The sequence below is a fragment of the Prodigiosinella aquatilis genome (assembly GCA_030388725.1).
GTDB lineage: Bacteria > Pseudomonadota > Gammaproteobacteria > Enterobacterales > Enterobacteriaceae > Prodigiosinella > Prodigiosinella aquatilis.
This window is the reverse complement of the sequence record CP128857.1, coordinates 4,380,293-4,437,963: the sequence shown is the minus strand read 5'-3', so window position 1 is coordinate 4,437,963 and position 57,671 is coordinate 4,380,293. Positions and strand designations below refer to the sequence as shown.

Annotated in this window: 47 protein-coding genes and 1 CRISPR repeat array (2 of these 48 running past the window's edge); of the genes, 25 read left to right on the top strand and 22 right to left on the bottom strand. The window is 51.7% G+C overall.

All coding sequences use genetic code 11. The features are described from left to right. Positions 1 to 987: the 3' portion of an isocitrate lyase gene (gene aceA / locus PCO85_20605; protein ID WJV53522.1), read on the top strand. Its footprint begins 324 nt before the window's first position; 987 of the gene's 1,311 nt are visible here — the last part of the coding sequence; the start codon falls outside the window, past its left edge; it ends in the stop codon at positions 985 to 987. A gap of 47 nt (positions 988 to 1,034) precedes the next feature. Next, positions 1,035 to 2,789, top strand: coding sequence for a bifunctional isocitrate dehydrogenase kinase/phosphatase (gene aceK, locus PCO85_20600; GenBank protein ID WJV53521.1), 1,755 nt, complete (start codon positions 1,035 to 1,037; stop codon positions 2,787 to 2,789). Positions 2,790 to 2,806: 17 nt separating this feature from the next. Here the strand turns inward: aceK and iclR are convergent, their stop codons facing one another. Then, a complete protein-coding gene (gene iclR, locus PCO85_20595) occupies positions 2,807 to 3,634 on the bottom strand; it encodes a glyoxylate bypass operon transcriptional repressor IclR (GenBank protein ID WJV53520.1) in 828 nt (275 codons plus the stop codon). A 194-nt stretch (positions 3,635 to 3,828) separates the two neighbouring features. Between iclR and metH the strand changes: the two genes are divergently transcribed. Beyond that, positions 3,829 to 7,515, top strand: coding sequence for a methionine synthase (gene metH / locus PCO85_20590; GenBank protein ID WJV56161.1), 3,687 nt, complete (start codon positions 3,829 to 3,831; stop codon positions 7,513 to 7,515). A gap of 108 nt (positions 7,516 to 7,623) precedes the next feature. On the opposite strand, the gene PCO85_20585 is transcribed toward metH, so the two are convergent. Next, positions 7,624 to 9,078, bottom strand: coding sequence for a DASS family sodium-coupled anion symporter (locus tag PCO85_20585; protein ID WJV53519.1), 1,455 nt, complete (start codon positions 9,076 to 9,078; stop codon positions 7,624 to 7,626). A gap of 331 nt (positions 9,079 to 9,409) precedes the next feature. Between PCO85_20585 and PCO85_20580 the strand changes: the two genes are divergently transcribed. Beyond that, on the top strand, positions 9,410 to 11,041 hold the full coding sequence (locus PCO85_20580; GenBank protein ID WJV53518.1) for a Na/Pi cotransporter family protein: 1,632 nt from the start codon (positions 9,410 to 9,412) through the stop codon (positions 11,039 to 11,041). Positions 11,042 to 11,122: 81 nt separating this feature from the next. On the opposite strand, the gene yqhD is transcribed toward PCO85_20580, so the two are convergent. Beyond that, entirely contained in the window at positions 11,123 to 12,286 is a 1,164-nt protein-coding gene (yqhD, locus tag PCO85_20575) for an alcohol dehydrogenase (GenBank protein WJV53517.1), read from the bottom strand. Between the two features lie 311 nt (positions 12,287 to 12,597). Here yqhD and PCO85_20570 point away from each other — a divergent pair, with 311 nt between their 5' ends. Next, complete coding sequence (locus tag PCO85_20570; protein ID WJV56160.1) at positions 12,598 to 13,476, top strand: AraC family transcriptional regulator; 879 nt, start codon at positions 12,598 to 12,600, stop codon at positions 13,474 to 13,476. Positions 13,477 to 13,497: 21 nt separating this feature from the next. Here the strand turns inward: PCO85_20570 and PCO85_20565 are convergent, their stop codons facing one another. From PCO85_20565 to PCO85_20545, 5 genes are all read right to left on the bottom strand, one after another. After that, entirely contained in the window at positions 13,498 to 14,157 is a 660-nt protein-coding gene (locus PCO85_20565; GenBank protein ID WJV53516.1) for a DedA family protein, read from the bottom strand. Positions 14,158 to 14,342: 185 nt separating this feature from the next. Beyond that, positions 14,343 to 15,536, bottom strand: a complete 1,194-nt coding sequence (gene metC, locus PCO85_20560; GenBank protein ID WJV53515.1) for a cystathionine beta-lyase — start codon at positions 15,534 to 15,536, stop codon at positions 14,343 to 14,345. A 262-nt stretch (positions 15,537 to 15,798) separates the two neighbouring features. Next, the gene (locus PCO85_20555) at positions 15,799 to 17,091 is read right to left on the bottom strand and encodes a TRAP transporter large permease (protein WJV53514.1); all 1,293 of its coding nucleotides are present in this window, start codon (positions 17,089 to 17,091) and stop codon (positions 15,799 to 15,801) included. A gap of 14 nt (positions 17,092 to 17,105) precedes the next feature. Further along, a complete protein-coding gene (locus tag PCO85_20550) occupies positions 17,106 to 17,612 on the bottom strand; it encodes a TRAP transporter small permease (GenBank protein ID WJV53513.1) in 507 nt (168 codons plus the stop codon). A gap of 68 nt (positions 17,613 to 17,680) precedes the next feature. Beyond that, on the bottom strand, positions 17,681 to 18,658 hold the full coding sequence (locus tag PCO85_20545) for a TRAP transporter substrate-binding protein (GenBank protein ID WJV53512.1): 978 nt from the start codon (positions 18,656 to 18,658) through the stop codon (positions 17,681 to 17,683). 660 nt (positions 18,659 to 19,318) lie between these two features. Between PCO85_20545 and exbB the strand changes: the two genes are divergently transcribed. Next, positions 19,319 to 20,239: a tol-pal system-associated acyl-CoA thioesterase gene (gene exbB, locus PCO85_20540; GenBank protein WJV53511.1), complete on the top strand. Its 921-nt coding sequence runs from the start codon at positions 19,319 to 19,321 to the stop codon at positions 20,237 to 20,239. 3 nt (positions 20,240 to 20,242) lie between these two features. Further along, positions 20,243 to 20,665 (top strand): TonB system transport protein ExbD, encoded by a 423-nt coding sequence (exbD, locus tag PCO85_20535; protein WJV53510.1) that lies wholly within the window; start codon positions 20,243 to 20,245, stop codon positions 20,663 to 20,665. A gap of 45 nt (positions 20,666 to 20,710) precedes the next feature. On the opposite strand, the gene PCO85_20530 is transcribed toward exbD, so the two are convergent. From PCO85_20530 to PCO85_20510, 5 genes are all read right to left on the bottom strand, one after another. Next, entirely contained in the window at positions 20,711 to 21,730 is a 1,020-nt protein-coding gene (locus tag PCO85_20530; GenBank protein ID WJV53509.1) for a LacI family DNA-binding transcriptional regulator, read from the bottom strand. Positions 21,731 to 21,761: 31 nt separating this feature from the next. Continuing rightward, positions 21,762 to 23,171 carry a sucrose-6-phosphate hydrolase gene (locus PCO85_20525; GenBank protein ID WJV53508.1) on the bottom strand — a complete coding sequence of 470 codons (1,410 nt, stop codon included), beginning with the start codon at positions 23,169 to 23,171 and terminating at the stop codon, positions 21,762 to 21,764. 4 nt (positions 23,172 to 23,175) lie between these two features. Further along, complete coding sequence (locus tag PCO85_20520; GenBank protein ID WJV53507.1) at positions 23,176 to 24,546, bottom strand: sucrose-specific PTS transporter subunit IIBC; 1,371 nt, start codon at positions 24,544 to 24,546, stop codon at positions 23,176 to 23,178. 81 nt (positions 24,547 to 24,627) lie between these two features. Further along, a complete protein-coding gene (locus tag PCO85_20515) occupies positions 24,628 to 26,157 on the bottom strand; it encodes a carbohydrate porin (protein WJV56159.1) in 1,530 nt (509 codons plus the stop codon). A 186-nt stretch (positions 26,158 to 26,343) separates the two neighbouring features. After that, a complete protein-coding gene (locus PCO85_20510) occupies positions 26,344 to 27,279 on the bottom strand; it encodes an aminoimidazole riboside kinase (GenBank protein WJV53506.1) in 936 nt (311 codons plus the stop codon). 333 nt (positions 27,280 to 27,612) lie between these two features. On the opposite strand from PCO85_20510, the gene PCO85_20505 reads away from it, so the two are divergent. The 9 genes from PCO85_20505 (at position 27,613) to cas2e (ending at position 37,756) form a co-directional block, all read left to right on the top strand. Next, positions 27,613 to 28,332 (top strand): polymer-forming cytoskeletal protein, encoded by a 720-nt coding sequence (locus PCO85_20505; GenBank protein ID WJV53505.1) that lies wholly within the window; start codon positions 27,613 to 27,615, stop codon positions 28,330 to 28,332. Positions 28,333 to 28,616: 284 nt separating this feature from the next. Then, the gene (gene cas3, locus PCO85_20500; protein ID WJV56158.1) at positions 28,617 to 31,370 is read left to right on the top strand and encodes a CRISPR-associated helicase Cas3'; all 2,754 of its coding nucleotides are present in this window, start codon (positions 28,617 to 28,619) and stop codon (positions 31,368 to 31,370) included. A gap of 537 nt (positions 31,371 to 31,907) precedes the next feature. After that, positions 31,908 to 33,449, top strand: a complete 1,542-nt coding sequence (gene casA, locus PCO85_20495) for a type I-E CRISPR-associated protein Cse1/CasA (GenBank protein WJV53504.1) — start codon at positions 31,908 to 31,910, stop codon at positions 33,447 to 33,449. Beyond that, positions 33,442 to 34,065: a type I-E CRISPR-associated protein Cse2/CasB gene (gene casB / locus PCO85_20490; protein WJV53503.1), complete on the top strand. Its 624-nt coding sequence runs from the start codon at positions 33,442 to 33,444 to the stop codon at positions 34,063 to 34,065. The genes casA and casB overlap by 8 nt, the downstream gene beginning before the upstream one ends. A gap of 2 nt (positions 34,066 to 34,067) precedes the next feature. Continuing rightward, positions 34,068 to 35,126: a type I-E CRISPR-associated protein Cas7/Cse4/CasC gene (gene cas7e, locus PCO85_20485; protein ID WJV53502.1), complete on the top strand. Its 1,059-nt coding sequence runs from the start codon at positions 34,068 to 34,070 to the stop codon at positions 35,124 to 35,126. Between the two features lie 11 nt (positions 35,127 to 35,137). Then, positions 35,138 to 35,872, top strand: coding sequence for a type I-E CRISPR-associated protein Cas5/CasD (gene cas5e, locus PCO85_20480; protein WJV53501.1), 735 nt, complete (start codon positions 35,138 to 35,140; stop codon positions 35,870 to 35,872). Continuing rightward, entirely contained in the window at positions 35,872 to 36,519 is a 648-nt protein-coding gene (cas6e, locus tag PCO85_20475; GenBank protein WJV53500.1) for a type I-E CRISPR-associated protein Cas6/Cse3/CasE, read from the top strand. The genes cas5e and cas6e overlap by 1 nt, the downstream gene beginning before the upstream one ends. 23 nt (positions 36,520 to 36,542) lie before the next feature. Continuing rightward, positions 36,543 to 37,466 (top strand): type I-E CRISPR-associated endonuclease Cas1e, encoded by a 924-nt coding sequence (cas1e, locus tag PCO85_20470; protein WJV53499.1) that lies wholly within the window; start codon positions 36,543 to 36,545, stop codon positions 37,464 to 37,466. Next, positions 37,463 to 37,756, top strand: coding sequence for a type I-E CRISPR-associated endoribonuclease Cas2e (gene cas2e / locus PCO85_20465; GenBank protein ID WJV53498.1), 294 nt, complete (start codon positions 37,463 to 37,465; stop codon positions 37,754 to 37,756). Before cas1e ends, cas2e begins: the two co-directional genes overlap by 4 nt. An 84-nt stretch (positions 37,757 to 37,840) precedes the next feature. Next, a CRISPR array of direct repeats spans positions 37,841 to 39,638; the repeat unit is 29 nt; unit sequence GTGTTCCCCGCACCCGCGGGGATAAACCG. 186 nt (positions 39,639 to 39,824) lie between these two features. On the opposite strand, the gene PCO85_20460 is transcribed toward cas2e, so the two are convergent. Next, positions 39,825 to 40,967, bottom strand: coding sequence for an NADH-dependent flavin oxidoreductase (locus PCO85_20460; GenBank protein ID WJV53497.1), 1,143 nt, complete (start codon positions 40,965 to 40,967; stop codon positions 39,825 to 39,827). A gap of 55 nt (positions 40,968 to 41,022) precedes the next feature. Beyond that, entirely contained in the window at positions 41,023 to 41,325 is a 303-nt protein-coding gene (locus tag PCO85_20455; GenBank protein WJV53496.1) for a hypothetical protein, read from the bottom strand. Positions 41,326 to 41,449: 124 nt separating this feature from the next. Here PCO85_20455 and PCO85_20450 point away from each other — a divergent pair, with 124 nt between their 5' ends. The 4 genes from PCO85_20450 (at position 41,450) to PCO85_20435 (ending at position 43,969) form a co-directional block, all read left to right on the top strand. Then, a complete protein-coding gene (locus PCO85_20450; protein ID WJV53495.1) occupies positions 41,450 to 42,124 on the top strand; it encodes a TetR/AcrR family transcriptional regulator in 675 nt (224 codons plus the stop codon). A 350-nt stretch (positions 42,125 to 42,474) separates the two neighbouring features. Beyond that, on the top strand, positions 42,475 to 42,621 hold the full coding sequence (locus PCO85_20445) for an alpha/beta hydrolase fold domain-containing protein (protein ID WJV53494.1): 147 nt from the start codon (positions 42,475 to 42,477) through the stop codon (positions 42,619 to 42,621). A 233-nt stretch (positions 42,622 to 42,854) separates the two neighbouring features. After that, positions 42,855 to 43,307, top strand: coding sequence for a YhbP family protein (locus PCO85_20440; GenBank protein ID WJV56157.1), 453 nt, complete (start codon positions 42,855 to 42,857; stop codon positions 43,305 to 43,307). A gap of 20 nt (positions 43,308 to 43,327) precedes the next feature. Then, the gene (locus PCO85_20435) at positions 43,328 to 43,969 is read left to right on the top strand and encodes a hypothetical protein (protein ID WJV53493.1); all 642 of its coding nucleotides are present in this window, start codon (positions 43,328 to 43,330) and stop codon (positions 43,967 to 43,969) included. 4 nt (positions 43,970 to 43,973) lie between these two features. On the opposite strand, the gene nrdG is transcribed toward PCO85_20435, so the two are convergent. Next, complete coding sequence (gene nrdG, locus PCO85_20430) at positions 43,974 to 44,438, bottom strand: anaerobic ribonucleoside-triphosphate reductase-activating protein (GenBank protein ID WJV53492.1); 465 nt, start codon at positions 44,436 to 44,438, stop codon at positions 43,974 to 43,976. A 196-nt stretch (positions 44,439 to 44,634) separates the two neighbouring features. Next, on the bottom strand, positions 44,635 to 46,773 hold the full coding sequence (gene nrdD / locus PCO85_20425) for an anaerobic ribonucleoside-triphosphate reductase (GenBank protein ID WJV53491.1): 2,139 nt from the start codon (positions 46,771 to 46,773) through the stop codon (positions 44,635 to 44,637). Positions 46,774 to 47,151: 378 nt separating this feature from the next. On the opposite strand from nrdD, the gene PCO85_20420 reads away from it, so the two are divergent. The 5 genes from PCO85_20420 (at position 47,152) to PCO85_20400 (ending at position 53,141) form a co-directional block, all read left to right on the top strand. Then, positions 47,152 to 48,054 (top strand): homocysteine S-methyltransferase family protein, encoded by a 903-nt coding sequence (locus PCO85_20420; protein WJV53490.1) that lies wholly within the window; start codon positions 47,152 to 47,154, stop codon positions 48,052 to 48,054. 74 nt (positions 48,055 to 48,128) lie between these two features. Beyond that, a complete protein-coding gene (locus PCO85_20415; protein WJV53489.1) occupies positions 48,129 to 49,670 on the top strand; it encodes an ABC transporter substrate-binding protein in 1,542 nt (513 codons plus the stop codon). Between the two features lie 62 nt (positions 49,671 to 49,732). Next, entirely contained in the window at positions 49,733 to 50,674 is a 942-nt protein-coding gene (locus tag PCO85_20410) for an ABC transporter permease (protein ID WJV56156.1), read from the top strand. 69 nt (positions 50,675 to 50,743) lie between these two features. Next, positions 50,744 to 51,565 carry an ABC transporter permease gene (locus PCO85_20405; protein WJV53488.1) on the top strand — a complete coding sequence of 274 codons (822 nt, stop codon included), beginning with the start codon at positions 50,744 to 50,746 and terminating at the stop codon, positions 51,563 to 51,565. Further along, positions 51,558 to 53,141 (top strand): ABC transporter ATP-binding protein, encoded by a 1,584-nt coding sequence (locus PCO85_20400; protein ID WJV53487.1) that lies wholly within the window; start codon positions 51,558 to 51,560, stop codon positions 53,139 to 53,141. The genes PCO85_20405 and PCO85_20400 overlap by 8 nt, the downstream gene beginning before the upstream one ends. 19 nt (positions 53,142 to 53,160) lie before the next feature. Here PCO85_20400 and PCO85_20395 read toward each other — a convergent pair whose 3' ends face one another. From PCO85_20395 to ridA, 5 genes are all read right to left on the bottom strand, one after another. Beyond that, the gene (locus tag PCO85_20395) at positions 53,161 to 53,898 is read right to left on the bottom strand and encodes a proteasome-type protease (protein ID WJV53486.1); all 738 of its coding nucleotides are present in this window, start codon (positions 53,896 to 53,898) and stop codon (positions 53,161 to 53,163) included. A 24-nt stretch (positions 53,899 to 53,922) separates the two neighbouring features. Further along, positions 53,923 to 54,744 (bottom strand): transglutaminase family protein, encoded by an 822-nt coding sequence (locus tag PCO85_20390; protein WJV53485.1) that lies wholly within the window; start codon positions 54,742 to 54,744, stop codon positions 53,923 to 53,925. Beyond that, positions 54,741 to 55,670, bottom strand: a complete 930-nt coding sequence (locus PCO85_20385) for an alpha-E domain-containing protein (protein ID WJV53484.1) — start codon at positions 55,668 to 55,670, stop codon at positions 54,741 to 54,743. The genes PCO85_20390 and PCO85_20385 overlap by 4 nt, the downstream gene beginning before the upstream one ends. Next, the gene (locus tag PCO85_20380) at positions 55,664 to 57,103 is read right to left on the bottom strand and encodes a circularly permuted type 2 ATP-grasp protein (protein ID WJV53483.1); all 1,440 of its coding nucleotides are present in this window, start codon (positions 57,101 to 57,103) and stop codon (positions 55,664 to 55,666) included. Before PCO85_20380 ends, PCO85_20385 begins: the two co-directional genes overlap by 7 nt. A 392-nt stretch (positions 57,104 to 57,495) precedes the next feature. Beyond that, positions 57,496 to 57,671, bottom strand: partial view of a 2-iminobutanoate/2-iminopropanoate deaminase gene (gene ridA / locus PCO85_20375; protein WJV53482.1) — the 3' end only. 211 nt of this gene lie beyond the right edge of the window; only the last 176 of its 387 coding nucleotides appear in the window; the start codon falls outside the window, past its right edge — the gene reads right to left on this strand; its stop codon occupies positions 57,496 to 57,498.

Genomic DNA, 57,671 nt, shown 5'->3' with positions numbered 1-57,671 from the left:
CCCGACCAGTCACTGTACCCGGCCAACTCGGTACCGTCTGTGGTGCAGCGCATTAACAATACATTCCGTCGCGCTGACCAGATTCAGTGGGCTAACGGTATCGGGCCAGACGATCCGCGTTATACCGATTATTTTCTGCCGATTGTCGCGGATGCTGAAGCGGGTTTTGGTGGTGTGCTGAATGCGTTTGAATTGATGAAATCCATGATTGAGGCCGGGGCGGCGGCAGTCCATTTTGAAGATCAATTGGCCTCGGTGAAGAAGTGCGGTCACATGGGGGGCAAAGTATTGGTGCCGACGCAGGAAGCTATCCAGAAACTGGTGGCAGCCCGTCTGGCGGCGGATGTGCTGGGTGTGCCAACGCTGTTGGTTGCGCGTACCGATGCGGATGCGGCCGATCTGCTGACCTCTGACTGTGATGACTACGATAAGGACTTTGTTACCGGTGAGCGCACGGTGGAAGGTTTCTACCGTACCCGGGCCGGTGTCGAACAGGCTATCAGTCGTGGGCTGGCGTATGCGCCTTATGCCGATTTGGTATGGTGTGAAACCTCGACACCCGATCTGGGGTTGGCACGTCGCTTTGCCGAGGCTATTCATGCAAAATTCCCTGGTAAATTGCTGGCCTATAACTGTTCACCGTCGTTCAACTGGAAAAAGAATCTGGATGACCGGACTATTGCCTGCTTCCAGGATGAGTTGTCGGAGATGGGTTATAAGTACCAGTTCATTACGTTGGCAGGGATTCATAGTATGTGGTTCAACATGTTTGATCTGGCCCATGCCTATGCCCAGGGCGAAGGTATGAAGCACTATGTGGAAAAAGTGCAGCAACCTGAGTTTGCTGCGAGTCAGGAGGGTTATACCTTTGTCTCACACCAGCAGGAAGTGGGTACTGGCTACTTTGATAAGGTGACGACGATTATTCAGGGCGGGGCTTCTTCGGTCACCGCGCTGACGGGATCAACGGAAGAGCAGCAGTTTTGATCTTGAGCGGCCAGCCTTGTGCTGGCCGTATTCGTATGGAGATCACGATGATTCATGATCGAGAACATTTGGTAGCCCAGACGATATTACAAGGTTTTGATGCGCAGTATGGTCGTTTTCTGGAAGTCACTGCTGGTGCTCAGCAGCGTTTTGAACGCGCCGACTGGCTAGCCGTTCAGCAATCTATGAAGCAGAGGATCCACCTTTACGATCATCATGTTGGACTGGTGGTGGCACAGTTGGGGTGTATCACCGGTTCACAGTGTTATGACGCGGGTTTTGTCGAGCGGGTAAAGCAGATTTACACCTCGTTGCTGCCGGATTACCCACGTTTTGAAATTGCGGAAAGCTTCTTTAATTCCGTTTATTGCCGCCTGTTTAATCATCGTGAGCTGACGCCGGATAAGTTGTTCGTGTTCAGTTCACAACCAGAACAACGTTTCCATGAAATTCCTCGTCCCTTGGCAAAAACTTTTACACCAACCGACGGTTGGCCGGCCATGTTGAAAAAGCTTCTGACGGATTTGCCGTTGCGTTTACCGTGGGAAAATCTGGACCGCGACATTGATTATATTGTGGACGCGCTACAGCAGGATTTTGCGGATGACTCATTATCGCAGGCGTCATTACAGGTGGCCAACGAGTTGTTTTATCGTAATAAAGCTGCCTGGCTGGTGGGAAAACTGTATTTGCCTGATGGTGTATTCCCTTTTTTGTTGCCGATTCACCATAGTGAGCACGGCGCCCTGTTTATTGATACTTGCCTGACGACGCAGGCGGAAGCCAGCATTGTGTTTGGTTTCGCGCGTTCCTACTTCATGGTGTATGCGCCATTGCCGTCTGCGCTGGTGGCTTGGTTGCGCGATATTCTGCCCGGCAAAACTACGGCGGAACTGTATCTGGCGATAGGATGCCAGAAGCACAGCAAAACCGAATATTACCGCGAGTATCTGAATTATATGGCGGATTCGGAGGAGCAATTCATTATTGCGCCAGGTGTGAAAGGTATGGTCATGTTGGTATTCACATTACCGGCCTTTGACCGCGTGTTCAAAGTGATAAAAGATCATTTCGCCCCGCAGAAAGAGGTAAATGAGGAACGGGTTCGGGCCTGTTATCGCTTGGTGAAGGAGCACGATCGGGTTGGGCGTATGGCTGATACGCAGGAGTACGAAAATTTCGTGATCGAAATGCGCCGTATCAGTCCGGAACTGCTGGCGGAATTGCAAAGAGAAGTACCGGAGAAACTGGAATATTCAGGCGACAAACTGATCATTCGCCATTTGTATATGGAACGCCGCATGACGCCGCTGAATATCTATCTGGAGCAGGCGAACGAACAGCAACTGCGGGATGTGATTGAAGAGTACGGTAATGCTATCAAGCAGTTGGCTGCGGCAAATATCTTCCCTGGTGATATGTTGTTCAAGAACTTTGGTGTTACCCGACACGGGCGGGTCGTATTCTACGATTACGACGAGATCTGCTACATGACGGAAGTGAATTTCCGCGATATTCCACCCCCACGCTATCCTGAAGATGAACTGGCGGCTGAGCCCTGGTACAGCGTGGCGTCAAATGATGTGTTCCCGGAGGAATTTCGCCTGTTTCTGTGTGGCGATCGCCGCTTGTCGTCGTTATTCGAAGAGATTCATGGCGATCTGTTTCAGGCGGATTACTGGCGGGCGTTACAGCAGCGTATCCGTGAGGGGCATATTGAAGATGTTTATGCCTATCGGCGCAGAAAACGTTTTAGTCAGCGTAATGCTGTACCGATAGGGCCACGAGTCAGTGCTGCCTGACACTGAGTGATATACCGTTAGCGTATGCCACCATATTCATAAGTGATGTCTTTAGCCGCCTTGATGACCAGTGCACCCAATTCAGTAGTGCGATCATTTGTGATTCGGGATATCGGGCCGGAAATAGAAATGGCGGCAAAGGCTTCATGATGTTCATCCAGAATACAGGCGGCCACACAACGTAGCCCCAGCGCGTGTTCTTCATCGTCAAACGAATAACCCTGCTTGCGTATTTGCGCCAGATTTTCTTTTAAATTCTGTGAATTGCAGGTGTGTGGTGTGTAACTGTGCAACCCTTTTTTATGCAGTAGCTGCGAGATCTTGTCATCCGGCAGGCTGGCCAAAAAGGCTTTGCCAGCGCCAGAGGCGTGCATGGGCAACTTACCGCCGATGGGGGCAGACATCCGCATCAGCGCGGTACATTGTACCTGATCGATAATGATGGCCTGATAATCTGAGTGGTCGAGCACCGCGAGATTGACGGTTTCCCCTGAGCTTTCCATCAGCTTGCGTAGCGTTGGGTGCACCATGGTCAGTAAGTTACGGCTTTGCAGGAAGCTACTGCCGACCACAAACGCCTGCGCACCAATGGTCCATAACCCCAGTTCACCCACCTGACGGACAAAGCCTTGCTGCTGCATAGTGCTTAGTAACCGATGAGTAGTGGAATTGGGTAAACCGGCCTGCTGAGCCAAATCAGTCAAGGCGATACTGCCATTTGCCTTGGCAATGTATTCCAACAGGGTCAGACCACGCGTCAGTGATTGTACCTGCCCTGCGGGTTGAGCTGCCACGGTAGTGGCTCTGGGTTTCTTTCCTCGTTTGACTGGCTCTGGTGGCGTCATGATCTCGGTTCCTTTTTCATATAATGGAATTGATTTTCGTTTTTTTTTCAGAGATTGCAACCTTCTTCTGCAACACCTGATAAGTTGGTGTCAATAACTGAGAAACTCTCATCTGGCATGGGGCTGGCAGGGGGTGAACTTGTGCTAGGATAGACCTTCGCAGCGGCGATGGGGATTGACGACTGGAAAAGATGATGGCGACGAATCGGTTAAACGAATTACAACAGCAGTTGGCACAACGCATTATGATTTTGGATGGTGGCATGGGAACCATGATCCAGAGTTATCATTTGCAGGAAGAGGATTATCGCGGCGCCCGTTTTGCTGACTGGCCTAGCGATCTGAAAGGTAACAATGACCTGTTGGTGCTGACTAAGCCGGATGTGATTACCGCTATTCATGATGGTTACCTGGAAGCGGGTGCCGATATTCTGGAAACCAATACCTTTAACTCGACCCGCATTGCCATGGCCGATTATGACATGGCGGCGTTGTCGGCTGAGATTAACACCGCTGCCGCCCGATTGGCACGCGCCTGTGCCGATGAATGGAGCACACGGACACCGAATAAACCGCGTTATGTCGCGGGTGTTCTTGGGCCAACCAACCGCACTGCCTCAATATCACCAGATGTGAACGACCCGGCATTCCGCAATGTCAGCTTTGATCAACTCGTTGATGCTTACCGGGAATCTACCCGAGCGCTGATCGAGGGTGGTGTCGATTTGATTATGCTCGAAACCATTTTTGACACACTGAATGCCAAAGCGGCGGTATTTGCGGTAGAAAGCGAATTTGAGGCGTTGGGTATCACGCTGCCGGTGATGATTTCTGGCACGATTACCGACGCCTCCGGCCGTACGCTGTCTGGCCAGACGACGGAAGGATTCTACAATGCACTGCGTCATGCCAGGCCGTTGTCATTTGGTCTTAACTGTGCGCTGGGGCCGGATGAGTTACGGCAGTATGTGGCGGAATTGGCGCGTATTGCCGAATGTTATGTCACCGCGCATCCTAACGCCGGATTACCTAACGCGTTTGGTGAGTACGATCTGGATGCGCAAGAGATGGCACAGCAGATTGGCGAATGGGCGCGCGCCGGTTTTCTGAATATTGTGGGTGGGTGCTGTGGCACCACGCCGCAGCATATTGCGGCTATCGCTCAGGCAGTGGACGGTGTGGCTCCGCGCGTGTTGCCGACTCTGCCAGTCGCCTGCCGGTTGGCAGGACTGGAACCCCTGAACATTAGTGATGACACACTATTCGTCAACGTCGGCGAACGTACCAATGTGACCGGTTCAGCCCGTTTCAAACGCTTGATCAAAGAAGAAAAATATAACGAAGCGTTGGATGTGGCCCGCCAACAGGTGGAAAGCGGTGCACAGATTATCGATATCAACATGGATGAGGGGATGCTGAACGCCGAAGCGGCGATGGTGCGTTTTCTCAACTTGATTGCCGGTGAGCCGGATATCGCCCGCGTCCCCATCATGATTGACTCTTCCAAATGGGAGGTAATCGAAGCCGGGCTGAAATGTATTCAGGGCAAAGGTATCGTCAACTCGATTTCCATGAAGGAAGGGGAAGATATTTTTCTCCATCACGCCAAATTGGTACGACGCTATGGCGCGGCTGTTGTCGTGATGGCGTTTGATGAAGTAGGGCAGGCGGATACCCGGGCCCGCAAGATTGATATTTGTCGCCGGGCCTATCGCCTCCTGACAGAAGAGGTTGGCTTCCCGCCGGAAGATATTATTTTCGACCCCAATATTTTTGCCGTGGCGACCGGCATTGACGAACATAACAACTATGCCGTTGATTTCATTGAAGCCTGTGCCGATATTAAAGCGCAATTGCCGCATGCGTTGATTTCCGGTGGTGTGTCTAACGTGTCGTTCTCATTCCGTGGCAATAATCCGGTTCGTGAAGCCATACACGCGGTATTCCTGTATTACGCTATCCGTAATGGTATGGATATGGGGATTGTGAATGCAGGTCAGTTGGCGATCTATGATGATTTACCCGCCGAGCTGCGTGATGCGGTGGAGGATGTGATTCTTAACCGTCGCAGCGATGCAACGGAACAGATGCTGGGTCTGGCGGAAAAATACCGTGGTAGCAAATCCGAGGGTGACAGCAATAAACCGCAACACGAGTGGCATAGCTGGCCGGTGAAAAAACGGCTGGAGTATTCTCTGATCAAAGGTATTACCGAATTTATTGAGCAGGATACCGAAGAGGCACGCCAACAGTCAGAACGCCCGATTGAGGTGATTGAAGGGCCGCTGATGGATGGTATGAATGTGGTGGGCGATCTGTTCGGTGCCGGGAAAATGTTTCTGCCTCAAGTCGTGAAGTCCGCCCGAGTCATGAAGCAGGCGGTAGCCTATCTGGAACCTTTTATTGAAGCCAGCAAGGCGAAAGGTTCCACCGCCGGGAAGATCCTGTTGGCAACGGTGAAAGGCGATGTACATGATATCGGCAAGAACATTGTGGGTGTCGTGTTGCAGTGTAATAACTACGAGATTATCGATCTGGGCGTGATGGTTCCCACCGATAAAATTTTGAAAACCGCACGGGAAGAGAACGTCGATATTATCGGGTTGTCGGGGTTGATCACGCCATCTCTGGATGAAATGGTGAATGTGGCAAAAGAAATGGAACGTCAGGGCTTTACGTTGCCGTTGCTGATCGGTGGTGCCACCACATCCAAAGCGCATACCGCAGTGAAGATAGAACAAAACTACAGTGGTCCAACCGTCTACGTACAAAATGCTTCACGTTCCGTCGGGGTCGTATCGGCGTTGCTGTCAGAAACGCAACACGATGAATTTGTCGCCCGTATCCGCAAAGAGTATGAAACGGTGCGCATTCAGCATGGTCGTAAAAAACCACGTACACCGCCGGTATCATTGGCAGTGGCACGGGATAATGCCCAGACCATCGACTGGAAAAATTACACGCCGCCAGTGGCGCATCGACTGGGTGCACAGCAGGTTTCCGCCAGCATTGAAACCCTGCGTAACTATATTGACTGGACACCGTTCTTCATGACCTGGTCGCTGGCTGGCAAATACCCGCGCATTCTGGAAGATGATGTGGTGGGCGAAGAAGCTAAACGGTTGTTTGCCGACGCGAATACCATGCTGGATTCATTGGCCGCAGAGGGATCGCTCAACCCACGTGGTGTGGTTGGGATATTTCCGGCCAATCGTGTCGGGGATGATATTGAGATTTACACTGATGAGCATCGCAATGAGGTACGTGCGGTAGGCCATCATTTGCGCCAGCAAACCGAAAAAATCGACTTCCCCAACTATTGTCTGGCCGATTTTGTCGCCCCGAAATCCAGTGGAAAGCCAGACTATATCGGAGCATTTGCCGTTACCGGTGGGTTGGAAGAAGATCTGCTGGCGGAACAGTGGGAAGCGCAACACGATGATTACAACAAGATTATGCTCAAAGCGCTGGCGGATCGTCTGGCGGAAGCCTTTGCCGAATATTTGCACGAGCGGGTACGTAAAGTTTACTGGGGATACGCGCCGAATGAAAATCTTGGTAACGATGAGCTGATTCGTGAAAATTATCAGGGTATCCGCCCAGCTCCGGGGTATGCGGCGTGCCCGGAACATACCGAGAAAGCTACCATCTGGCAGCTGCTGGATGTGGACAATCAAGCAGGAATGAAGTTGACGGAATCCTATGCCATGTGGCCGGGTGCCTCAGTATCCGGCTGGTATTTCAGCCACCCTGAAAGTAAGTATTTTGCCGTAGCACAGATTCAGCGCGATCAGGTGGAAGACTACGCCCTGCGCAAGCAGATGACGGTAAGTGAAGTTGAACGCTGGTTAGCCCCGAATCTGGGGTATGACGCGGATTAATATTTTACCAGGGCGTCGGATGGCAGGCAGATATCAGAGAGAATGCGTTGGCGGTATGGCATAGAACGGGCACCCTACGGTGCCCGTCTACGTTTTATTTGTCGGGTATTAATACAGGCCGATCACTTTCCACCACAGCAGGCCAGCGGACATGAAAATTGCCTGGTTAACCAGACTGATAGCAAACCCGGTTCTCCACCAGACGACGGTAGGCACATAGCCAGACCCGAACAGAATCGGACCGCGAGCGTGGGTATATTGTGTTAGTGAGCAGTACAGGCTACTGGTGAAAGCCAGCATCATCGCCATCGGTGCTGCCGGGATATGCAGACTGATACCGACACCCAGGAATACCGCGTACAGAGCGGCAATCTGTGCATTACCACTGGCAAAGAAATAGTGGGTATAGAAATAGGCGGCATTGAGTAACAGCAGTACCAGTACCCAACTGGTGTTCCCCATCATATGGCCTATATTGGTACCGATGAGATCACCAAACCAGGTTGTGAAACCAAGTCTTTTCAGCTGGTTAGCCATCATCAACAGCGCGGCGAACCAAATCAGCGTGTCCCAGGCACTTTTTTCACTCTTGACGTCTTCCCAGTTTAATACCCCGGTTAACAGCAATATGGATAAGCCGACAAAAGACGCAGTGGTGGCATTCACGCCCAGTACGCCACCAAAAATCCACAATACCAGCAGGATCAGTACCGTGGCGGCCATCAGCCATTCTCCCCGACTCATCTTGCCCATTTTACCCAGTTCGGAAATGGCCAGCTTGGGTGCCTCTGGCGTATGGCGGATTTTCGGTTTTACCAGGATATAAACGCACAACGGGACCAGCAGCAGGGAAATCATGCAAGGCACCACCGCTGCCACGAACCAACTACCCCAGGTGATGGTAATACCGGCGTTAGCTGCCAGTTTTACCGCTAGCAGATTACCGGTGTAACCGGTCATAAACATCGCTGCGGTGACATCGTTAACGTTACCGATACACGTAATCAAGAAGGTACCAATCTTACTGCGGGATGCATCTTCCGGTTTGGAATCGAAGCTACGGGCCAGTGAGTCAGCAATCGGATAGATTACCCCGCCGCAACGGGCGGTGTTACTCGGCATGGCAGGCGATAACACCAGGTCCGCAAATGCCAGACCATAGGCCAGGCCCAGCGTCCGTTTACCGAGCATACGAATCATTTGTAGTGCGATACGACGCCCCAGACCGGTTTTAATAAACCCTCGGGCAATCATGAATGCGACGACAATCAGCCAGATGAGTGAGCTGTTCAAATCACTCAGTGCCGTTTGGATGGAGGCACTCGCGGTGGTATCGCCTGCGGCATAAGTGAGAGCAAACAAAGTGATACTGATAATACCGATGGCCCCGATGGGTAATACGTTGGCCACAATACAGATAATGGTAGAGACAAAAATGACAGCCGAATGCCAGGCCGCTGGTTTTAGTCCTGTCGGTGGGGTGATATGCCAAAAGATAGCGGCAATTATCAGGATAATTACTAAAGGCAGCCAGTTTAGGCCATATGATGTTTTGGTCTTCATCCATTTTCCTTGCTGAGATCGGAAACGTTTACTAATACGCTAACGCTTTAAAGTTAGGTATGTGCGCAGAATAGCGCTAGCTTAAATCCTAAAAAGCGAAAAATAGCCACTTGTTGATTTGGGCGGGTATTTTGAAAATTTTACCGTTATTTGTGCAAATGAATTTTCACAATAAAGGGTGGTCTGTCAGACTGAGGTGAAATCTTTGGGGCGGATGGTATAGCCAACACGCATCATAATGCCAGTATCTGCGAGGAGAGTACTCTTTCTCCTTGGTGGTACAGGCTGTTTTTATTGTTATGTTTCTTATATTGGATGGGATTATTGCTCTGTGTTAACTCTGTTGCACTTACTTTCTGCTATCGCTTTGTTGGTATGGGGAACGCATATTGTACGGACCGGCATTATGCGGGTGTATGGTTCCCGTTTGCGCCGGATAATCAGCGATAGCGTTGATAAAAAACCGCTGGCCTTTATGGCGGGCATGGGCGTCACGGCATTGGTTCAAAGCAGTAATGCCACTGCATTATTGACCACTTCTTTTGTGTCACAAGGGTTGATCGCCCTGGCCCCGGCACTGGTGATTATCTTGGGTGCCGATGTCGGGACCGCGTTGATGGTGCGGGTCCTGACGTTTGATTTGTCCTGGCTTTCTCCGCTGTTGATTTTTCTGGGGGTTATTTTTTTCCTGAGCCGTAAACAAACCCATGCCGGTCAGCTTGGGCGAGTTGCTATCGGATTAGGTTTGATTCTGCTGGCGCTTGAACTCATTGTGCAAGCCGCTACCCCGATTACCCAGACCGCAGGTGTGAAGGTGTTGTTTTCCTCGTTGACCGGGGATGTGATGCTGGATGCATTGGTCGGCGCTGTGTTTGCCGTAATCAGCTACTCCAGCCTGGCGGCGGTATTGTTAACCGCCACACTTACCGCCAGCCATGTTATTTCGCTGGAAGTGGCGTTGTGTCTGGTGATTGGCGCGAACCTGGGGAGTGGTGTGCTAACGCTGATGAATGCCAGTACACAAAGTCCAGCGGCGCGCCAGGTTGCGTTGGGCAGTATGTTATTTAAGCTGATTGGTTGTCTGCCCGCATTGCCTGCCATCGGTTATCTGGCTGATGGTCTGGCCCGTATCCCACTGGCGAGTGAAGAGCTGGTTATCTATTTTCACCTGTTCTATAACCTGATCCGCTGTGTGTTGTTACTGCCTTTTGCCGGACGAATGGCGCAACTGTGCAGCAATCTGATTACCACTGAACAGGAAATCGATCCCCGTCTTCATCCCCGGCATCTGGAGATCAGCGCGTTGGATACTCCCGTACTGGCGCTGACAAACGCTGCCCGTGAAACGTTGCGGATTGGTGATGTGATCGAGCAGATGCTCAATATGTATCATGACGTGTTGCAAGGGAACCGTCAGCAGGTACGTGAAATCCGCAAATTGGACGATGACGTGGATGTGCTGTACAACGCCATCAAGCTCTATCTGGCCCAGATTGAGAAAACAGGGCTACATGAGCGAGATTCTCAACGCTGGGCAGAAGTCATTGAAATGGCACTAAATCTGGAGCAGGCTGGCGATATTATCGAACGCATTGTCGGTGATGTCGTCCAAGGGGCGATGGGGCGCCAGCGTGCGTTTTCTGCACAAGGGTTGACCGAGTTGAATCATTTGCACGAGCAGTTGGTGATCAACTTGCGCCTTGGGCTGTCGGTATTTTTGTCTGGGGATGTGGCTAGCGCCAAACGGTTACGCCGTGCCAAACACCGTTTTCGTATTCTCAACCGCCGCTATGCCCACGCGCATGTGGATCGACTGCATCAGCAAAACGTACAGAGTCTGGAAACCAGTTCATTGCATCTTGGGTTGTTGGGAGATATGAACCGTCTGAACTCGTTGTTTTGTGCGGTCGCTTACAATGTGTTGACGCTGTCACAGGAAGACGATGAAGAGCGTGAAGTGTAAGTCGCGGGGGGATAATTCCCCCGCGCTTTCCGTTATATGAGATTGGGTTACTCTGTTTTGGGTGGGCTGTTATCGACCAAATTAACGGGCAGCTTCATAAACGTGTTGACTGTCTGACAGCGTAATATCATGGTGTTCGCCCAATGCGGTCATATTGTGTTCTTTCAGTTTTGCGACCAGTGCCGGAATGGAACTGCCGTCGAGCTGATAGTCAGAGAGATGAGTAGGAACCCCCATTTTCTCGAAGAAATCACGGGTGGCGGCGATAGCGCTGTCGATGCGTTGCTCTTCGCTACCGTCGCGCAGATTCCAGACACGTTCGGCATATTGCAGCAGTTTTTGTCGTTTTTGCGTTTTACGCTCGTTCAACATGGCTGGCAGGACGATAGCCAGCGTTTGAGCGTGATCCAATCCATGCATAGCTGTGATTTCATGGCCCAGCATATGTGTTGACCAGTCTTGCGGTACGCCCGCGCCGATCAAACCATTCAGTGCCATGGTAGCGCTCCACATCACGTTGGCGCGAATCGCATAGTTTTTGGGGTCTTTCAGTGCGCGCGGGCCTTCTTCGATCAATGTCAACAGCAGCCCTTCCGCAAAGCGATCCTGCACTTTGGCATCAACCGGATAGGTCAGATATTGCTCAACAGTATGCACAAAAGCATCTACCACGCCGTTGGCTATTTGCCGTTCTGGCAGCGTATATGTCGTCACTGGATCGAGGATGGCAAATCGCGGGCAAACCAGCGGATTCATGAAGGCCTGTTTGTCGCCGCTGGATTTCCGGGTGATAACTCCGCCACTATTGGATTCGGAGCCGGTCGCCGGTAAGGTCAGTACGACGCCGAGTGGAATGGCGCTTTTAATCTGCGCACCACGGGTTTGCAGAATGTGCCACGGATCTTCTGCCTCGGTATAGTTGACTGCCGCCGCAATAAACTTGGTGCCATCCGCAACGGAGCCACCGCCAACCGCTAACAGGAAATCGATTTTTTCCTTTTTCACCAGTTCAACGGCTTTCATCAGTGTTTCGTAGGTTGGATTAGGTTCAATGCCGGAAAATTCCAGCACGTTACGACCATGCAACGCCGTATGTACCTGATCCAACACGCCGTTATGTTTAATGCTGCCGCCGCCATAGGTAATCAGGATTCGGGCATCAGCGGGAATTTCATTAGCCAGTCCGGAAATTTGGCCTTCACCGAACAGAATTTTTGTTGGGGTATGAAGTGTAAAATTTTGCATAGATTATTTATCCAGTTTAAAGCCTTGTTGGAGAATGGCAGGCAGCACATTGATCTTATTTATACATACCTGCTGGTGATGGATATCCGACAATAGCGTTTGGGTATCAATGGTGATGTTGTCGGTGCCCTATTCTCGGTAACCTATCATTTTCATACAATGCTCATTCCTGTTCTCTTTTTGCCTATTTCTATAAAAAAAGAGAGAAAATGATGATTCCATGACGGTGATATGTCATTTTACTCCCTTCTGTGGGAAGAGATGAACATATGAGAAACGATAGTACATATAGTCGACTGGTCAAACAGGCCATGCAGTTTGTGGGTGAGGGGGGCGCTTGGGTTACGCCGTCTCCGGTTCCGCAGGTAAAGATTATCTATTCTGATCGCCATTACGGACGTACGCCGGTGATGTATGACCCCAGCATTGTGGTTATTTTTCAGGGGCACAAAGTGGGATATCTGGGGAGTAAAGTTTTTCGTTACGATCCGGAAAACTACCTGTTGATGACGGTTCCGTTGCCTTTTGAGTGTGAAACGTTCGCCAGTTTGGAGCAACCGCTGGTGGGGGTGTCTGTCCGGGTGGATATCCAGATTCTGCAGGATTTACTGATCGACATTGGTGATGATGCTTGTGCGGATAAACCCCGGGCTGAGACGTCAGGCGTCAACAGTGTTCGGTTGACGGATGCCATGCTGTGCGCAACAGAACGGTTACTGGATGTGATGACAAATCCACGGGATGCCAGAGTGTTGGGACCAGGCATTGTCAGGGAAATTATTTATCACGCTCTATGCGGTGCTTGTGGTGATGCATTACAGGCGTTGGTTAATCGTCACACGCATTTCAGCCAGATTGCTAAAGCGCTGCGGCGGATAGAAAATCACTACGCTGATAACCTGAATGTAGAACAATTGGCCATGGAAGTTAACATGAGCGTGTCGGCATTTCACCATAACTTCAAAGCAGTAACCAACACGTCGCCGTTGCAATATCTGAAATCGTACCGGTTGCATAAGGCGCGCCTTATGATGTTGCATGATGGGCTGAAAGCGGGAACGGCCGCCATTCGTGTGGGGTATGAAAGTCCCTCGCAGTTCAGCCGTGAATTTAAACGTTACTTTGGCACCACGCCCGGCAATGAAGTATCACGTCTGCGGGCTGGCAGCTGGGTGGGAGAAGGTAGCTAGGGAACCACTCGCTATTGTAGATCAGGCAACCGTGCGTTTTTTTCGCCACAGTACGATCAACATCCCCACCAGACCGCTCATCAGCAAAATTAGCGGCATGATGCACAACGCTGACATAACCAGCGCTTCATGGCGTTGTACCAGGGGAATATGGCTCATGGAATAGCCAAGAGAGATGATGCCAAATACCCAGAGAAAACCACTGAGCCAGTTGAAAAACTGAAAACGCATTGTGTCTAATCCGGAAAGGCCAGCAATGGTGGGCAGTAATGTGCGGATAAAGGCCAGAAAACGGCCGATCAGCAATGCCATCAAACCATGACGGTCAAAAAGATGGTAGGCACGCTGATGGTAATGCGCGGGTAATTGCCGTAGCCATTTTTGCATCAGCCGTGTATGACCCAACCAGCGGCCTTGAAGATAACTGAACCAGCAACCCAGGCTAGCGGCTACCGTCAACAGGATCATTGTCGGGATAAAGTGCATTACACCTTTTGCAATCATGGCACCAGTGAGCAATAACAGACTGTCGCCCGGCAGGAAAGCGGCGGGAAGCAAACCATTTTCCAAAAACAGCGTAGTAAAAAGAATACTGTAAATCACCCAGATAACGTGAGGATCGGCCAACGCGTCGAAATTCTGCTGCCACAGAGCCTGAATAATTTCATGAACTACATTCATATTGCTTCCTGTCTGGTTTGCTGTAACCCCTTAAACAGCGACTGCGCGTTTCTGATTACTGGTGAATAGATACCAGGCCAGACTAGGGGAAAAAGATAAATTTATAATCATCATTATTATTGCTTCCATGATACACGTATTACCTCCCCTGCCGCAGCTGAATCAAGGCTGAAGGGATAGAGACGTCACATTTCCTTGATTCTTCTGAAACCTGCGGCCAGATCTTCTATCAGATCGTCACAATCCTCCAATCCAATATGTAAACGGATGAGTGTACCGCTAAAGTCCACTCCACCGGCTGGCCGAATGGCGGCTAGTTCTTCCGGTTGATTAGCCAGAATCAGTGATTCAAACCCGCCCCAGGAATAAGCCATGCTGAAATGGCTGAAATGGTCGAGGTAGTTTGATAGCTGATCCTGGTTGAGCTTTGATTTTAAAACGAATGAAAACAGTCCATTACAACCGCTGAAATCACGCACGAAATTATCGTGACCTTTACAGTCTGGCAGGGCCGGATGATTGACCTGCGCGACCTCTGGACGTTCAGCAAGCCAGTGGGCGATACGAAGGCTGCTTTCCTGATGCTGTTTCAAGCGCAGGGCCAGTGTCCGCAACCCACGGCTGGCCATATAAGCGGTATCGGCGTCTGCCATTTGTCCCAGCAGGTAAGACTGTTCGCGCAGTTGATCCCAGCAGCGAGCATTGGCTACTGCCGTGCCGAGCATCGCGTCAGAATGGCCCACAATGTATTTCGTGCCGGACTGAATGGAAATATCAATACCAAAATCCAGTGCTTTAAACAGTATGCCCGCCGCCCAGGTGTTATCAATCATGATGATAATCTCCGGGTTTACGCGACGAACTGCCGCGACAATGGTGGGAACATCCTGTACTTCCATCGTGATGGATCCAGGAGATTCCAGAAACACTACTTTGGTGTTGGGTTGAATCAATGAGGCGATGTCATCACCGATCATGGGATCAAAAAAGGTAGTGCTGATGTTCATTCTATTCAGCACTTTATTACAAAAATCTTGCGTTGGTTCATAGGCTGATCCGGTAACCAGCAGATGATCCCCGGCAGAAACAAAAGCCAGTATGGCGTTGGCAATTGCCGCAGCGCCACAGGGATAGAGTGCACAACCGGCGCCGCCTTCCAGCTCGGTCATGGCGTCCTGTAAAGCAAAATGAGTCAGCGTGCCACGGCGACCATAAAACAGTGCACCTTTGGTGCGGTTGATAGCGGCGTGTTTTTTGTCCTCGACCGTATCAAAAACCAAAGAAGACGCCCGCTGAATGACGGGGTTGACGGAACCATGCGTAAATTTTTTGCTTCGTCCGGCGGCTATCAACGCTGTAGCGGTTTTTTTGCTTGTCATATCTGTTTTTACCTGTTGCTGAGTAATCTTTGCCGTTCCTGAATTCAGGAAAACCGTGGCATATCATTATTGCCAAGTCCTTACGTTATCACGGCTGGCACAGCCTGTGGGGACGCTTTTCCGTTCACTTGTAAAAACGGACACTCTTGCTGTCAGTGTGGTTTGTTGTAGGGACTTCATGCTGTCTGTTCCGCGTGATAAAAACAAAAAAGCCCGTTTTTATCGAAAACGGGCAAGTTAATGCATGCAGTGAGAAGAGGAGTTAACCGGTATGAACACCAAACAGGCGAGGCAACCAGAGTGAAATCTCCGGAATATAGGTCACCAACAGCAGTACCGTGAACAGGCCGATATAGAAAGGCATCATGGCTTTGACGACATCTTCGATCTTCTGTTTGCTGACGGCGCTGGCGACGAATAGCACAGAACCTACTGGCGGCGTAATCAGTCCAATACCGAGGTTTATCATCATGATCATCCCGAAATGTACTGGATCGATACCGAGTGAAACGGCAACCGGCAGTAACACTGGCGTGAGTATCAGGATCAACGGCGCCATGTCCATCAGTGTCCCCAATACCAACAACATCAGGTTGATACACATCAGGATGACGTATTTATTATCGGAAATGGACGTGAAGAAGTGGGTGATGCGGCTTGGTAACTGCATATACGTCATAACCGCGCCAAAGGAAGCGGCAAAACCAATCAGAATCATGACGATAGTGACTGTTTTAACGGTTCGATACATCAGTTTGGGCAATTCGAACCATTTATAGTCTTTATAGATAAACATGGTGACGAAGAATGACCATAGACAGGCAATGGCAGCGGACTCGGTGGCAGTAAAAATACCGGAAAGAATACCGCCCATGATGATCACGACGGTCATCAACCCCCATAATGTATCAAGGAAGATTTTCACCGCTTTACGGAACGGAACTACTTCGCCTTTGGGATAGCCACGTTTGTGGGCGAAGCCGATACAGATCAGCATCATGGTTAAACCGAGCAGGATGCCTGGTAATATCCCGGCGATAAACAGCGAGGCAATTGATACCGTACCGCCTGCGGCAAGCGAATAAATAACCGAGTTATGACTGGGGGGAATCAAAATAGCTTGTACCGAACCGCCCGCCGTCACGGCAGCGGCAAAGTCACGGGGATAACCTTTTCTTTCCATTTCCGGGATCATTACCGAACCTATAGAAGCCGTATCGGCGACAGAAGAACCTGAAATGGCACCAAAGAACGTTGAGGCGACAATATTGACCAGAGACAGTCCCCCGCGGATAAAACCGACAAATATATAGGCAAAGTTCACCAACCGGCGGGCGATACCACCTTCCGCCATGATGGCGCCTGCCAGAATAAAAAATGGAATTGCCAGCAGGGAGAACTTATTCACGCCACTGGCGATTTGAATCATGATCGCTTCCAGCGGTAGGTCGATCCAATACGCGCCAACCAGTGCGCTCAAGCCAACGGCATAGGCCACTGGTACCCCGACTGCCAGCAATACCGCCAGCGTCGCAAGCAAGATAAATGCATCCATGGTGACAGGCTCCGTTAGGCGTTGCCAAGCATGACCACAGGACGCTTATCCTGTGAACCAAATAAAATACGTTCAATGACGAACAGCATCGTTATAAATGAACCAATGGGCAGCGGTAGATAGGTTTGTCCGGCAGAGATGATGGGGAACTCGGCAATCTGTTGATCCCATAATTCCAGGCAGAGTAGTGAACCGCAATAGAGAATGAACAGGCAAATTAGCAGCATCAGTATATCTGACAGGAGTTTACAGACTTTTTTGGCGACATCCGGTAACCGGTCAACCAGCATGGAGACAGCAATATGCGAGCAGGCACGATAACTCACTGCTGCCCCAACAAAGGTGAACGTGACCATGCAAAGAATAGAAATGGGTTCTGGCCAGGAAATACCGTCATTCATGATATAACGGAAAAAAATACCTACTGGAATAATTAACGTCATAATGAATAATGCTAACCCAGATACCCACATAGCCATCAGGTACAGCACATCCATGGCTGAAATATATATACGGGCCATATTATATTCTCACCTACAGACAGCAAATAATGGGTGGGTAAATTAAAATAACTTACCCACTCGATAGATTATTTCACGTCGGCAACGGCTTTTATCAAACCTTGATATTTGGCACCGAATTGATCGCGTACCGGTTGTGTCGCTTTATAGAATTCTGCGGTATTAATATCGTGGAATTTCACACCACCGGCCTTCATCTTTTCCAGTGATTTTGCATTATAATCTGCCCACAATACCCGTTGTTCTTGCTGTGCTTCTTTGGCCAGTTTCAGAATAAGTTGCTGATCTTCTTTAGACAATTTATCCCATTTTATTTTTGAGTAGAGGAATACTTCCGGAATAATGAAATGACGACTCCAGGTATAATTCTTGGTGACCGGCATATAATTATGGGCAACAAATGTCGGCGGGTTGTTTTCTGTGCCGTCGATAACCCCAGTTTGTAGACCACTGAACACTTCGCTGACACCCATCGCAATCGAGTTGGCTCCCATATCCTTCAGGGTTGCCAATGATACAGGACTGGCCTGGACGCGGATTTTCATCCCTTTCAGATCTTCCGGTTTGGTTACCGGGTCTTTGGTTATCAGGTTACGAGTACCCGCATCCATCCAGCCCAGAAAGACCAGTTTTGATTTAGGGCTATTAGTAATTTTATCCCCTACCTCCTGACCTATTTTCCCGTCTAATACTTTATGCATATGATCTTCATCGCGGAAAATATAGGGCAAGGTAAATACTTCAACGTCCGGCAGAATAGCTGCTACTGGCGTCATGGAAACGCGGATAATATCAATGGCACCCAATTGTGCTTGTTCTATCATCTGCCTTTCATCACCCAACACACCGCTTGGAAAGGTTTTTATTTCTAATCTTCCGTTAGTTGCTGCTTTAAGTTTTTCTCCCATGTGTTGTACCGCAACCACATTTGGATAACCTTCAGGATGAACATCAGCAGCTTTAATTTGTTGCGCAATAACCGAATGACTCATTAACACCACGGTAGAACTTAAACACAAACTGATTAACGTCTTTGATAACTTCATCAGATTACCTCCAGAGGTGATGGGTAATAGGTATTACTGTAAATAGAATGAGTACGTTTTTATTTTTTTATGTCATAAAAAGGTCATAAAACACTGACATGAAAAATGAGATATGCGATGAGATTTGCCGGATAAGGCTTAATTTATTGTGATGCATCCTCATTTGTAGATAAGCAAGCTAACCTATTATACAACTTTGAAGAATGACAAGTATCACAAAAGCAAAACATGATAAGAAATGCTGTTTCAAGTGGCGTTAATCTTGATGCATTATGAGAATTTGTTAATAATTAACTGATTATTAATGTTTTTATTTGTATGCCATTAATTGTTGCTAATGGATAACTTATCGAATTTTCATCATAAATGGTGTAATAACTTAATGGCGATCACAGAATAAAAATCGTTAGATATACGACGTTGCAGAATACACAAAATCCGCTAACGCATGCTTTCATCAAGCGCTATAGCAAGCCAGCGATGCTGTTCAGGATGTTGAGCCAGGCATTATGGTGATAGCGGGTTGTCAGAAAAATGCGTAGATAATAATGAGAACTACTATCAATTAATTCAGGTTTTGGTATTATTTTACGCTGATTTATTACATGACTGGCATTGGATGATAGGTGGAGGTACAGCGTGTATACGGCTGGCAACAACATGACTCAACCGTTCACATCAGCCTGGAAAGGCACAGGTTGTGCGTTGAGCACATTTTCTCGTGGTGTAGTGGTTATCCTGCTGATGGCGGGATTGGGTGGCAGTGCGTTTGCCGCCACTCCTTCCATACCAGTAATTAACAAAGATGCCGTGGTGTCTGCGCTGGAACTGCCATCGGGAGCGGATGCTTCAGGCAATCTGATGCAGATGGATCTCTCGGTCTGGGGTATGTATCAGCACGCCGACCTCGTGGTAAAAGTGGTAATGATTGGTCTGATGCTGGCATCGGTCATTACCTGGGCAATCTTTTTTGGTAAAAGTATCGAGCTGATGAAAGCTAAACGTCGTATTCGCGATGAACATCTGGCGTTGGAAGAGGCTAGAACCGTGGATGATGCTGTGGATACCGCCCGCACTTTCGCACCGGACAGTGTCGCTCTGCGACTGCTGTCGGATGCGCAAAACGAACGGGTCTTGTCAGACCTATCTGATGATAACCACGGGATTAAAGAGCGTACGGCATTCCGTCTGGAACGTTGTGTGGCTGCAACGGGTCGGTATATGGGACGCGGTACCGGATATCTGGCCACGGTTGGGGCGATTGCGCCATTCATCGGCTTATTTGGTACGGTATGGGGGATCATGAACAGCTTTATTGGTATCGCGCATACTCAGACCACCAATCTGGCCGTTGTGGCACCTGGTATTGCAGAAGCGCTGCTGGCAACGGCGCTTGGTCTGGTTGCGGCGATTCCGGCAGTGGTGATCTACAACATATTTGCTCGCTGGATAGCCAGTTATAAAGCGATTGTCGGCGATGTGGCGGCACAAATTCTGCTGTTACAGAGCCGTGACCTGGATATTGCTGATAGCATCGAGAGTAAGATGACGTCATCAGTGCAGAAACGGCGGGCGAGTTAAGCGATGGCCATGCATTTGAACGACGATCAGAATGAAAATGGTGAAATGCATGATATCAACGTGACGCCATTTATTGATGTCATGCTGGTGCTGCTGATCGTTTTCATGGTAGCGGCACCGCTGGCTACCGTAGATATTCGTGTCAATTTACCGGCGTCTTCGGCAACACCACAACCCAAGCCGGCAAAGCCAGTTTATTTGACCGTAAAAGCAGATAACCAGCTTTATCTGGGGAATGACCCGGTGCCTGAGCAAGCGCTTGCGCAGGTGCTTGATGTTAAAACCCGAGCTGACAAAGACACCACGATTTTTTTCCGGGCGGATAAAAGTGTGGATTATGAAACCATAATGCGAGTTATGAACTTACTGCGCAGCGCGGGTTATCTCAAAATTGGCCTGGTTGGTGTGGAAAAAGCCACCCACTAATGGGGCGTGTTGTCTGAAAGATTTTTGCGCTTGTTATTTAGGCGATTATCCACGTGAATCAGGATGGCGCCAATGGATATGGGTCGGCACATAAATCCGGCTCTGCTCCAGCGGACGTTCCTCAATCAGTGTGGTAATCATGTCAAAACTGTTGCGGGCCAGCGTTTCACAATCCTGCGCTACGGTATCAATCTTCAACGGCAGGCAATCAAACAGATAGTGGTCGTCAAAGCTGCATAACCGCAGGTCGCTATCCATCAGATTATGCTGGTTCAGATAACGCAAAACTCCTTCCAGTAGACCGCAGGCAGCCGTAAATAGCGCTTTGGGTGGGCGGCCCAGACTAGCACATAGTTGGGCGAACATTTCATAGCCGGAACTGGGATGATAGCTACCGTGAATAATCCACTCAGGCTGGCACGCTATACCGGCACGTTCCAGACCCAGCTTAAAACCCGCCAGACGATCGTGAGTCGGAGATATCCGTGACGGACCACCGATGAAATAGAATTCATCCTGATGCTGTCTGGCCACTTTCTCCACCAGTTCCGCCGTTGATTCGACGGATTCGGTAACCACCAGTGGCAGATCAGAATCACCAATGACACGGTCAAACTGCACCACCGGCAATTGTTGGTTAATTTTACGATATTCCACGTCGCTGAACATACTGGATGCGACAATCAAACCATCCACCTGACGTTGGAGTAGGTTGTTGACCGCCATCATTTCCTGACCAGCGTTCTCGTCGGTACAGGCAATCAACAGTTGTAGCCCTGCTTCACGACATAACATTTCCAGCTCGCGTGAAATGACTGCAAAACCATAGTTGGTCATTTCTGGCACGACCAACCCCAGCGTGTTGCTGCGGTTTGAACGTAGCGAACGAGCATGAATACTTGGTTGATAACGTTGCTGGTGTGCCAGGGCAATAATGCGATCGCGGGTTTCATCCGACACGCGAAATTCTTTACTGCGGCCATTAAGTACCAGACTGGCTGTCGATTTTGAAACGCCCGCCAGTTTGGCAATATCACTGATTGTTACGCGCTTAGTTTGTTTCACCGCAATATCTGTGTTGAAAAAGAAGAAGGCATCATTCTATCACGCATGGCGCTAACAACCAGTGTTGGAGCGTCAACCTACCGGGACCGCTAAACGTAACGGTGGCGTCACGGGTGGGAAAATAGCGGGCGGACATCACGGCTTCACCGTGGTTGATAAAGATCTCTATGCTGGAGCGATCACAGAGGATCTGTAAATGACTCAGGTTGCCGTGCCAATAACGGTGCTCTGGTTCATCGCTGCGCAGATTACGGCGACTGAGGGTCAACCGTTCTCCGTCCCAACACAGCACCATCAAGTCTGTAAAGTTGAGCTGAAACTCTCCCTGCGAGTCTAGCACCAGCTCGGCATTGCTGGCGGGTAGTACCGGTGCGTAACTTGCTACACCTTGCCAGATGTGTTGCTGGTTACGCAGAATTTGCAGCTCCCGGGCGGGATGCTGAAACAGACGCCCTTCATGTAATGTCAGTTCCCGTGGGCAGGTCATGGTATGGATCCAGCCGTGGGAAAGTGTGGGCTGATGGAACTCATTCTGATCGGGGATACCCATCCAACCAAACAGTAGACGACGCCCATCGTGACTGAGCGTGGTCTGGGGCGCGTAAAACTCAAAGCCGTTATCTAGCTCGTGGAATTCCTGATGCGGGAAATCACCGGTTTCATAATCCAGTTTGCCGATGAAATATCCCGACTGAAAGGTATTGAGGTAGCGTTCTTCTTCCGCGACAAGCCCTTGAGGACAGCAAACCAGTACATCTTGTTGATCAATAGTGAAAAGGTCCGGACATTCCCACATATAACCAAAGTTGCCCAGGCCGCCCAGACCGGAACCGGCAATTTCACCCATAGAGTGCCAGGTATGCAGATCGTCAGAGCGATAAAGCAGCACTTTTCCCTGCAAGTCTTTACTTTGCGCCCCAAGCACCATGTACCAATCGTTATCGTGGCGCCAGACTTTTGGGTCACGGACATGCCCGGTATAGCCTTCCGGCAGTGTTAACACTGGGCCGAGTTTATCAAACTCGCCGTCGGCATTTTCCCGTGCCAGACACTGGTAGGCGGTACGTGATCCATCCTCGTATTTGACATTACCGGTGTAGATCAGCACCAGAGCATCGTTCTCCACCACGGCAGAACCGGAGTAACAACCGTGGCTTTCATAGCTTTCCCCTGGCACCAACGCCACGGGTTCGTGGCGCCAGTGAACCAGATCAGTAGAGCTCCAGTGCCCCCAGCACTTGGCACCATGAGCACAGGCTAAAGGATTCCACTGATAAAACAGATGATAACGCCCTTTGTGCTGCACAAATCCATTTGGATCATTGAGCAATCCGACGCTTGGTGACAAGTGCCAGTATGGACGGTATGGGTCGTATGTCTGGCGGGATTGGCCTGACATCAGAGCATGAACTATCTGTTTTAATAAGTGGATTTCCTTCATTATATTATTCGCTATCCGTTTTATATTTCAGCAGTAATGAAACGGTAAACGCTACCCCGAATGCTATCAGCATGCCAATCAGATAGTTCAGAATTGATCCCGTCTGAACTATAGCCAATCCGGGGATGCCGGTTAAGCCGACGGCGGTCATGTTCACATGGTTGGCAACCACCCAGGCGCCGCCAAGCGCACCGCCTACCAGGGCGGCCAAAAATGGTTTTACAAAACGCAAGTTGATACCAAAGATTGCTGCTTCTGTAATCCCTAGTATGGCCGAGAAGGCCGACGGCAGTGCAATAGCCTTGATTTTGACATTGCGGGTTTTGAAATAAACGGCCAGACAGGCACCACCTTGCGCCACGTTGGACATCGCCCAGATGGGCAGCAGAAAGTTCACGCCGATATTGGGGTTTCCCAGTAATCCTGCCTCAATGGCATGAAAGCTGTGATGAACACCCGTGATGACAATAACGGAGTAAAGGCCACCAAACAACAGACCGGCCAGCCATCCTGCGTGGGTGATGAGCGTGCTTAACACCATTGAAATGCCATCGCCCAACATACGGCCCGCCGGGCCGATTAACAGCATGGCGACAAAGCCGGAGATAATCACGGTCAGGAAGGGTGTGACAATGATATCCAGCGTATTGGGAACCACCTTTCGCAGCCGTTTTTCAACCAGACTCATAAACCAGACTGCCAGCAGTACCGGGAACACCGTCCCCTGATAGCCGATCATGGCGATATCCATGCCAAACAGTGACATGGTTTTGAAACCACCCGCGACACCCCAGGCGTTGGTCAATGCCGGATGGGTCAAAATACCGCCCAGAGTGGCACCGAGGTAGGGATTGCCACCAAATTCCCGCGCGGCGGTAAAGCCGATTAAAATAGGCAGGATGATGAACGCCGCGGAGCTAAACATATCCAGCATAATGAAGATGGCACTGTTGGCATCTGCCCAGCCGTAGGTTTTGATCATGCCCAGCAGTCCCATCAGCAGGCCAGAGGCAACAATAGCCGGGATGATCGGTACAAAAATATTGGAAAGCAGACGAGCGAGGCGTTGCAACGGATTGAGTTTCTGTGCCGCCAGTGTTGCCGCTTCTGTGGTAGTGGATTCGTTGATATCCGCCACCTTGATGAATTCGGCATAGACTTTATTCACCAGCCCGGAGCCGAAAATAATCTGTATTTGTCCGGCATTTTGGAAACAGCCTTTAACCCCTTCGACTTTCTCAATGGCGGCTTTGTCTGCCAGATTGTCATCCTTAAGAACCAGACGCAGACGTGTGGCACAGTGTGCGGCGCTGGCAATGTTTTCCTTTCCACCCAGCAGGGGGATAAGGGAAGCCGCAATGGCTTTAATATCCATGGTATTCCTCTTTATCAATCAGGGACGTATTAGTAACGATATTGGTGAGCTGCTGAGCGCCGACCAGCATCCGGTTAATCATCAGAACCAGGTTTCCATCTGGACACCGAAGTTCCATTCACCGCCTGCCGTAAAGCCCGTCGAACCGAAGGCGTCACTGGTGGAGTAATTATCCAGACGTTTATCCCAGTTCATATAGGTTGCGAATAAACGCAATTCCGGGCGACTGAAGAAATTGGCAATATCGCCGACTTTGAACGTTGGTGCGAATGTCAGCTTATAAAATCCACCACTTACATGATTGCGCGATAAATATCCCTGAGGATTAAGATCCATATACTGATAGCTGCCTTCATAAGCCAGCGCGAAGTTTTCTGTGATTTCCTGAATAAAGCGCGCGTTGAAGGTGGCCCATTGATAGTTATCGCCTTTGACATAACGATTTTTACTGGTTTGTGCCAGAATTGAGGGTGCGAAGCTCCAGGTTTTGTTCAGTGCTGTGGTGCCATAGGTCGCTAGTCGCCAGGTATCTGCATCCTGCGTCAGGTTACCGTCCGAACCGATATTTTTCACTTCTGCCCCCAGCCCGTGTCCATATAACACGGCGGTTTTGGATGTTCCGTCACGCATCCCATAGAAGCTGTCGCCATGCCAGGCCAGCATAGTGTGATAACCCTTGTCACCAGCGTTAACGTTTGTCACCGATGTGCTCAGGTCCACGTCGCTGGTTTCGCGACGGTTATTATTTTTGGCGCTCAAGCCGCTCAGCATAAACTGGAATGGCCCGATCCTGTTGTTACTGGTTAACACATAGTTATGGATTTCGTTATCCCGTGAGGTGATGTCCCCCAGGCTGCGTCCATAAATTGAAACGCTGGTTTTCCAGCCGTCCACGGGTTGTATATCATAGATACCGCCCCCCGTCCCTGCCAGGAAAACGATATCGGAATCAAGCCAATGGATATCAAAGTTATCACGGTCAAAACGTTTACCAGCCCATAATGTGGTGCCCTTGAACGCACCAGTGAAGGTCGGCAGGGAACCCAGTTCCACAAACGCTTCGCGTACGTTCAGATCGCTGGAAGACGCGGTCCAGTCGTTATAGCTGCGCTGACCATCAGCCATCATCACCTTAAAGCGCGTGGTGGCGCCATTGTCCAGCTTGGTTTTGTGCTCCAGTTTCATTTCAAGATAAGTGTCATCTTCATTACCCAAACGGCCGACATAACCACCGGTGCTTCCGGCGGGTGTCATGCTGGGCCCCATGTCGGCATTGGAACTGGTGGTTGAATCATTAATGGACAACCCGGAACGGGCATAACCATGAAATTCAAATCCGTCGGCAAAATTGCTTTTGCTGGCCAGCGTTTCAGTACGCTGGGTTATTTGTCTGGCGGTCTGCTCTACCTGTTCAGTGCGGGCAGTCAGCGTCTGGGCCTCTTTTTCCGCGGCATCGGCTCTGGCTTCAGCCTGTTGTGCGCGTTGTTCCGCTTGTTGCAGACGTTGTTCCAGTGCGTTCAGTCGGGCTTCAATGCTGTCAGCGCTGGCGGCTGATACGTAAGGGGCAGAGAAGATTAGCCCTAGTGTTACGGCGAGATAGCGTGGCTTCATCATTATGGTGTTCTCTTTTTAATTGGAACTATATTGTTTTGCTAAATTGCTAAACCGGTTGTGCAAAGCGAAAATAAAGGTTGAACCAGTGAATTGGCAAGCGAATTTACCAGCCATATCTGTTAACTGTGATCCTGACTGCAAAACAGGTGATAGCCGTTGCTAGTGCTGCAACGGCTGAATTGATCAGTGAATTAGGGGAGAAGGTTTGGTTAACTGATGAGCAAAGGGTAACGCCGTCATGGCGCCTTTGGCGGTGGTCGCCAATGCACCGCAGTTTTGTGCCTGATCGATAATATTTTGCCAGGATGGCAGGAGGTCGAGTGTTTCATATTCCGCCAAACCGTGCAGTAGACCGGCGACAAAAGCGTCTCCGGCACCCGTCGTGTCGACAGGTGTCACCATCGGGGCGTGATAGTGTTGCAAGTGCTGTCGATCCCGCAGCCACACTCCGTATCCGCCTAATGTTACCAGTAGTAATTTCAGCGGATAGCGCGCCATTAATTGCTCAGTTCCTCTGCTGATATCCGTGGTACCGCTGAGTAACTGAAACTCCTCTTGTGACAGTTTCACTACATCCGCTAATGCCATGGCCTGGTCGAGGCAATCCAGCAGTTCCTGGCGGCTGCTCCACATATCTTCTCGGATGTTGGGATCAAAGCTGACCCAGCCGGCTGCGGCTTTGATGTATTTCATCGCCTGAAACGCCGTACTGCGGGACGGCTCCTGAGAGAGCGCGATGGAACATAGGTGTAACCATTCTCCGCGCTGAAAATCCGGTAAATCTTCCGGCTGTAGGAACAAATCCGCGCTGGGACGCACCATAAAGGTAAACGATCGTTCTCCCTGTTTGTCCAGACTGACCACTACCGTTGATGTGCGATGCTGGCTGTCCAATATCATGTTTTTGACATCAACTTTCTCTTTAATCAATGTATTACGTAAGAAGTGACCAAAAACATCTTTACCGACTCGGCCGATAAACCCACTTTGTCCACCTAGTCTGGCAACGCCTACGGCTACGTTGGCAGGGGCACCACCCGGACATCTCAGATAGCGGTCTTTATCTTCTGGAATGAGATCGACAACAGCGTCTCCCATTACCCATATTTTATGTGACATAAGAACACTCTTTACAGGAGTAATTAGACTGTTTGCTAACATAGAAGAATCGGTTTAGCTAATCAACACCTTCATATCTGGAGTGGGGATGTCACCACATTACTCACCAAGAATCTACATGTAACCGGTCGGCAGATGGCGCGACTGATTCAACAAAACCCGGTTTTGTCCGATAACCTAAAAGTAATGCCTGAGAAAGTAAGGGCGATGACTTTATTATCTGAATAACCGCAGTTAAAGGAGGAAAAGACATGGATGGTTACCTGCCGCAGTTTACTTTACCGCTGTTCCTCGTTTTTGTCCTGATACCGCGACTACTGCAGGAATGTTGCCGTGCGTAAATATCATTTTTTGTGGGTTATCTGGGTGATGTGGGCTGGTGGCGTTATTTTCTGGCTGACGGATGCACGTCTTGCATTATCGGCCATGGTATTGCGCTATGGAACCCTGATTGGTCTGAGTCTGATTTTAATCACCCTGATCGCTGTTTTTTTGGGAAGTAAAAGGAGTAACCATATGTTTTCATTTGATAAAAGTAAAAAATCCACTGAAACACTACAAGACGCTAAAACAGTAAATGATGCTGAACAGTCCGTGTCAATGCTACCGGAAACGGCGCTGGTCGCCAGTCCGGTACGGGTAAAAAAAGACACCTTTATTTCTCAGGGTATTCAGCTTGCTGGTCGGGTTGAAGGAAACTGCAACATCACTATTGAAGGCAATATCGACGGTGACGTGCAGTGTGAACACGTGATTAAAGTTGAGCTCGGTGGCAGTGTAAAAGGTGAACTGAGAGCGGAGCAGATTATCGTCAATGGTCTGGTCGAAGGTCAGTTGTATGCCAGTGTCATTAATGTTTTGTCTGCCGGTAATGTACGGGGCGAAGTTTATGTTGATGAATTTACTATTGAGAAAGGGGGAGTATTTATCGGTCAGTCTAATTTGTTGACGCAGACCAAAGAAAAACCGGAGCCAAAGAAAAAAGCCGTAAACAACGCGTCAAATGATAATGATGAAAATAATGTCACTGTGCTGGCTAAGCCAGTTAAATAAATTATTCATATAACGAATAACCTGGATGATTATCAGGAATATAATTAACCTGATAATAAATGTCTGGGCTTTTTTGTCGGCTTTATTAAACATAAATATCGGCTAATCCATGAATAGTGCGAGTGGCAGGAAGGCAGTAACGGAGCGGGTCCTCAGGTGCTTACTTAGGTAAGTGCCTGGGCAAGGAGAGCCAAGGCATCTGCCACTTAACGGATGACGGTATATATCCGTAAATTATGGCGGTATTCTCTATTGTTGTAGCTCTATTCTAAAAATAAGCGATGATGATGGAAAATAATAAAAATGGGTCCGTTCCCCTCTACTACCTTTATTGGGGGAAAGCGAACCGCCCTTCTGGTCATAATACCGATGATGAATATCATCTGCTGCCTTATCACTGCCTGGATGTGGCAGCTTGTGGGTATTGGCTGGTGAAGCAGAATCGCTTTCAGGCGCAGGATATTATGCAGTCGCTTGGGTTAACCGGGAATGCGGCTGCGTTGTGGCTGGCCTGGTTTCTGGCCTGGCATGATATCGGTAAATTTGCCAGAGGCTTCCAGCAACTCTATTCCTGTCCTGATTCACCGCTAGTCAAACCTGCCGGTAAGGCTTATCTGGAGCGCCACGATTCGCTGGGTTTCTGGTTGTGGAATGAGGTGCTTTATGATCGCTGGCAGGCTGATCCCACCTGGTTGCCACACGCTACGGTACCTGAAAAAATGGAGAGATCAATTGAGATATGGATGCGATTGGTGTGCGGACATCATGGTAAACCGCCGCTCCATAAGGACAGTCTGAGTCCGGCGTTTCATGCTGATGATTATCAAGCCGCGCAGGATTATCTGACTGAGCTGCACCGTGTTTTTCCCTCCTTAACCGCGTTCCCCTCACAATTTGCCGATAAAAACTGGCGACAACAGTTGATTCAACACAGTTGGTCTCTGGCGGGTATCGTGGTGCTGGCGGACTGGCTGGGTTCTCATCAGGACGACTTCCCCTATCGGGCAGAACCGATATCGTTGGTGGGGTATTGGCATCAGCACGCGTTACCTCAGGCCAAGATTGCGGTGGGCCGGTTGCCATCAGCACCCGTTGTGAAACCGTTTCAAGGCATTAGCGGACTATTCCCGTTTATCCAGCAGCCCACGCCATTGCAACAACAGGCGCTGGCGGTGGATATCACCGCACCCGGCCCGCAGTTGTTTATTCTGGAAGATGTGACCGGCGCAGGCAAAACTGAAGCGGCGATGATTCTGGCTCATCGCTTGATGAGCCAGCAAAAAGGGCAGGGGATTTATGTCGGGTTGCCGACGATGGCCACCGCCAATGCGATGTACCAGCGTTTGTCGCGGGCTTATCGGGCACTGTACGTGGAGGAACATCAACCTTCACTGATGCTGGCACACGGCGCGCGCGAGATGGTAACCGCGTTCCGTCAGTCATTATGGTCCGAAGATAACCGCGGACAGGCACAGTATGATCAGAGTGAATCCAGCGCCAGTGCAGCCTGCAACAATTGGTTCGCTGACTCGCGTAAAAAGGCGCTGTTGGCGGATGTTGGGGTTGGAACGCTTGATCAGGCGTTAATGGCGGTGATGCCTTACCGGCATCAATCACTCCGCTTGCTGGGGTTATGCAACAAAATTCTGCTTCTGGATGAAGTTCACGCCTATGACGCCTATATGAGCAAGATTCTGGAAAACCTGCTGGCGTTTCATGCCCGACAGGGCGGCAGTGCGGTTATTCTCACCGCCACGTTATCTTCCTCCCAACGTGAACGGTTGTTGCAGGCTTTTCATCAAGGGATGAACGCGCTAGCGATACCACTTCATCCTGAGGAGGACGCCGGATACCCGTGGTTTACCCACCTGACACAACAACATTTGACCGAGTTGCCGCTGGCGACCCGTCCGGAAGTACAACGCTCGGTACAGATCCACTGGCTAACGCAACGGGAGCAAGGGATCGACATTATTCGCCAGGCGCTGGAGGCCGGGCAGTGTATTTGCTGGATCCGCAATACTGTGGATGATGCGATAGCGGTGTATCAGCAATTACGTCAAAGCCCGTGGCTACCGCAAGAAAATCTACTGTTGTTTCATAGTCGTTTTGCATTTTGTGATCGCATGGAGATTGAGCAACAGGCGTTGGCGTGGTTTGGTAAATCCGACCAGGCGCCGCAACGGTGCGGCAAGGTGCTGATCGCCACGCAGGTAGTAGAACAGTCGTTGGATATCGACGTGGACGTGATGATAAGCGATCTGGCGCCGGTGGATTTACTGATTCAACGTGCCGGACGGTTACAGCGCCATATCCGTGCGCTAGATGGCCATTGTAAAACCAACCTGGACGCTGAACCGCAGCACGATGAACGTCCGGCCGCCACTCTACATATTCTGGCACCGGAATGGCAACCTGAGGCGGAGGCTTCCTGGCTGGGCAGTGAGTTACGCCACAGTGGTTTTGTCTATCCCGACCAGGCGGTGCTGTGGCGGACACAGGCGGTGTTACGTGATAGCGGCGCTGTTCATATGCCGGAAGATGCCCGCATGCTGATCGAAAGCGTCTATGAGGAGCAGATCCCTGCGCCTGTCGCATTGCAGGATATCGCCAATCAGGTGCTGGGTAACACCTACAGCCAGCGTTCAGTCGCTAAACAGTCGTCACTCACTATGGCGCAAGGGTATTCCATCACCTCCAGTGATCGCGGGTGGGGAGAAGAGGTCGATATCTTTACCCGGCTGGGTGCGGCTTCTATCGACGTTTATCTGGCCTGGCAGTCAGCCACTGACAATGAACTTCCGCAACCTTATGCCGGAGCCGGTGAATTCGGCTGGGATAAAAGTCGTTTATCGGTGCGGGAAAGCTGGTGGCAGAGGCATGAAAAAGCACTGCCGGTATTGCGGGACGAACGATTGGGACGGTTTCGCCAATGTTTGCACCGCCCGACGGCGCAGGTATTGCTGCTGACGCCGGGCGAGACACCTACGTTTTACCGTCAGGAAACGGGGCTGACCGTCCCGGAGACAAAGAATTAAGGTGCCCCGCTAGTGCGGGGCTTATCCCCGCTAGTGCGGGGAACGTCATATATATCATACTGATATACGGTTTATCCTCACTGATGTGAGGAACCATTGCTTTATGATTTTACCTGTATGTGGAAGAAGGTAAAATTTAATTTTAAGGATTTATTTATATATTACTAATATACTTTTACTTTTCGTCTTGGTGTTTCTATAATTAATCTTAGTGGTGGTTGACCCATAGACGGTGTGGTTTACCCCTTTAGTAACAGAACACACAGTTTATGAGTCGGGTCGCTCTGTCATCTTAATGGTGTGTTCTGTCTTCCACAAATTAAAAATAAGGAAACACCAAATGATTTTTTTAGTGCCAATAACCATAAAGTTTAATTTTTATCGTGGTTTTGATGACAAAAAAGTGAATAGCTCCAATGCTATGGTCGTGCCGTTAAAAACAGAATGCAGGCAAAACTTCTGGCAACGCCTGTGTAGAAAACAAAAATAAGTCTTAATCCTGCCTTACGGATGAGGCGTAACTGAGGAGATAGATCCATGTTTTCATTGATTGAAGCGCCGTGGTTACCGGTTATCCGCGCTGATGGGCGTCAGGACCAGATTTCTCCCCGACAGTTAACTGACGATCAGGTGATTGATCTTGACTGGCCGCGTGCGGATTTTCAGGGTGCGGCCTATCAGTTGCTGATTGGCCTGCTGCAAACTGCCTATTCACCGGAAGATGAAGAAGCGTGGCAGGAGGTGTGGGATAACGGGCTGGGAGAGGGTTGGCTGGCGGCGTTAATTTCGTTGGCACCCGCCATGCAGTTTGGGCCGCAAAAACCGGCATTTTTACAGGATTTCTCCTCACTCGACAGCGATCCAATGCCGATCTCCGGCCTGCTGATTGAGGCTCCCGGCGGTAATACTCTCAAGCTAAATAAAGACCATTTCATCAAGCGTGGCACAGTCAAGGCCATTTGCCCACATTGCGCCGCGATGGCGCTCTATACCTTACAAACTAATTCTCCCTCCGGCGGTGTGGGGCATCGTACCGGGATGCGCGGTGGTGGGCCGATCACCACGCTGCTGATGCCGACGGATAACCATCAGCCTCTGTGGCGCAAACTGTGGATGAATGTGATGACACAAACGGTGATCCCCTGTTCCGGTTGCTCGTCAGCGGTATTCCCGTGGTTGGCTGCGACCCACACCAGTGAAGGGGATAAAGACAAAGTGACGCCGGAAAACGCCGATGAGCTACAGGCGTACTGGGGAATGCCTCGGCGCATTGAAATCGATTTCAGCCAGTCACAGGCTGGGAAGTGCGATCTGTGTGGCACGGTGTCAGCGTCGTTACTGACCCACTACCGTACAAAAAATTACGGTGTTCAGTACGACAGTTGGCAGCACCCGCTAACGCCGTACCGCCAATCGCTAAAAGATGGATTGCTGCTGTCCGTGAAGGGTCAGCCGGGAGGGCTGGTGTACCGCGACTGGCTGGGCGTGGTGCTGGGCAATGAAGATCGTAATAACGTCACGATCCCGGCCAGAGTGGTGCAGAAAAATCACGGTTACAAATGTTTGCGCAGAAAAGTCGGGCTGTGGTGTTTTGGCTACGATATGGACAATATGAAAGCCCGTTGTTGGTATGAGCACCATGTTCCCTTACTGGAGGGGGCTAGCCCGGAAATCCGAGATTATCTGGCGTTGGCGATTGAGCTGGCAACCGATACGCAGACGCTATTGCGTCAGTCGGTAAAAGAGGCCTGGTTTGATCGCCCGAAAGATGTGGGGGGAGATTTCAGCTTTATTGATGTGGCCTTCTGGCAGGAAACCGAGCAGTTTTTTGTCCGGCTGTATCAGAATCTGGTTAACGGTCAACCGGCAGCGGAAGCGCTCAGACAGTGGCAGCACGCGCTGTATCTCTATCTGCTCGGCACCTATGACCGTCTTACCTTTGGCAACCCGGATCAACACGGCGATTTACTGCGGGCAGTAGGCGCACGCAACAAAATGGTGAAATTCTTTTACAGTCAAAAAATTGCCAAACTGATTAAGCAAATGCAGCCAGAAAACATGGAGGCTCAGAATGGGTAATACCGCAACACTGCTGATGGTGAAAAACCTGATGGCGACCCGTATCAATACGTGGTTCGATAATCTGCAAAACCGCCATAACGAAAGCCACAATGGTCGCGCCGAGCGGGCAGAATTGCGGCGCACACTGCCGCCTTACGGCGCGCTGACCTGTGCTGGTTTCCGCCGTCTGGCCAATATGCTGCCGGACTTACTGGGTGGCAGTGAAACCCGTCTGCTGGCGCTGGCGGTGTTTACTGCCGTGGCCGCCCATGCGGAAGGTAATAACCGTGAGAAAAGTTTTGCCGCTCAGTTAGGGGAAAAAATTAAAGGGACGGATCGTACTTACTTATCAACGCTGCGTTTTGAACGTTTACAGCGTGCCACCTCACCAGAAGAGTTCTGTCGTTTGCTGATCCGTGCAGTGAAAATTCGTGGTGAGAAAGGTGTGAATCTGCCCTCACTGGCGGATGGAATTTTCCTGTGGATGGCGGAGTGGCAGGCGCGACAGCATAACGAAGTCCCCGGCATCGATCCTTTTAAACGCAATGCAGTGCGCTGGGCCTGCGAATACGGCCAGGCAACACAAACTTCCGTAATAGACGAAACGACAGCCGCGATTTCAGATAAGGAATAATCATGACCACTTTTATCCAGCTCCATTTCTTAACCGCTTATGCGCCCGCCAACCTGAACCGTGACGACGCCGGACGCCCCAAAACAGCTATCGTGGGGGGAGTAGAACGCTTACGCGTCTCTTCCCAAAGCCTGAAGCGCGCCTGGCGAACGTCTGAAGTGTTTGAATCCGCATTGACCGGACATATTGGCCAACGTACTCGTCGTTTGGGGCAGGAAGTGTATAAAGCGCTGATTGCGGGTGGGATGGCGGCAAAACTGGCCGATAAAGCGGCACTTGGTATGGCAGCCCAGTTTGGTAAAGCTAAAAAAGAAGAGAAAGAGAGTAAAAACCCACTGGAGAAGTATGACATTGAACAGTTGGCTCATGTCAGTGTGCGGGAACGGGCGCTGGTGGATGCGCTGGTGAACACGTTGGTTGCGGAGAACCGCGAGCCTACCGCTGAAGAACTTAAATTGTTGCGTAAAGATATCGCCAGTGCGGATATCGCTTTATTTGGGCGGATGCTGGCCTCCAGCCCGGCATTCAATATTGAAGCCGCGTGTCAGGTGGCGCATGCGCTCGGCGTCAGTGCCGTTACGGTGGAGGATGATTTCTTTACTGCCGTGGACGACCTCAATAATGATGAAGATGCCGGTTCGGGTCATATGGGCGAACAGGGTTTTGCCTCGTCGCTGTTCTATCAATACATCTGTATCAATCGTGATCTACTGCTGGCAAATCTCGGCAATGACGATGCGCTTCTACAGCGGACTTTACGGGCATTGGTGGAAACGGCGTTGACGGTTTCTCCCACAGGTAAGCAGAACAGCTTCGCCTCCCGTGCCTATGCCTCTTATGCGCTAGCGGAACGAGGTACACAGCAACCACGGGCGCTATCAGTGGCGTACTTCACACCGATCCGTAGCCAGAACCAACTGGTTGATGCTATTACGGTACTGGAAAATCAGAAGGCGAAATTTGATCGCGCCTATGGGGCCGGTAGCCTGGAGCAGACGGTGATGAACGTGGAATCCGGCACTGGTAGCCTGGCTGAACTGATGGACTTTATTGCGCAGTAAGGGAGAGACAGATGACTCACTATCTGGTATTTCAGCTCTACGCACCGCTGGTGTCATGGGGTGAACCGGCGGTGGGGGAAGTGCGACATACTTCACCTATCCCCAGCCGTTCCGCACTGTTGGGGTTGCTGGCCGCCGCATTGGGTATTCGACGTGATGAAGAGGAGCGTCTGGTGCAGTTTAATCAGCATTACCGTTTTGCTGTTCGGCCCTTATCTGGTTGTGAAGGTTGGTTGCGTGATTATCATACGGTACAGATGCCAAAGGAAGATCGTAAACGTATCCGCCGAACCCGTCGGGACGAGTTGTTGCCGGACGCTGGGCAATCACTGGAAACGATGCTGACCACCCGCGAGTATCGTTGCGATGCGTATTACCATATCGCGGTCAGTGAAACGCCTGACGAGCCTTATTCGTTGCATCAACTGGCTGATGCCCTGCGTGAACCGGTATTTACGCTCTATCTGGGGCGTAAAAGTTGCCCTCTGGCATTGCCGCTGGCACCCCATCTCTTTAGCGGCACACTGGCGGATGTCTGGCAGCAGGCCAGTAATACCACGTTGCTCAACGATGAGGACCTGCAACGGCTCAATCACCCTACCGGCCTTTGCTATTGGGAACAGGATGCTGACAGCGGTATGCCGGTGCTATCTCGTGTTCTGCGTGGCGACCAGCCGCTTAGTCGCAGGCGTTGGCAGTTTACAACTCGCAGGCAGTACAGCGGCACCTGGAGAGGGGGAAAGTGATGTTTTTTTCCCGAGTGACCTTACAACTGTCGGCGTTGCCCGCAGTAATGGCGCAAAAGCGTCAGTATGCGGGGGGATATGCCAGCCATCAGTGGTTGTGGCAATTGTTCCCGCAGGATGAAACGCGTCATTTCCTGTTTCGGGAAGAAACGCTGGGGTCAGGCAATCAATTTTATCTGCTTTCCCAACAGGCACCTCGTCAGAATCACAATCTGTTCCGTGTGGAAACTAAACCCTACCAGCCGCAACTACGGGATGAAATGGAGCTGCAATTTTCACTGCGCGCTAACCCGGTGGTGATGCGCCAGCGTCAGCGCAGTGATGTGCTGATGGACGCCAAACAGCGTGCCAGGCAGCAAGGTGTCAGTGCTGATGCGCTGTGGCAGCATCAGCAGGATGCCGCGACCCAGTGGCTGCAACGGCAGGGTGAGCAAAGAGGATTTACGGTGGATACTTGCCGAGTGGATGGTTACCAGAGACATCGGCTGTATAAGCCGGGACAGGAAAATGCCATTCAGTTCAGCAGCGTAGATTTTGACGGCCTGTTGCGCATTACCGATGTCAGCCGCTTTATGGCGGCGGTGCAGCAGGGGTTGGGGAAAAGTAAAGCGCTGGGTTGTGGTTTGCTACTACTTAGGCGTGCCTGACAAAACAATCACCGGAGGCAGAGATGGTTTATGTTCCGCTAAATCCGATTCCGTTGAAAGATCGGACCTCCATGATCTTTCTGCAATACGGCCAGATAGATGTGATTGATGGTGCCTTTGTGCTGGTGGATAAAACCGGCATCCGTACTCATATCCCGGTGGGATCGGTGGCCTGCATTATGCTGGAACCCGGTACACGGGTCTCTCATGCGGCGATACGGTTGGCGGCGACAGTGGGGACGCTGTTAGTGTGGGTCGGGGAAGCGGGAGTCCGTTTGTACGCTGCTGGGCAACCCGGCGGTGCTCGATCCGACCGATTGCTGTATCAGGCGCGCTTGGCGCTGGATGACGAGTTACGCCTTAAAGTGGTTCGCAAAATGTTTGAACTACGCTTTGGTGAACCGGCACCTAGTCGCCGCTCGGTGGAACAATTGCGCGGTATTGAAGGTGCGCGAGTGCGCCAGACCTACACACTATTGGCGCAACAGTACGGCGTGAAGTGGAGTGGTCGACGTTACGATCCTAAAGATTGGGAACGGGGCGACAAGGTGAACCAATGCATCAGCGCCGCTACGTCCTGCTTGTACGGTATTACGGAAGCGGCGGTGTTGGCGGCGGGTTATGCCCCGGCCATTGGTTTTGTTCACAGTGGCAAACCGCTGTCGTTTGTCTATGACATTGCCGACATCATCAAGTTTGACGGTGTGGTGCCTAAAGCTTTTGACATTGCGGCGCGTAACCCAGTGGAACCGGATCGGGAGGTGCGTCTTGCCTGCCGGGATATTTTCCGCAGCCAGAATACGCTGGGTAAGCTTATTCCGTTGATTGAAACGGTGTTGGCGGCCGGAGAAATAGAACCGCCGCAACCGCCTGCTGACGCACAACCTCCAGCTATTCCTGAGCCTGCGCCATTCGGTGATGTCGGTCACCGGGGGAGTGGCGGATGAGTATGCTGGTGGTCGTGACGGAAAATGTGCCGCTGCGTCTGCGTGGTCGGTTGGCGATATGGTTGTTGGAAGTTCGTGCTGGTGTCTATGTGGGTGAAACTTCGCGGCGTATACGGGAAATGATCTGGCAACAGATTATGGAACTGGCCGAACAAGGGAATGTGGTGATGGCGTGGGCGACCAATACGGAATCTGGTTTCGAGTTCCAGACCTGGGGCGAAAACCGCCGAATGCCGGTGGATCTGGATGGACTGCGGTTAGTCTCTTTTCACCCCATTGAAAATCAATAAGTTAGTGTTCTTTAACAAGCAGGAAAAATTGGTGGATTTTTTAAGACTAGAAAATTCCTTATAAAACAGGTATATATTTTTAGAGTGTTCCCCGCACCCGCGGGGATAAACCGTTAAAAGTAATTATCCTGATTTTGGTGTTGGTGTGTTCCCCGCACCCGCGGGGATAAACCGCCAAGATAGATATCATTCTTTCTTTTGATATTGTGTTCCCCGCACCCGCGGGGATAAACCGCTCACCTACTCAGTTGCCCCTGGTTGGTATTGGTGTTCCCCGCACCCGCGGGGATAAACCGTTTTGCGCCAACAATTGTTACAGCTGATGGTAGTGTTCCCCGCACCCGCGGGGATAAACCGCGATGGAACAATAATGATTTATATGATTAATCGTGTTCCCCGCACCCGCGGGGATAAACCGAATATTTGGATTATCTGACCAGTTTAAATTTAGTGTTCCCCGCACCCGCGGGGATAAACCGGACGGTCACACCGGGCTTTCGGCCGGCAACGAGTGTTCCCCGCACCCGCGGGGATAAACCAAATGGTTTTTGGGTTCCCCGAATGCACAGATCGTGTTCCCCGCACCCGCGGGGATAAACCGCGCCCAAATTGCATCGCTGATGTACTCGGCAGGTGTTCCCCGCACCCGCGGGGATAAACCGTTTTAATGCCTCCACTTTAAGCCGAAAATAAGGTGTTCCCCGCACCCGCGGGGATAAACCGTATCGAAAGCCTAAAAAGCTGGTTGGATTTTAGTGTTCCCCGCACCCGCGGGGATAAACCGCGTTCCTGTAGCATATGAAATAGTAGAAGCCAGTGTTCCCCGCACCCGCGGGGATAAACCGCGTATCTCGATGTTCAATTTGCCCGACGACCCGTGTTCCCCGCACCCGCGGGGATAAACCGCAGTTTATATGTTCCGCGAACCGAAGACGGAAGTGTTCCCCGCACCCGCGGGGATAAACCGGACTTAGCGATGCGGGACGGGCTGATTTGGCTGTGTTCCCCGCACCCGCGGGGATAAACCGCTGAATCAAATGGATAACTAGATCCTGAATTTGTGTTCCCCGCACCTGCGGGGATAAACCGTGTATAAAAACCTTCCAACTTTCCGCTCCTATGTGTTCCCCGCACCCGCGGGGATAAACCGATCTTGAGCACTGGCGTGCACGTTTGCAGATGGTGTTCCCCGCACCCGCGGGGATAAACCGTTGGCGCCACCACTTAATTTCATGTCACCACCGTGTTCCCCGCACCCGCGGGGATAAACCGTCATCTACATCAATATTGTTGTAACCACTATGGTGTTCCCCGCACCCGCGGGGATAAACCGATATTTACGGCCAACGCCTGAGCGTTTAGAGTGTGTTCCCCGCACCCGCGGGGATAAACCGAACAGTTCTTGATTTCTCAGCCAGTGGTATAAGTGTTCCCCGCACCCGCGGGGATAAACCGCAAATCAAACGGCGGTTCTGGAAAGAGACTTCGTGTTCCCCGCACCCGCGGGGATAAACCGCCGAATTCGGCAGGGTGATGGGGGTTAGTAGGGTGTTCCCCGCACCCGCGGGGATAAACCGTCTGCTTCAGCGTCGGCACCGAGAACAGCAATGTGTTCCCCGCACCCGCGGGGATAAACCGGTTTGTCTTATAAAATCGGCGATACCGCTAGTGTGTTCCCCGCACCCGCGGGGATAAACCGGGTATTAAAGAAATTATCGGAGGGTATATGAAGTGTTCCCCGCACCCGCGGGGATAAACCGGAATGAATGGATGTCGCGGTGGAATAAATCTTGTGTTCCCCGCACTCGCGGGGATAAACCGAATGCAACTTAACCGCAAACAAGTGGCCGTGCGTGTTCCCCGCACCCGCGGGGATAAACTGGCCTCGTCAGATCGCCACCTTCCATCCTCACTCCTCAATTTGTTGCACACTCAGGGCCAGGCAGATCTGTTCAAGCCGGTTGAGGAGCCCACCAAGCTTGGCGAACGATCAATAGGAAAGCGATGCACTGCAAGTAGCTGCTGCGCGCAATCTGAGATGACATCCGGGGTAACCGTTTGGTTTCAGTCAAGAGACACCGGGAAACCAACCAGGGGCTTTCCAGATCGTCTCCCAGAAAGGCTCGGGTATTGTGAGCTCCTGCCTTTGGCCGGCTTCGAGCTTTGTCCGGATAGTCTCCGGTACACCTGCGGTAACTTTCTGGACCCATTCCGGATCGATGATCATTTCCCGTCCGAGAGTAACGAAATCTATCCCGGTTTGAAGCGCGTCCAACGCATCTGCCTCGGTGTGAATTTCCCCTCCCGCTAGCAGGGGAACGCGACCGGCGACTGCTTCGGCGAGAAAACACAAACGGGACCGATCCGTTGGCATTGCGCCACGCCGGGGCGGGTTCCGGTAGTCATTGACGAGAACATCGATGTAATCGGTTCCCTGATCGATCAACGCGTCGACGAACGCCAGCGCGTCATCCATGGTCAGCCCAGGCTCAAGGGCCTCCTCGGGCGTGAAGCGATAGCCGACAGCAAAGGGGTGAACAGCTTTTTTCTTTGCTGTCTCCTGGGCCGTATTGAGAAGCGCGAGCGGAAACGCATGGCGTTTTTCACGGCTCCCGCCCCAACGATCCGTCCGTCTGTTAGTGTACGGTGACAGGAACTGTTGGGGCAGATAACCATAGCCGCCGTGAATTTCGATGCCGTCAAATCCGGCCTTGATCGCCCGTTCTGTAGCAGATCGGAAGCTCTCGATAATGTCATCGATTTCGGTATAGGTAAGCGCGCGGGGAACTACAACGCTGCGGTCCGGCGTAGCGATGCCGCTGGGGGAGACGACATCGCCATTCGGCACCAGGGCAGGAGGACAAACGCCGCCGCCATGATGGAGTTGCAGGATTGCCTTTGCGCCTGCGCCTTTGATCCTTTCGGCCCAGGCAGTCAGCCCGGGAAGCAGGGAATTATCATGCGCGGCGGGTTCTCCGACATAGGCCTTACCGTTTGGAGAAACCGCGACACAGGCCGTGAATACCAATCCCGGGCCTGCGGAGCGGCGTTCAATGTAAGCAAGTTCGTCGTCGCCGATCGAACCATCTTCGGGGGAGGAATAATGGGTCATAGCCGCAAGCGCGACCCGATTGCGGCAGGGAATCCCTGCCTTGAGGAGTATCTCTTCCAGCAGGGGGTTGTTGTCTGGTCTCGGGGCTGTAATTACCATGTTACTTTTTCCTTCTGGCTTTGATTGTAGATGCAACGGGATCAGAGCCGAGCACTCAACCTTCATCGATGCTTGGGGCTGTCCTGGTCTCGCTGTGCAGAACAAGCAGAGCCGCCAGGATGATGGCAGCGCTGCCTGCCAGTGGGCTGATGATGGCAATAGCAAGCCCGTGCATTGTGAGAATGAGGCCGGCCGCTGTTGCGTCGAGCCCGAGGTCGCCGCGCATGAGTTCCACGACCGGTGCGATCGCCGACCCGGCCATCACCGCGAGCGTCGAGGCGAACAGCAACAGCGCTACGCGATAAGGGATCTGAGTATCTCGGGCGTCTTCTCCGTCGATAACCGGCATTTCACGCATGGACTTCTTTCTCGGCGAAACAAAACATTATGAAATAATGTGCCACTAAGTGTAATTTGTCAATTAGTGGCTATTTGTGATTGGGCGCAGTTGCGCTTCAGCCGCGATATGATTAATATGCGGCATGGAACCTAGCGCCAGCACCCCAGACAATCGACGGCTGCCACTTCGGGAACGAAAGAAACTTCGCACCCGGCGTGCGCTCGCCGACACTGCTCTTGAGCTTTTTATCGAGAAAGGCTTTGCCGCGACGACTCTCGATGAACTGGTCGATCACGTAGACGTCTCGAAGAGAACTTTCTTTCGTTACTTCTCTTCTAAAGAGGACGTCGCCATAGCAACCGAAGCCGAGTTCTGGGAGGCTTATATTGATGAGGTCCGCGACCGCGACGTGCAGGGGCACCTTCTCGCCTTCCTGAGGGAGGCACTCCTGACGTCGCTCCGCTCGATGGACGCGGATTGGGACAGGCGTTTCCTCCAGACGAGAAGGATTGTAGCTTACGCAGGCAGTTCCGTTCTGTACGACCACTCGGAGCTTGCCTCGCTGCGAGCACAAAGACAGCTGATCGACGTTCTCGGAGACAAAATCGGCACAGACGGCCGGGAGGATGTCCGTTTCCGCATGCTCGGCGAATTCGTGCTTGGCGCGTGGCGCTGCGGCGCCAGCAATTGGGTTGCCGGTCGAGGAGCGGGAGCGCAAGGCATCCGAGGGCATGGTGGCCGTGACATGCTCATCCGCAGAGTGGAGGAAGCGTTTGATGCGATTCCCGAAACCCTTTCGCTTGTTGCACGTGGATGAGGCAAACGTTCAGCACTTTCAAACACGAGAAAGTCATTGCCAGCCTTTTTTTGGCTAAGCACCGCGCTGCCTGGGAAATTATACTCAAATTACGCATGACCTGATGGCCTCTTGATCGAGACGATCATTTGTAGGACTGGTTATTTCAAACCAGAGATCGAAGGCAACGGGACTCTGTAAGCCTAGTGATGAATTCCGTCTGATCGGGTTGTTGAATCTGTCGATGGCGTTTTCGGCCTGTTGGCGGGTCTGCCTCGGGAAATGGCGCTCGGGGGAGGGCTTCTAGGCCTCGACGCCGACGGCGCTTGGCGGCGTGCCGACAATGGCAGAGATACCACAAGAAGTGGCTGATGGGCGCTCTGCATGGCGGGGTGAAAGCCTATCGCGGACTGACATCACGCTATGCGCGAGCTCTCAAAGCCAAAGTTTATGTTCCCGATTATCATCAGGCGCCGGAATTTCCATTCCCTGCGTGTTCCCCGCACCCGCGGGGATAAACCGCATCCTCAGACAGTATTATGTGGTTCTCCTGTACCCCCGCTGAGACAATAACCTTATTTTTGTAACAAATAGTTACCGTATTTCCCATTCTTTATCAGTTATGGAGCACGTTAATTTATTTTGACTGTCTTTATTTCGTTCAGAAAGTGGCATGATGTGCAGTTCCGATCGCAATACTGATTACCGTAGCACTAACAGTGGACTGATGTTGTTGAGCCGGGGAGGGACTGTGGAAGCAGACAATATTCTGGGAGTGATTTCTCGTTATCTTAAAAAACTGCATGTGTTGACGTTGTGTGTCGGCAGTGGTGATGATTTGTGGTGCGCCAACTGTTTTTATACGTTTGATGAACGTCAGGTAGCGTTTTATCTGATGACGGAAACGAATACCAGACACGGCGAAATGATGCTGAGGCATCCTCGGGTGGCGGGTACGGTTAATGGCCAACCCAAGAGTGTACTGCTGATTAAAGGTGTACAATTTTTAGGGGAAATAGCCTTGTTAGAAGGTCAGGAAGGCGCTGATGCACGTAGTCGCTACAATACGCGGTTCCCTATTTCTCGTGGAAGTAATGCACCTGTTTGGAAATTGTCGCTAAACGAAATGAAAATGACTGACAACGCACTGGGCTTTGGGAAAAAGCATCTTTGGCAACGGCCCGAAATGGCCCTACCACATTAGTTTCTGGTTAATGGAGTTGTATGAGTCGGATTTTGCTGCTTGGCGCAACAGGGCTGGTTGGTAGTGAACTGCTGCGCTTATTGATGATGGATGCGCGTGTCGAGGTGATTTATGCACCGACCCGTCATCCTTTATCGCCCACTGTAAAGGTGGTGAATCCATATGCGGTTAATTTGCCGATGGCGCTTTCCCAACTGACGGAGCCGGTGGATATCGCCTTTTGTTGTCTGGGCACTACCCGTAAACAGGCTGGCAGTCGGCAGGCGTTTCGCGCAGTGGATTATTCATTGGTAGTGGAATGCGCCGGTGTTGCGCGGCGATTGGGCGCCCGCCATCTACTGGCAGTCAGCGCAATGAGTGCTGACCTGTCATCGCCATTTTTCTATTCGCGAGTAAAAGGTGAAACTGAACAGGCCTTGATGCAGCAAGATTGGCCGCGTTTAACGCTGGCGCGTCCTTCAATGTTGCTGGGACTACGACCACAACGGCGCTGGTTGGAGTCACTCTCAGCCCCGCTGTTCAAGTACCTGCCTGCGAGCTGGCGGGCAATTGAAGGAAAAACCGTGGCTCAGGCATTGCTGAATCAGGCTTTTTCGCCGCCAGAATCCGAAAGCGTATCGGTATTGACGTCACAACAGTTGCAGCGATTGGCCCAACCATAATGGCTTAACGCAGATGATGGATCACCTGATTGCTGCTGCCGCGCCAGATAAGTGATGGGTCTTTTAAATCCTGTACAAATTTGCCATCCACCAGCACGTTGATTAAATCGACTACCTGACGCTGTTCTGGCGTCAGTTCTGCCAGTACATAACCGGTCCACACCCAGATATCTTTACCTGGACATTCGGCCCGGATACGTTGTACCAGTTGCAGAATGGCTGGCACGTTCTGTGGATGCAGCGGGTCGCCACCTGAAAGGGAAATGCCTTGACGGGGGATGGCGGTATCCTGTAGGTCGGCGATAATGCGGTCCTGTATTTCCTGGGTGAACGGATTCCCGGAGTTCAATCGCCAGGTGCTTTTATTGTAGCAGCCGGGGCATTGGTGCTCACATCCGGCAACAAACAGTGTACAGCGTGTACCGGGACCATTGACTACATCAACGGGGTAATACTGGTGATAGTTCACGACGTTGTACCGTATAAAGGGCCGCTATATCACGGCCATGAGTGGATGTGTTGTGTCTGTTTTCATGCCAGTGCGAACAGGGATCCATCGGAGCCGGATATGGAGACGCGGCATGGATCCCCGTTTGCGCGGGGATGTGGTGTCCGGGGTGTGGTCGGTCGATGGTGCGCCCGGCCACTGAGATAATTAACTCCCGTTAACCCAACTGCCCATTGTTCAGATGTTTCACCCGGCGTTTGACTTCTTCCTGCTTGCCGGCGTTAAACGGTCGGGCATCCGGGCTGCCCAGATAGCCGCATACCCGACGGATTACCGAGACGCGTGCAGGGTCGTGGTTACCACATTTCGGGCAGGTGAAACCCTTGCTGGTACACTCAAACTCGCCGGTGTAACCACACTCGTAGCATTCATCAATTGGCGTGTTGGTTCCGTAATAAGGCACGTGGGTATAACTGTAATCCCACACATCCTCCAACGCTTTCAGATTGTGTTGCAGATTAGGATATTCACCGTAACAGATGAAACCACCATTCGTCAGCGGCGGATAAGGCGCTTCAAAGTCGATTTTTTCGTAAGGGTTAACCTTCTTTTCCACATCCAGATGGAAGCTATTGGTGTAGTAGCCTTTGTCGGTAACGCCGGGCACAACGCCAAATTCAGCGGTATCCAGACGGCAGAAGCGGTCGCACAGGTTTTCGCTTGGTGTACTGTACAGACTAAAACCATAGCCGGTTTCTTCTTTCCAACTGTCGGTGGCGGCTTTCAGACGGGCAACGATAGCCACGGCTTTTTCTCGCAGCATATCGTTGTCGAACACATGAACTTCATTGCCGAACAGGGCATTGATGGTTTCATGCACCCCAATGTAGCCCAGCGAGATGGAGGCTCGGCCATTTTTGAAGATATCGGCGATGTTGTCGTCCGCTTTCAGGCGTACGCCGCAAGCACCTTCCATATACAGGATCGGTGCAACCCGTGCCTTGACATTTTCCAGTCGGGCGATGCGGGTCATCAGGGCTTTCTTCGCCAGCAGCAAACGTTGGTCAAGCAGCTGCCAGAAACGGGCTTCATCCCGGTGGGCTTCCAGTGCGATACGCGGCAGATTAAGGCTGATAACACCGAGGTTGTTACGGCCGTCGTGGATTTGCTGGCCATTTTCTTCATATACGCCGAGGAAGCTGCGACAGCCCATCGGGGTTTTGAACGAGCCGGTGACTTCCACAACCTGATCGTAATTCAGAATATCCGGGTACATACGTTTGCTGGCACACTCCAGCGCCAGTTGTTTGACATCATAATTTGGGTCGCCCGGCTTATGATTGAGCCCTTTACGGATGGCAAACACCAGTTTCGGGAACACGGCGGTTTTGCGGTTTTTACCCAGACCGGCGATACGGTTGCGCAGAATGGATTGCTGAATCAGCCGGGATTGCCAACTGGTGCCCAGCCCGAAACCGAAGGTAACAAACGGAGTCTGGCCATTGGCGGTATGTAAGGTATTGACCTCGTATTCCAGTGACTGGAACGCGTCGTAGCACTCTTTTTCCGTCCGGTTGCGGGCATACTCTTCGGCGTTGGGAATATTCCACGCTTTGGCAACATCCTGATGTTTTTTATGGCTGGAGGTGACAAATGGCGCCAGTATTTCATCAATACGGTTAATAGTAGTGCCACCATAGATGTGGCTGGCGACCTGGGCGATGATTTGCGCCGTGACGGCAGTAGCGGTAGAAATTGATTTAGGCGGCTCGATCTCCGCATTCCCCATTTTGAAGCCTTTGGTCAGCATACCGTTCAGATCGATCAGCATGCAGTTGAACATGGGGAAGAACGGCGAATAATCCAGATCGTGATAGTGAATTTCACCGCGTTCGTGCGCCAGCACGACGTCACGCGGTAGAATGTGCTGTTTGGCGTAGTGTTTGGCGACAATTCCGGCTAGCAGATCGCGTTGGGTCGGGATCACCTTACTGTCTTTATTGGCATTTTCGTTGAGCAGTGCGACGTTGCTTTGCTCGACCAAACCACGGATTTCCTGATTTAGTCGCCCCTGTCGTTCACGTGCGACATCACGGTCATGACGGTATTCGATATAGGTACGGGCCAGCTGTTTGTAGTTACCTGACATCAACAGGTTTTCCACCACGTTCTGGATTTCACCAATCTCAACCTTGGCTTTTCCCTGCATTTGTTGAGCGACTGCACAGGCGACGGTTGCACAGTAATCCGCATCATTCACACCGGCGGCGTGGGCTGCACGTTCCACCGCTTCTCTGATACGGTTTTCATCAAAGGGAACCTGGCAACCATCCCGTTTAATCACTACTGGTTTCACGTTTTTTTCCTCTATTCATGTTATCCACAGGCGAGAACTGCCGCTAGCAAAAGGTATTAAGGGTCTGTGGATGCTTTTGTGGATAAACACTATATATGGGCTCTGTTAATAGGATAGACACTATATATTGAATATGCGTAGTAATGTTCACGCTTTTATTGCTGCTTAATTGATGTAGAGCAAAGAAAAGCAGATGTAGTAGATAATGCAGTCTTGTACAAATAGTAGGCGAAGTGGCGTTTGGCGCTGGATATCCCTGATGGGTAAGGGATTACAGCATGTCACATCTTTGGCTATCAAGGCATCTAGACATCCAGATGTATTTTTTGTAAGGTGGCGGGATATCTTTTTCAGGTTCATTTACTAAGGAAAATGACGATGGCAGAAAACGTACTGATTCTGGATGGTGGAATGGGGCGTGAACTGGCCCGTATCGGTGCGCCGTTTCGTCAACCGGAGTGGTCGGCGCTGGCGCTGATGGAATCACCACAGCATGTGCGTCAGGTACATGACAGCTTTATCGCCGCCGGTGCACAGGTCATCACCACTAATAGCTATGCTGTCGTGCCTTTTCATATCGGTGACGCGGTTTTTCAGGCCCGAGGTCACGAACTGGCCGCGCTGGCGGGACAACTGGCTCGTCAGGCCGCCGATGCCGCCCCACACCCGGTGCGGGTTGCCGGTTCATTGCCGCCGGTATTGGGATCTTACCGTCCGGATTTGTTTGATGCCGAAGCGGCGACGCCAATCTTGCGGGTATTGATCGACGCGCTGACCCCTTATATTGACGTATGGCTGGCTGAAACCCAGAGTTCGCTGGCGGAAGTGGCGCTGGTGCGTGAACTGTTGGGGGATGATCAGCGTGAATTGTGGATTTCTTTCACCTTGCAGGATGACCTTGACGAGCAAGGCCATGCCCGATTGCGTTCTGGTGAAACCGTTACCGCAGCGGCAGAAACCGCCATTAAACTGGGCGCCGCCAATTTACTGTTCAATTGCAGCCGTCCGGAAGTGATGGCTCCGGCAGTCGCTCAAGCCAGTACGGCGCTACGCCAACAGCAATCCACTATCGGTATTGGTGTGTATGCTAATGCGTTTGAACCGGAAGATAATCACCGTGGCGCCAATGAAGGATTAAGCCGCCTGCGTGTCGATACGCACCCGGAAGGCTACCTGCAATGGGCGACCGAGTGGGTTGCCCAGGGAGCGACGCTGGTTGGGGGCTGCTGTGGCATCGGGCCAGAACACATCGCTCGTCTGGCGCAGTCGCTGCCGCGCTGAATGTCATCACCTGACGTATAAATATAATAAACAGACATCCCACCAGGATGGGATAATAAAGGAAACACAACACCATGAATCGTCGTCATTTTATCAAAGGCGCCTGCGCCGTTTCCGTTACTGCTGCGATGGCGGGTTGGCCACTGGGCTATGCGGTTGCTGCACCATCCAATGATAAGCCGAAGAAAGGCGGTCATCTGATCGTTGGCGTAGATAATGCCTCCAGCACTGACCGCCTCGATCCGGCCTTCTGGTTTGAAACTTATATGTATTTTGTCGGTTCCCAGTTGTTTAACAACCTGGTGGAGCTGAATGAAAAAGGTGAACTCACGCCATCGCTGGCCGAGTCCTGGTCCAATGCCGATGGCGGCCGTCGCTGGATCCTCACATTGCGTAAAGGTGTACAGTTCCATGATGGCCGGACACTGACGGCAAAAGACGTTATTTATTCCCTGAACCATCATCGTGGTGAAAAATCCAGTTCGTCTGTGAAAGGCTATCTGACACCGGTAACATCGATGGAAGCCACTGACAGCCACGAAGTCACCATCCTCTTGAATGAACCCAACGTGGAATTTGTCTCTCTGCTGAGTGATGTCCATTTTGCCATCACACCGGAAAATGAATCTTTTGATAAAGGGATCGGGACGGGCGCCTTTATTCTGGAAAGCTTCCAGCCGGGTGTCCGCACCCTGGTGAAACGTAACCCGAATTACTGGAACAGCGAACGCGGCCATGTTGATTCGGTGGAAACGCTGGCGATGAACGACTCCACCGCCCGCGTCGCCGCGTTGGTGAGTGGTTCGGCGCATATAGTCAACCGCGTGAATCCTCGCATCGTAAGTCGTATTGAACACATGCCGAACCTGAAACTGTTGCGTTCCCGTGACAGTCAGATTTTCACTTTCCCCGGTTTGGGCAATGTGGCACCGTTCACTTCGCTGGATGGTCGTCTGGCGCTGAAATATGCCATCGATCGGCAACAGATGATTGATACCGTATTAGGCGGTTATGCCAGCGTCGCCAACGATAACCCGATTTTTCCATCCAATCGTTATTTCGCCAAAGATATTCCGCAGCGTCCATATGACCCGGAAAAAGCCAAATGGCATTGGCAGAAAGCCGGTTTCAGTGGCCCGTTGGTGTTGTCGGTGGCAGATGCCGGTTTCCCCGGCGCGGTAGATGCCGGGCAGTTGTACCAGGCTTCCGCACAGCGCGCGGGTATTCCATTACAGGTGGAACGTGTGCCGGATGATGCGTTCTGGGACAATGTCTGGATGAAGAAACCTTTTGTGTCTTCCAACTGGTCGATGCGCCCGACGGCGGATGCTTTGCTGTCGCTGGTGTTCACTAGCCAGGCACCGTGGAATGAATCGGCCTGGAAGAACGCGGCATTTGACCAACTGGTAGCGTCCGCGCGTGGTGAACTGAATGAAGATAAGCGTCGCCAGATGTATCACGATATCCAGGTGATGCTGGTGGAAAAAGGCAGCGAAATCATCCCGCTGTATGCGGATGCGCTTGATGCCTGTAGCAATAAAGTGCAAGGACTGACGGCTATTCCGGGCTTCCCGCTGAGCGGCAATCGCGCAGCAGAAAAAGTGTGGCTGGCCTGAGTATAGGTAAGAGCAACGTGACAGTACGAAATCGATTAGGAACCCGTTTCCCGCTGCTGACGATGATTGGCCGTCGTCTGCTGGCGGGGGTGGTGATGCTTGCGGTGGTATCGATGCTGATTTTTGCTGGCATTCAACTGTTGCCAGGCAACGCCGCTACCGCCATTTTGGGGCAGACCGCCACGCCGCAAGCCGTGAAAGCGCTGAATCTGCAACTGGGATTGGATCAACCTGCGATCTCGCGTTATCTCTCCTGGTTGGGCGGCGTCGTCAGTGGTGACTTTGGCCACAGTTTTACCAGCCGCCAAAGTATTGCGCCAGTGCTGGCCTATCGTCTGGGGAATACACTGTTTCTGGCCGGTTGTACTGCCGCCATCGCTGTGCCGCTGGCATTGCTGATTGGCTTTCTTTCCGTGCGTTATCAGGACAGTTGGCTGGATCAACTCCTGAGTATGTTCACCCGTACGGCGGTGGCGTTGCCGGAGTTTTTCTCCGGTTATCTGCTGATACTGATTTTTTCCATCATGCTGTCCTGGTTACCGAGCAATAGCAGTATTAGCGACGATATGTCCTTGTCGTCACGGCTGACGGCCATTGCCTTGCCCTGTTTTACGCTGGTACTGGCGGTGCTGGGGCATATGAGCAACATGACCCGTGCGGCGCTGATCAATGCGCAAAATGCGGCGTATGTTGATACCGCATTGCTGAAAGGGATCTCGCCTTCCGGTATTCTACTGCGTCACGTGCTGCCCAATGCCTGGGGGCCAATCATTAACGTTATCGTGCTAAACCTGGCTTACCTGATGGTCGGCGTAGTGATTGTCGAAAATGTGTTTGTGTATCCAGGGCTGGGGCAGTACATGGTGGACAGTATCAGTAAGCGCGATGTGCCGGTCATTCAAAGCTGTGCGCTGGTGCTGGCCGCGATTTATATCTTGCTTAATCTGTTGGCGGATGTGGTGGCGTTGATAGCGAACCCGCGTTTACGTCATGCTCGACAGTAAATCTCACCTTGTATCGTGGGCCGTAACACGGCAAACAAGAGTTATATCGACCGTAATGGATAATACCGAATGCCTCCTTTGAAACCTTCCGTGGTGCTCGGCCTCCTGGCGCTGGGCATCTTTATCTGTGTCGCGCTACTGGCCCCCTGGATTGCCCCATATCCGGCCGATAAGATTATTGGCGGCGCTTGGTTGGGACCGATGGGGAATGCCTGGATGGGCACGGATAATCTGGGGCGCGATCTGTTTTCCCGTCTTATCTGGGGTACCCGCACCTCGCTGTCCGTGACGGCGCTGGCGGCGGCGCTGGCGTTTCTGCTCGGGACATCGCTGGGTTTTCTGGCCGGCGTTTGTGGCGGCTGGGTTGATCAGTTGATTTCCCGCGTGAATGATGTGCTGATGGCGATTCCCACCTTGATTTTTGCGTTGGTGGTGTTGGCGATGTTACCGAAAGATACCGCTATCATCATTCTGGTACTGGGTGTGCTGGAGGCGACTCGCGTGTTACGAGTGTCGCGTTCTCTGGCGGTGGATATTGCCACGCAGGAGTTTATCGAGGTCGCGCGGATGCGTGGCGAATCAATGCGCTGGATTCTGTGGCGCGAAATTCTGCCTAACGCCTTGACTACGCTGGTGGCGGAGTTTGCCCTGCGTTTTATCTTCATTTTGCTGTTTCTGTCGGCGCTATCGTTTCTGGGCATGGGCATTCAGCCACCGACGGCAGACTGGGGCGGTCTGGCGCGGGATAATAAAGATGGCATCCTGTTTGGCGTGTGGGCGTCACTGGTACCCGGTGCGGCGATTGCCCTGCTGGCGGTATCACTGAACGTAGTGGCGGACTGGCTGTTAAGCCGTGATGGCCGTAATTGGCATGGAGGCAAAAATGGCTGAGTTATTGCGCGTGGAACAGCTTCAGGTGATCGCCGGGGATTGTACGCTGGTGGAGGATATCTCGTTCACGCTGAAGAAGGGTGAAGTGCTGGGATTGATTGGGGAATCGGGTGCGGGCAAGTCCACTATCGGGCAGGCGATCCTCGGTCATTGCCGTTATGGAATGCGTATCCGACAGGGGAAAATCTGGTTTCAGGATACCGATCTGGCGACACTTTCCGAACGCCAACTGCGTAAGGTGCGTGGTCAGCGCATCGCCTATGTAGCGCAGTCGGCCAGTGCTGCGTTTAACCCGGCGCGCAAAATTGGCGAACAGGTGATTGAGGCGGCGGTACGTCATGGCGTGATGTCACGCCAACAGGCGACGGTACAGGCGTTGACACTGTTTAGTCAGTTGTCGCTGCCTGAGCCGGCGGTGTTTTTTCAACGTTATCCGCATCAGGTTTCCGGTGGTCAGCTACAGCGGGCGATGATCGCGATGGCGATGTGTGCCGGACCGGATCTGATTATTTTCGATGAACCGACCACCGCGCTGGATGTCACCACCCAGCTTGGCGTGCTGAAAGCGATTGACGACATCATTCGACTGACCGGTGTCGCGGCGCTTTATATCAGTCATGATCTGGCTGTTGTGGCGCAGATCAGTCATCGGATCATGGTGCTGCGTCATGGTCGTCAGGTGGAAACCGCGACAACCGCGCAGTTATTGGCACATCCCACCGAAGACTATACCCGCCAGTTATTGCAAGCTAAAAGTGAGCAGAAAATCCCACTGCCACCGCTGAATGATGTGTTGTTGGATATCCGAGGTATCAGTGCCCATTATCAGCAGCAACCGGTGTTGGAAGCTGTTTCTCTGCAACTGACGCGTGGCCGTACGCTGGCGGTTATCGGTGAGTCCGGGTCGGGTAAATCAACTCTTGGGCGTACAGTTTGTGGTTTATTGTCACCGAGTGCCGGGGAGATCCACCTGAAAGAGGAACGCTTGTCACCGAAGTTGGCACAGCGTACCCGTCAGCAGTTGCGGTCGATACAGATGATTCATCAGCATCCAGACACTGCTTTAAACCCGCGTCTGCCGGTGGGAACACAAATTGAACGGGCGATGGTGTGCCTGAGCGACTTTTCCACGGCACAGCGGGGTGAACGCGTACGGGATTTATTACATCAGGTCGGGCTAACAACTGAACTGGCGGCACGCTACCCGACGTCGCTGTCCGGTGGACAGAAGCAGCGGGTGTGCATTGCTCGGGCGCTGGCCGCCCAGCCGGAATTGATTATCTGCGATGAACCCACGTCGGCGCTGGATCCGCTGGTGGCGCGTGATGTGCTGGCACTGTTGCGTCAGATTCAGCAAGAAACCGGCGTATCCTACCTGTTCATCACCCACGATCTGCATGTGGTACGGGAAGTGGCGGACAGCGTGGCGGTGTTGCGTCACGGACGCATTATCCGTCAGGGGCCGGTTGTCGAAACCCTGGCACCACCGTTGGATGACTACACCCGGCAATTGCTGGTGGCGGTGCCGGAAATGCGTTGTGGTTGGCTACAGGACGTGATGACCGCCAGTCAGTAAGACTACGTTGGGCGCGATATCAATTGCGCTGATGCGGAAACGGCGGCAACTGGCGGAAGGTGTCTTGTAATCCTTCCGACCAGGCTTTGCGGATGGACGCAAAGTAAGGATCATTTTCCGTAATGCGTTGTTGTTCTCCAATGTTAAAGCTGCCGTTCCGGTAAATCATCACGTCTAGCGGCATACCCACCGACAAATTGCTGCGCAGGGTGGAATCAATGGAAATCAGTGCGCAGCACATCGCTTGCTCTAGTGGTGTGTCGACACGCAGCACCCGGTCGATAATCGGTTTGCCATATTTGCTTTCGCCAATCTGAAAATAGGGTGTGTCGTGGGTGGACTCAATAAAGTTGCCTTCCGGATAGATATGGAACAGGCGCGGTTGCTCATCGCCAATCTGCCCGCCCAGTAACAGGTTACAACCAAAATTGGTGGTGCTGCCACTTTGCTGGGACTGGCTATCACGGTGGATTACTTCACGTATGGTTTCCCCCACCAGCATGGCGGCATCATAGAGGGAAGCGACCTGCATCAGGTTCGGCGTATGTTGTGTCTGGATACGAACATGAAGCAAGCTGAGGATACTCTGTGTCGTGGCCAGATTGCCTGCGCATTGAATCACCAGCACACGTTCATTTTCATTATGAAAAACATGAAGTTTCTTGAATGTCGCGATGTGATCAACACCCGCATTAGTGCGAGAATCTGATGCAAATACCAAACCGTCCGACAGATGCATGGCCACACAGTAGGTCATAGAGTACCTTTTCGTTAACGATGACTATTGCTGCTGTACCTGTTGCTGTCGCTCAAACAGCCGGACCTCAGCTTCGGAAAACATCTCTTCATAACCGCCGCCAAGTCGTGTACCGCGTACCGGGCAGGCATCCAGATAATCCATACCAATGGCCAGCCGCAGATGCTGATGGAGCTGGCAGGTGTTATTGGTGATATCAAAGCTGTGCCAGCGTTCATTCAACCACACTTCTGCCCAGGCGTGCATCGCCACGTGTTGCGTATCCTGACTGTATACATAACCGCTCACATAGCGGGCGGGAATATGCAGGCTGCGACAGCAGGCCAGAAAAACATGGGTATGATCCTGACAGACCCCTTTTTGCATGGCAAAGGCGCTTGCCGCGGTGTCATGCACCTGCGTGGCGCCAGGAGTATACGGCATTTTCAACTGTAATTCCGCCATCAGTTGATGCAGGCTTTCTTCCGCCGCCTGTGGGCGAAAGTAACGCTGTGCAAACGCACGGATAGTGCCGTTGGCCTCCGTCAGTGGCGTGGTGCGCAGGAATACCAATGGCGAGAGCGAATCCGTTTCTCCGCTAGCGTAGGCCTCTTCTCTGCTATCGGCGATTTCCACGACACCTTGAGCATGAATCGTGATGTCATGGTGTGGATGATCGAGTGTCAGTACATGTAGCACGTTGCCATAGGCATCGGTGGTAGCGACAGCGGAGGCGGGTAGTGTCAGTTTCCACTCCTTTATCTGCTGACAGGCGGTATTCTGCGGAGTCAGACGTAGGTACTGGGTGCTGAACTTCACTTCTTCATCATAGCGATAGTGGGTCAGGTGATTGATGGTAAGCTTCATAACGCCTCCAGATAGGTATGACGAATACTGTCCGCCAGCTCGTTGATATTACTGAGAAAATTATTCAGGTAAGTTTGCAGATCTTCCGCCATGATGTCGTCCAGTGTGCTGAAACGCAGCGCTACGTTTAACTGGTGGGCAAGGCGTTGGGGAACCCGGGCGCGTTCACTGCCGATGGCTTCCAACTGTTGAACCAGATCGCTGACGCAGGCTCGCAACGATCGCGGCACGTCGTTACGCAGTACCAGTAGTTCGGTCACGGTTTCCCGGCTGACCGGCTGGCGATAAATGCTGTTGTAGGCTTCACGAGCGCTCACGGCCCTCAGCAGCGTATCCAACCGGTAATATTCCCGTACCGGATCGGGATCGTTATTCAATTGCTGATCTTTGATGCTGAGCAGTTGCGCGGTGGCATAAGCACGTTCAATCAGTGTACCGAGACGGATAAAGCACTGTGCGTCGTTACGCAGTAATGTGCCAAACATGGCGCCGCGGAATAAGTGGGCACGCTCTTTCACCCAGTCAAAGAAGGCGTCTATGCCGATTTTATCCACGCCCTGATGACGCAAATGGCGAATATCAATGCGGGTGGTGTTAATGCATTCCCACACTTCAGATGACAGGCTACCGCGCACCGCGTGGGCGTTGTTCCAGGCCATTTCGATGCAACTGTAAATGCTGCTGGGGTTATGGCTGTCGAGAGCAAAAAAGTTCAACAGATTATCCATGGAAAACCGGGTGTAATGCTGCTGAAACAGCTCATGGGTATAGGTCAGATTCAGCGGTAACGCCAGATCGCGTTGCTGCTGGCTGTGGCGCGGCATCATGGATAGCTTGTAAGTCACATCCAGTACGCGGGCGAAACTCTCGGCTCGCTCCAGATAACGGGCCATCCAATACAGTTCACTGGCTGTGCGGCTTAGCATGATTCGTCCTCCTCCATGACCCAGGTATCTTTGGTGCCACCACCCTGTGAGGAGTTCACCACCAGCGAGCCTTCCGTCAGTGCGACACGAGTCAACCCGCCGGGGATCAGCCGGATCTCCTCGCCGGAGAGCGCGAATGGCCGCAGGTCGATATGGCGCGGAGCCAGTCCTTCATCTACAAAAGTGGGGCAGGTGGAAAGCGCCAACGTTTCCTGAGCAATGTAGTGGTGCGGGTTGGCCAGCAACCGTAGCCGGAAGTCTTCTATTTGCTGATGTGTGGCACAGGGACCAACCAGCATGCCGTAACCGCCAGCGCCATGAACTTCCTTCACCACCATGCTGGCCAGATTATCGAGTACATAGTGTAAATCTTCAGTGTTGCGGCACTGCCAGGTGGGAATATTGCCCAGAATCGGTTCTTCGGATAGGTAAAAACGGATCATCTCCGGTACATACGGATAGATGGATTTGTCATCAGCCACGCCGGTGCCGATGGCATTGGCCAGCACCACGCCACCGGTGCGATACACCGACAGCAAACCCGGCACGCCGAGCATTGAATCGGTGCGGAATGCCAACGGGTCGAGGAAGTCATCGTCGATGCGGCGGTAGATGACATCCACCTGACAAGGGCCTTCGGTGGTGCGCATATAAACGGCACCTTCTTTCACGAACAGATCGGCGCTCTCTACCAGTTCAACGCCCATCTGCTGGGCCAGAAAACTGTGTTCAAAATAGGCGCTGTTAAAACGCCCCGGTGTCATCACCACGACGGTCGGATCGTCCACCGGCGTGCTTTCACGCAGGGTTTGTAACAGATAGCTGGGATAACGCTCTACCGGCGCGATGTGTTGCCTGGCAAACAGATCCGGATACAAGCGCATCATCATCTTGCGGTTTTCCAGCATGTAAGATACCCCGGACGGCGTGCGCAGATTATCTTCCAGCACGTAATAATGGCCGTCGCTGTTGCGCACCATGTCGATACCGGTGATATGGGCATAGATGTTGTTGTGCAAATCCACGCCCTGCATGCAGGGTTGGTATTGATCGTTAGCCAACACTTGCTCGGCAGGAATAATACCCGCCTTGAGAATATGCTGCTGGTGATAGATATCGTACAGAAAGGCGTTGAGCGCTTTGACCCGCTGGCGGATGCCAAGATCGAGCATGCGCCATTCATGGGCGGGAATAATGCGCGGGACGCTGTCGAAAGGAATCAGGCGCTCGGTTCCGCCCTCTTCACCATAGACATTGAACGTAATGCCGACCCGATGAAACAGCAGTTCTGCCTGCTCCTTTTTCTGCTTGATGGCCTGTTGGTCGGTTTGTTGCAGCCATTGCCAGTAAGCGTCGTATTGCTGGCGTTGTGTGCCTTCTGCGGTGAGCATCTCATCGTAGTAAGGCGCGGTTGGAAGCGTTATTTTTATCATTGTCATCCCCTGGCATCACGCTTGATGAAGATACAACCGAAATGCAGAAAGCATGCCAGCGTGGCAAATGACGTACTTATCGCTGGGGACAGGGTTTTTTTGCACCTGATTGGTGCCGGTACGGCGATCACTGCGCCATAGTGGTGTTGTCTGGTGGGAATATCCGGCGCTGATAGTGCGAAGAGGGTAATGAGTGCACCGAATAAGGATGAGCTGATGTTTGTCGGGATGAGCCTACCCGAATTTAGTGTTATTCGACTTTCGACTTGACTGGGGAACGCGTGACATCGCCATGTAACCGGGGAACGGCTGCCTTCCCCTTGTGAAGGGGAAGGATTGGGCGGGGTTGGAACGCGCGAGGAGTGCCGCTGCCCCTGAGATGCGAGACAAATTTAGCCACGCACAGCGATGGCTTCTATCTCTATTTTCACGTCTTTTGGCAGACGAGCGACTTCTACACAGGAACGGGCCGGGAACGGCGCATTATGTTCAGTAAAGAAGGCCTCATAGGTGGCGTTAACCGTGGCGAAATCGTTAAGATCTTTTACAAATACGGTGGTTTTAACGA

Excerpts from the sequence above, each read along its gene's own strand:
- aceK (WJV53521.1), top strand. The coding sequence starts at position 1,035 with ATGATTCATGATCGAGAACATTTGGTAGCCCAGACGATATTACAAGGT.
- iclR (WJV53520.1), bottom strand. The coding sequence starts at position 3,634 with ATGACGCCACCAGAGCCAGTCAAACGAGGAAAGAAACCCAGAGCCACT.
- metH (WJV56161.1), top strand. The coding sequence starts at position 3,829 with ATGGCGACGAATCGGTTAAACGAATTACAACAGCAGTTGGCACAACGC.
- PCO85_20585 (WJV53519.1), bottom strand. The coding sequence starts at position 9,078 with ATGAAGACCAAAACATCATATGGCCTAAACTGGCTGCCTTTAGTAATT.
- yqhD (WJV53517.1), bottom strand. The coding sequence starts at position 12,286 with ATGCAAAATTTTACACTTCATACCCCAACAAAAATTCTGTTCGGTGAA.
- PCO85_20570 (WJV56160.1), top strand. The coding sequence starts at position 12,598 with ATGCAGTTTGTGGGTGAGGGGGGCGCTTGGGTTACGCCGTCTCCGGTT.
- PCO85_20565 (WJV53516.1), bottom strand. The coding sequence starts at position 14,157 with ATGAATGTAGTTCATGAAATTATTCAGGCTCTGTGGCAGCAGAATTTC.
- metC (WJV53515.1), bottom strand. The coding sequence starts at position 15,536 with ATGACAAGCAAAAAAACCGCTACAGCGTTGATAGCCGCCGGACGAAGC.
- PCO85_20555 (WJV53514.1), bottom strand. The coding sequence starts at position 17,091 with ATGGATGCATTTATCTTGCTTGCGACGCTGGCGGTATTGCTGGCAGTC.
- PCO85_20550 (WJV53513.1), bottom strand. The coding sequence starts at position 17,612 with ATGGCCCGTATATATATTTCAGCCATGGATGTGCTGTACCTGATGGCT.
- PCO85_20545 (WJV53512.1), bottom strand. The coding sequence starts at position 18,658 with ATGAAGTTATCAAAGACGTTAATCAGTTTGTGTTTAAGTTCTACCGTG.
- exbB (WJV53511.1), top strand. The coding sequence starts at position 19,319 with ATGACTCAACCGTTCACATCAGCCTGGAAAGGCACAGGTTGTGCGTTG.
- exbD (WJV53510.1), top strand. The coding sequence starts at position 20,243 with ATGGCCATGCATTTGAACGACGATCAGAATGAAAATGGTGAAATGCAT.
- PCO85_20525 (WJV53508.1), bottom strand. The coding sequence starts at position 23,171 with ATGAAGGAAATCCACTTATTAAAACAGATAGTTCATGCTCTGATGTCA.
- PCO85_20520 (WJV53507.1), bottom strand. The coding sequence starts at position 24,546 with ATGGATATTAAAGCCATTGCGGCTTCCCTTATCCCCCTGCTGGGTGGA.
- PCO85_20515 (WJV56159.1), bottom strand. The coding sequence starts at position 26,157 with ATGAAGCCACGCTATCTCGCCGTAACACTAGGGCTAATCTTCTCTGCC.
- PCO85_20510 (WJV53506.1), bottom strand. The coding sequence starts at position 27,279 with ATGTCACATAAAATATGGGTAATGGGAGACGCTGTTGTCGATCTCATT.
- cas3 (WJV56158.1), top strand. The coding sequence starts at position 28,617 with ATGATGGAAAATAATAAAAATGGGTCCGTTCCCCTCTACTACCTTTAT.
- casA (WJV53504.1), top strand. The coding sequence starts at position 31,908 with ATGTTTTCATTGATTGAAGCGCCGTGGTTACCGGTTATCCGCGCTGAT.
- casB (WJV53503.1), top strand. The coding sequence starts at position 33,442 with ATGGGTAATACCGCAACACTGCTGATGGTGAAAAACCTGATGGCGACC.
- cas7e (WJV53502.1), top strand. The coding sequence starts at position 34,068 with ATGACCACTTTTATCCAGCTCCATTTCTTAACCGCTTATGCGCCCGCC.
- cas5e (WJV53501.1), top strand. The coding sequence starts at position 35,138 with ATGACTCACTATCTGGTATTTCAGCTCTACGCACCGCTGGTGTCATGG.
- cas6e (WJV53500.1), top strand. The coding sequence starts at position 35,872 with ATGTTTTTTTCCCGAGTGACCTTACAACTGTCGGCGTTGCCCGCAGTA.
- cas1e (WJV53499.1), top strand. The coding sequence starts at position 36,543 with ATGGTTTATGTTCCGCTAAATCCGATTCCGTTGAAAGATCGGACCTCC.
- cas2e (WJV53498.1), top strand. The coding sequence starts at position 37,463 with ATGAGTATGCTGGTGGTCGTGACGGAAAATGTGCCGCTGCGTCTGCGT.
- PCO85_20460 (WJV53497.1), bottom strand. The coding sequence starts at position 40,967 with ATGGTAATTACAGCCCCGAGACCAGACAACAACCCCCTGCTGGAAGAG.
- PCO85_20455 (WJV53496.1), bottom strand. The coding sequence starts at position 41,325 with ATGCGTGAAATGCCGGTTATCGACGGAGAAGACGCCCGAGATACTCAG.
- PCO85_20450 (WJV53495.1), top strand. The coding sequence starts at position 41,450 with ATGGAACCTAGCGCCAGCACCCCAGACAATCGACGGCTGCCACTTCGG.
- PCO85_20445 (WJV53494.1), top strand. The coding sequence starts at position 42,475 with ATGGGCGCTCTGCATGGCGGGGTGAAAGCCTATCGCGGACTGACATCA.
- PCO85_20435 (WJV53493.1), top strand. The coding sequence starts at position 43,328 with ATGAGTCGGATTTTGCTGCTTGGCGCAACAGGGCTGGTTGGTAGTGAA.
- PCO85_20420 (WJV53490.1), top strand. The coding sequence starts at position 47,152 with ATGGCAGAAAACGTACTGATTCTGGATGGTGGAATGGGGCGTGAACTG.
- PCO85_20415 (WJV53489.1), top strand. The coding sequence starts at position 48,129 with ATGAATCGTCGTCATTTTATCAAAGGCGCCTGCGCCGTTTCCGTTACT.
- PCO85_20410 (WJV56156.1), top strand. The coding sequence starts at position 49,733 with ATGATTGGCCGTCGTCTGCTGGCGGGGGTGGTGATGCTTGCGGTGGTA.
- PCO85_20405 (WJV53488.1), top strand. The coding sequence starts at position 50,744 with ATGCCTCCTTTGAAACCTTCCGTGGTGCTCGGCCTCCTGGCGCTGGGC.
- PCO85_20400 (WJV53487.1), top strand. The coding sequence starts at position 51,558 with ATGGCTGAGTTATTGCGCGTGGAACAGCTTCAGGTGATCGCCGGGGAT.
- PCO85_20395 (WJV53486.1), bottom strand. The coding sequence starts at position 53,898 with ATGACCTACTGTGTGGCCATGCATCTGTCGGACGGTTTGGTATTTGCA.
- PCO85_20390 (WJV53485.1), bottom strand. The coding sequence starts at position 54,744 with ATGAAGCTTACCATCAATCACCTGACCCACTATCGCTATGATGAAGAA.
- PCO85_20385 (WJV53484.1), bottom strand. The coding sequence starts at position 55,670 with ATGCTAAGCCGCACAGCCAGTGAACTGTATTGGATGGCCCGTTATCTG.
- PCO85_20380 (WJV53483.1), bottom strand. The coding sequence starts at position 57,103 with ATGATAAAAATAACGCTTCCAACCGCGCCTTACTACGATGAGATGCTC.